Here is a 48,815-nt window from a genome sequence, read left to right on the forward strand (position 1 = left end):
TTCTGATACACCAGGTTCAGGTCTCTATGCAGCCTGGGGTACCAGTGGTTAGATTACCAGGAATATGAGCTTATAAACATGATCTGTATCTTGTTTTACGATATTTTCCTGAGCCATCTTTCATGGCTATAACAGCAGGTACATGCCGCTACAGTTAAACCCGGCCTAACAGTTTTCAAAGCAGCATCATATGCTGTTTTGGATACAAGATGGCTACATGAGATGAAGCTGATACAGGCAGCAAAATTGAAGTGCCTTATGGCACAACCGCTCTCCATACATAGTCGTCCTTTTGCCTATGCCGAAGCTGGGCTGATGACATAAGCGTCATAGCCTGATCTGCAAATCATTTATTTCAAGCAGTCAAACCGGCAATGGATTGCTCATGCAGCTGAAACTCCCGGCAATGGCTGGGTCTGGCAGATGCTCGACCTGGCTATGGCTGGTTCTGGCTGGCGCACGACCTGGCCATGACAGGGGCTGGCAGATGCTCGACCAGGCTATGGCTGGTTCTGGCTGGTGCACGACCTGGCCATGACAGGAGCTGGCAGATGCTCGACCAGGCTATGGCTGGTTCTGGCTGGTGCTCGACCTTGCCAGGTAGGGACATGGAGGATGACCTGCACTCTTGATCGCAATGAGCATATGTCAAGTCATGGCAGCATATTGACGCCATTACTCATGACAGGCTCTGTCCTGAGTGTTCCTTATTTATACGTCTGGTTCACATGTTTGTGGATACCTGCAGGAATGGAGTGCAAATGCTCAGCAGGGAGGATGTTTGGCCAGCCATGCTGTGCCTGGCTTTGGCTGTGTCTGGCTTTGGGTTTGATGAATCATGCAGCTCTGGCAGCTGTTACAGCATTGGCTGGAGTTTTTCCGGGCGTATGGGCTGTGAGTTGCAGTGCCGATGCAGTGGCTCTGCAGTTGTGCTGCACTGGTGCTGCAGTACGCAGCATGTCCGGTGGTCGACAGTGAGTAAAGTATTGCAGTAATTTCAGTGAGTATGGTCGTGCAGTAAGCATTGATGCTGTTTAATAAACGTACAAATTTTGGGATGTGAGCTGACCTTTTCAGGGCAGGCGCCATAAAAGTGGGCAATTTGTGCATTTGCGGGTCTTTTGCAGATAAAAATGCGCAGGCCCTGGTCCCTGCCCGTCTCATGCGGACGCATGCACAGCCTGGCAGCAGCAGGGATGGCAGATCAGCTGCAGGGCTGCTGCTGGGACGGCTGGGTGGCTGAGCGTTTATCTTGCCGGAGCATCGCTGCAATCACTTGCAGCTGCCGGGGCTGTGTCTTGCTCAGATACAGCATCTGAAGCAGGGCTGTTGTCAGATGAAGCCTGCAGATCACTGATGCTGTCGGCAGCAGCCGCATCGCAGCCCGGTGAGCCCTGCATTATCTGATCGAGAACTGAGCTCAGCTGCTCATCATTCATGTCGTCAGCTCGTGTGACATCTATGATAACTTCAGAGGCTATGTGCTCAGCTGCAGCAGTGCCTGAGTCGCAGCTGCGTCAGCTGAGGCAGAGGTGGCACCGACTGAGGCAGATGCTGCGGCCGAAGCGGTGGCAAGGGCTGCACCGGCCTGGGCAGCTGCGGCCGGGACGCTGACGGCAGCCTGGGCTGCGCTCTTTTGAGCTGCGGCCTCAAGGGATGCTGCGATGACACTGGCAGCCGTTACCAGGGCTTCATCAGTGTGGTGATGAGCTTTGCTTTCGTACTCGCAGGCAGTTCCTGAAAGAGCAGCGACTGCCTATTTTTCATCAGGGGCTGTGACCTTGTGGTAGCGCTTTTCTTCGCCAAAGCCATATATGGTTCCTGCCACTACTGAGCCGGTACCTGCAGCTGCATCCTTATCAGGTCCAGTGACCACAGGTACGCCCTCTTCCTTGTTCTTCTGTTTCTGGGTGCTCAGATCAGCACCGCTGGCAATTTCCTCAGCAGCCTGCTTTTTAATGCTGTCAATAAGGTCATGACTTGGTGTTTCTTTGGCGACCTTCTGAGGAGGTACCTTGAGGGACTGAGGGGCCTTGAGATAAACCAGCAGGGCAATAACCAGCAGAATCAGACCTGAAAGCAGGAAGATAACTGACAGGTTAATCCAGGTGGCAATAGCGCCTCCGAGCAGTGGTCCTATGGCACCGCCAACCTGCTGAGAGGAGAAGAGCATGCCAAAGGCTGAACCACGCTCCAGCGGGCTGGTAACATTCACAATCATGGCATTTGCCGAAGGGAAAATGCCTGAAAAGCCCAGTCCAACACAGAACTGCAGAACGGCAAAAGGTATGAGAGTGTTTGGAATAAACTGTGCGGCAATCAGGATACCGGATGCAATAAGGGCAGCGAGCATGGTGCGGTAAAAGCCCACAGCCTGGCCCTGGCGGCCCCATATAGGAGCTGCAATGGCTCCGGCAATGCCTGAAAGGGAGAATACTATGCCTGAAATGAGGATCAGGTGATCATCGCTGTGGCGGAGCTCTGCAATATACAGAGTCATGATAGGCTGCAGCAGCATGATAACCATGGTGGTAAGACCAGCTGCCAGCAGGATAATGCCTACACCGTCGCGGCGCAGGAGATCGCCGTAGGTGACCTTGACTTTGGTGCGCTCATCCTGAGATTTTGGAGGCTCCTTGATGAAGATGACAGTAATGGCCGTGATGATGCACAGGGCTGCGCCGGCAATGAAAAATGAGGCACGGATACCAAAGGATTCAGCCAGCAGGCCGCCAAACAGAGGTCCGATAATGTTGCCGGTAATAAGTGCGCTCTGCATGATACCCATGCTTACGCCCACCTTGTTTTGCGGGGTATAGGCTGAGGTAAGAGCCAGTGAGGCAGGCCACAGTCCGGCGGCAAAACCCTGCAGCACACGCACCATAAACAGCTGGCCAGGTGTCTGCACCAGGGCACCGCAGAAATAGGTAACGGCAATCAGAGCGCTTGAGCGTATCAGCATCAGCTTCTTGCCTTTGGAATCGGACATTTTGCCCCAGATAGGAGCCATGACGGCACAGACGGCAAAGGAAATGGCGAAAATGGCGCCGGACCACATGTTAAGTGATTCCTCAGGGGTGCCAAGTTCATTGCGCAGATAAAGCGGCAGGAAAGGGACGAGCATGGTATAGCTTGCAGACATCAGAACGACGTTGCACACCATGATGGCTAAAACAACCTTCCAGTTCACAGAGACCTCCAGTTTCCGAAGTGAGCACATCAGCAAACTGTTTCAGTTACTGTCATGGCTCTGCTAAAACAGCGGAAACCAGCCATGGCAGGCATTTGCATCATCACCTGGCAAAAGAGCATACCTGCACGAACCTTAGTGCAGGCGGATTCATGCCACTTTCAAAGCAGACACCAGTCTGGAGATTACGGCTTAGCTTAATAGAGAGTTCTGTATAAGATAAATGCCGGCAAATCTGACGGACGTCAGCTCTGGTGCTAACTCAGACGGGGATCTGCCATGCACTGTATACCGGGGAAGCATCCAGTTTCAAATCCTCTTGTGAGTTGAGAAAGCCATGGTAATGCCATGAACATGACTGGAGTATGTCACTGCACCTGTATCATGCCCGGGCACCGCGCGGCAGCGAAAGCCATTGCACGGGGCTGTGCTGACCCTTCACGGGCAACAGCATGACACTGCACCGCAGAGGATGTGACTGCACCGCAGAGTATGACACTGCATTGGCGGCAGCATGTAACTGCGTGGCAGAGCATGTCATTGCACGGAGCTGTGCTGACAGAGCATGACAGGAACAGGTCCTGGCATGGGCATGTCATGACATAAGCATGGAAATCTGGGAGGTATTATCCAGAGTGATGAGGGAAACAGGTACTGAACCTGAGAACAGATAAGCTTCGATTCCGACGGCACGCGCACAACTACTTTAAAAAGGGATAGGTCCAGTGCAGGGCGCGACAGGATCTGCAGCTGCCTCAATATGTATTGCCCTGATCAGATTCAGAGCCGGTAATACATAAGGCTAAGGGAGCACAGCATGATAAGGACAGGACTGTGTAAATAAGGCAGCAAGGATAGTGTGAATTTCTTCCTGATCCCGTGCGTGGTCGATGGGGAGTCAAGCCTAAGAGTCTGTTGCTAAAGTATATGCCCAATTGAACTGCATAAAAACCCATGCAGTACTAATTTTCTCGATAAGGTTAAGCAAAAGGCAAAAGAATGGCAGTATATGATTGTTTAGCAATGCACCAAAATAATGCGATAAAAGTTTGGCCCGGATCACGCTTTGTGATGGGAAGATGAGCGCTAAAGAGTGAATAAAGCCTGTTAACAGAATGTAAATATCCGGCCGTAAGTGCACCCTCAGACCGCGTCAGTCAGGCTGCCACCATACTGTTCACCGGGGGCAGCACACTGGGCGTCTGATGCATAAGCATGCAGCCATGGGGCATGGGCTGCTCTACAGCGTGCTGGACGGATGACGGTGAGGATGGCTGGCGCCGCCATGCCCGCAAGGATGGAGCCGGCACGGCATGTGGCAGGCAGCTGGGCATGTGGCAGCCGGCTGGGGTGAGGAAGCGGGACGCGGCGTCACTGGCTGTGCCCTCAGGCTGCCATAAAGCAAACAGGCGGCCTGAGGCCGCCTGCAGTCAGCGATAAATGTTTAATGGCGCGTTTTTAATCATACTGGCCAGTCTGCCCGGGGCATAAATACAGGCGGCCGTTGTCAGCACTACCAGCAGGCATACGAGTCCTGCATCCTGAACACTGATAATCTGGCCCATCAGGGCTGCATAACGCATTTTAATCATCAGGGTGGTGATGACCTCAAGAGACATGCAGATCATGGCACTCATGCCGGCAATGCGCACCATCAGACCAAGCAGGTGGAGCATATAGCTCCATGCAATAGGCCTGGTGGTTTTAAAGGCGGCAAAGGTTATGGTGAACATGCCAAAGGAGCAGGACAGGTAGACGTTCAAAAAGAGCAGAATGTAGTAGACCACCAGTACCAGAATGCATACGTAGATGATGGAGACAAAGATAAAGAAGAAGATGACATTGGTTGAGATAATGCTGCGGGCATAATCCTCAATCAGGGCAAAGATCTCTCCTATCACTGTTGAAATGTCACCTGACACTATGGCGTTATCGCCACCAAGGCGCAGGGCGGTAGCAACAAGATCCGGGGCTATAAGGTCACTTGACAGTATCAGTACCTTGATAATGCCAAAGACCAGAATAATGCGTACAAATGACAGTACGAAGGTGTTCAGGGTGCGATGGCGCAAAATCAGCTTTATGCCCTCAAGGGTAATAGCCATTGTGAATATATAGACCATGAAGTTATTGGCGTAGAAAATCAGCCTCTGGTGCAGCAAAAGCAGCTCTCCCAGCAGAAACTGCACTGTCTGAGAAATGCTTATCACATCAGAAATCACAGGTGCAGCCTGAGCACTGCTGCCCGTAACAGCCAGCAACACAGTGAGCATAAAGCCTGTCATAAGTCGGCCATTTGCACATAAGTCCCACAGCCTCATGGCACGGCCAGCGCTCCAGCCCAGAGCGCGGATCAGCACAAACACGCTGTTTGCAGCGCTGCCTGCGGTTCCAGCGCTGGCTCCGGCTCCGGCTCCAGCGCTGGCTCCATATGCGGTGCCAGACGCAGTGCAGACAACGGTGCCGGAGCAGGCGCCGATGCCGGGGCTGGAGGACGCACTGAGGCCTGTCATGGGGCTGGAAGTGGATGAATGGGTCGTGTTTGCTGTTATGGTCTTGCTTTCCTGCTCTTTGAGGAGCTGTTGGTTTAATGGTGTCATAAAGATGCTCCTTACTGTCAGTGGCGCTGCATAAAGCTTTGCAGAGGCAGGCGATCAGGGGCCCGCTCAACATGGCGGGTAATCTCTTTGAGATAGCCCTCCTGAGCAAGGCGGACATTGCTCTGACGGGCAAGGTCATGGCTTTGCAGACGGGTAAGCAGGGCTATCTGATTGTTCAGGTCAATCATGGACAGGGCTGCTGAACCGTTAATCTTGGAAAGGGCATCAAGAGTGCCGGCCTGACTTGCTGTGGACTGGCTTTCAACTACCAGAGCCTGAACCTGGTCAATTTGCTCCTGAAGCTTGATATTCATGGACTGTGACATTTCAAAGGCTTCCATGGCCTGAGAAATGGTGCTGTCCTCAAGTTCGGTCAGAACTCGGGAAAACGAGCAGTTGCCAGCCTGCATGCATTTGCTCCAGGCACTGGCTTTTTGAAAGGAGGCCAGATACTGCTGAGCCGAACCAAACTCCTCCCATGCAGAGCGCGAGGCATAGAGCATGGACAGGGACTGCTCCTTGATGCGGGCAATGTTCTGCCAGCTTTCCTTGCTGTCCATGACATAGTTTCTGTCCATAAGATTCTGGGTGTCATGAGCAATGTTATTGCCCGAAAGCAGCTCCTGTATCTGACGGGCCTGATTGATATTGTCACGGGCCCACTGCTCAATGGAAATAATGCGCTGCATTACGCTTTCGTTAAGTGCCGAAGCATCCATAACTGGAATAGCAGCATGTGCTGTGTTGAAGCTGGCAACTGCTGTCATGATTGCTGCGGCGCTCAGTCCTGTTTTCAAAGCGCCCCTCAAGGTTTTTGTAAGACTGCTGCCATGGGTTGCGGTCAGGTGCTCTGCAGTCTTTACAGCGCCCGCGCCCGCGCCAGTGTCGACGGCGACGTCCGGGCCGCCTTGCTGTGATAAGTGTTCCTGGGATGAAGCTCGTGAAAAGTGTTCCGGGAGGGAATACTGTGAAAAATGTTCCTCGGAGTAAGCCTGTGAAAAGTGTTCCGGGAGGGAATACTGTGAAAAATGTTCCTCGGAGTAAGCCTGTGATAAGTGTTCCGGGAAGGAATCCTGTGATGAGCGTTCCTGTGAGGTGGTCTGTGATGTGTGTTCCTTGAATGAAAGCTCTGATGAAAAATGCTGGTTGAAAACTGTCATTGCAGATACTCCATAAAATTATAAGTACAGTGATTACGGCAATTACCTGGTTTTTGCTTTATGGCCGGTCAGGGAAGTGACCGGCTTTGCGCCTGTATGACTTGATGGTGACCTGATATGAAGATTCATATCTAAAACATAAAATAAAGCGTTTATCAGTTAAATGCCGTGCCTGCAGATGTCTGGGCTGTGTAAGCCTGCTGATAACAGGCAGATGCTCTGTAAAATGAATTATGTATGGAGCTGCTCTGAGCGACTGGCTGCACAGGTCTGTTATGCAGCTGCAACTGCATCTTTGGCTGCAGCATCTGGGGCTGCAGCGGCTGATGCTGATGCTGGCGCTGGCTCGGGCGCTGGCTCTGGTGCTGTGAATCGGTTGCTGATTGCCTCTGAGGTCTGGCCTGATGGGCCTGTACCTGTGGTACCGGGATTTTGGCAAGGCTGACGCAGCTGCGGATCAGCTCGCCGTTGTTGCGGGCGTGCTGCTCAAGGTAGTGGCACAGGATAATCAGAGCATGGAAGCGGCCCACAGTGCTGTTGGCAGGCAGGGTCTGAAGTGCATAAAGGGCTCGCTGACTGAGGGTCATGCACTGTCTGTACTGGGCACTGTCACTGCGTGGAGTTATACCCATGCTGCTCAGGTGGCTTAAGTAGCGCTGTGAAAGTTCGCTGTGCATGAGCTTTAGCAGGCGGCTGCGGCGCTGCTCATAGCCTGTTTGCAGCCTGCGCTCCTGCTCTGAGTGCTGTAGTGAGCCCATACCGTTGTCCACTGTATGACGCAGGGCATAATCATGGCTGCAGCAGGCGGCTTCGGCGCTCAGTGCCAGAATGCGGGCACGGCGCATATTAAGCTCAACCATTTCATCAAGGTCATCACCCTGGATGCTTCTGACATTTAACAGAGCACCACTGCCTCTCCAGCGCAGCTGCTCGGCTGTGTTCTCAATAAGAGCAGCGGCACGGTCACAAAGGTCAATAATGGTATCGATAATGAGCTTGCGCAGCGTACCCACTCCCTTGCCTTTAAGACTGTCTCTGATATGTGCCTTGAGCCTGACACAGCCATGGGCAGCCGGATCAAAGAAGGCCCGGGCCAGCACGCTGTCGCGCGGAATAAGACTGAGCACCTCTTTCATCTGCATGCTGCCCGCCCAGGTGCAGTCCCATCCTGTAATCACCTCATTGACCGGCTGTGCATTCTTAGCACGCTCACGCTCGCGCTCAGTTTTACGCTCCTTATCTCCATTGCGCTCATGCTCATGCCCGCATTCGCACTTACGCTCATACTCGAGCTCATGAGCATTGAGTTCAGTCCTGCCCGCCATGGCGGAACCATATTCCATGGTGCCCACAGCTCTTACAGCTGATACGCCGGAGCTGCCCTTGTCGTGAGCTGGAGCCTCCAGAAAGGTCAGCAGTTCATCAGGCAGGTCCAGTCCCATCAAATCACCGAGCATTCCATGAGCACGTACGGCTGACATGCGGGCACGGGCATTAATCTGAGCTGTGCCCAGCTCCTGCTCAACGAGCATCAGTGCTGTCATGGCCTCACCGGTGCGGCAGGTAGTACGCCAGCTCTCAAGCTTGCGTAAAACATGAACCACCATGGCCTCTCTGATGTGAGCAAGTGCTCCCTTGTGCCCGCCGGTGATGCCGCTGCCTTCGATGCAGTACTGTCCACCATTGCCGCTGGCAGCGGCAGAACAGCTGTTTGCAGCGCCAGCACAGCTGACGTCGTGGCTGCTCTTGCCATAAGTAAGACTGCCGTCAAGGCCAGTGCAGCTGCTGCCTGCTGTGGTAACTGAGGTAACAGAAGTGACTGCAGGGGCATCTGTACCTGAGATGACTGGATAGTCTTGAGTGAGTGCAGTGTCTGCAGTATCTGAGGTGACTGGGTTTTCTTCAGTGAGTGCAGTGTCTGCAGTATCTGCAAAGCCCATAATGGCACTTACAGTGGCGCTGTCGGCATCAAGGCCGGTAAGGGAGTTGATAAAGGTCAGTACTGAGCAGAGCTGGTCCAGATCTCCACTTAAACGGCTGGCGCTTTTAACCTGCAGTCCGTAGTGGGCAAGACAGCCGCGCAGATGGCTGTAGTATTGAGCATCATGGCCAGGTTCTGGGAAGACAGTGCAGTCGCAGTCTGCGGCTGGATCAGGGGCGGCCACAATCATGCGTGCGTTGTGAGCAAAGAACTGGCGTGAACCTGTATGGCCGGCATCATGGTCGGCATCATGACCGGCATCATGGCCGACATCACGACCAGTGCCATGACCGGCATCGCCCCCTGCCTCATCGACAGCGGTATTTGCCTTACCAGCAATCTCTGCTGCACACAGGGAGCCTGAGTGGCCTGCCTCATACTGGGTTCTGCCCAGAGTTGTCACTGCAGGCAGGGCAGAGAGCATGGAGTCCATGCTCTCAGTAAACTCTCCCTGACAGCTCACTGTGTGCATTTCTCTGCATAAAGAAGATTCACAACCGGTATTGGCAGCACACGCCGGATCAATGCTACTTACATGACTGGCAGCACAGGCCCCTGGCTGGGCAGAAGATGCTGACTTGCCTGGAGCTTTGAGCAATGGCAGGTCAAGCAGCTTGCAGCTTACTTCGCCCTCTTCCATGCGGCGCAGCATGAAGGCACAGCGGGCGCGCAGCTTAAGGGCAATGGCGCTTAAAGTAATCTGGTCGCTGCCAGATGCTGCAAGGGCAAGAGAGGTAAGACAGTGACGCATTTGAGAGAGCATGCGGCCTGGCATAAGGCGCAGCACCGGCTCAAGAGCAATGCCGCTTCCAAGGATTAGGGAGCTCCACTGCGGATCCTTACTTTCTGTGCCTGTGCTTATGCCTGCGCTGCTGGTCCAAGCGCTGCCTGATACAGCAGCTGAGTTATCTGCATCAGGCAGTGCTGCATTGCCAGCCTGTACGCCTGGGTTCTGGTCGCTGCGCAGGTGAGCGCTGTGCTTTAAGTAACGGGAGGCAATAACATGGAACTGGTCAGAGACTCTTTCATTGGCAGCCTCATTGGCAAGAGTGATATGACGGCTTGGGGAGGCCGGCTGCAGTCTGAGCTCAGAGCTGCTGCCTGGGAAAGTGAGATTTGATTTGAGGGCTGTAGCAATCATGACTGTTATCCTTATGTTTATCTGACTGGTGCGCGCATCAGCGTGCTTTGTCTATGTGACTTACTGTTACTTTCAGGCCTGTCTGAAGGGCAGGCTGAACGTCTGTCCGCAGAGCCAGCATAGTCAGCTGCATTGTCGGTTCGCAGAGTAAGCAGCGTCAGCTGCAATGTCTGTCGGTAGAGCTCACTGCAATGTCTGTCTGCAGGGGCTACTGAAAAGCCTGTCAGGAAGATCGGCTTAAGTGTCGTTAAGCCCGACTGCGGTTTGGGTAAGCGTTACTGCAGTGCTGATAAGTAAGACTCTGTGCAGAGTATGGGTTCATTGCTCGGGTGTTAAAGCATGTCTGTTTGTTTTTCTGCCAGCAGGCCTCGGTGAAGCGCCTGCTGGTAACTTTGGCATATCAGGCGGTCCTGACAGCGGGGGAAGGCCTGCCTGCCTGGTGGTTAAGACTGCCTGGCCTGAGTCAGGCTTATGATGTTGCGGCCGCAGTTCCGCACTGTCGTGACCGGCTTTCCGTCAGCGCCACTGTCTGGCTGCTGCGCTGCGGGCAGTGTTGCGGTCGGCGGTGTTGTGGTAAGGGGCGTCAAAGTAGATGTCTTTGGTCAGGGTGACATTGAAGGCAAAGCCCGGCTGAACCTTTAAGGTAGGGGAGAGGTTCATATTGCGCTCAATTACCTGAGTCATTACCCGTCCAAGAGACTGGCCCATGCTCTGAGACAGGGCTCCATTGAGGGTGAGTTCGCCATTGCTGTCGCGGGTATTATCGTCGGTGCTCAGGGAAATACCGGCTGTTATGCCACCCAGCAGCACGGCATGACCGAGCATGGACCAGAAGTGGGTATCAACATCGGCACTGAGGCCTGACCATCCGTCATGACCGGCTGCCGGCATGGCGCCAAGATTCATGGCACGGCCATCAGGGAAGATAACGCGGTTAAAGGCCAGCATCAGGCGCTCCTGACCCATCATGGGAGCTGAGGCATACTGTCCTGTTACTTTGGAGCCACGGGGAATCAGAACATGATCACCGCGAGGACTGTCATATACATCCTCGGTAACCTGAGCCTGAACCATGCCTGGCAGGTCAGAGTTGATGCCTGTCATAAGTACGCATGGCAGTACTGCTCCCTGACGAACCAGATAAGGGCTGAGCACAGGCTCAACTGCGGTATTAAGTAAACTGTCACTGTTGCCAAGGGCGTTATAGGCACTCAAAGTGCGGGAATTCATGGCAGGGGCGCTGTGTGCTCCGTAGGCTCCATAAGCTCCGGAGGCCCCATAGCCAGAACCGCTACCGCCCATGCCACCCATACCTCCCATAGCGCCACCGGCTGCCAGTGAGTTATAGGAAGACTGGGCCTCTGAGGCTGTATTCATTCGTAAGGCAGCTGAGTTCAGATAGGCCTGTGATGCAGGTGGAAGAGCGCCAGCTGCTCCATAAGCACCGGCAGCATAGTCAGCTGCCAGGGAGGCACCGGCCCCCTGGGAAGCGGCGCCCGCCCCGGCTGCACCTGTGCCCCTGGCAAGCGGACTCATATCTACCGGGGCACGCAGTGAACGCATAATGCTGTCATCGCGCATCTGGCGCAGGCGGGCGGCCATTTCCTGCTCCGGGGTCAGGGCAGCAGGTGCTGGAGCAGCTGCAGGAGCGGCTGGGGCCTGCACTGGTGCCGGGGTGTCATTGCTTTCATAGCGGGATACATAGGTTTGCAGATCCTCAATATTGAAGGCATCAGAGCCCTGGCTTTCAAGGGCGGTACGGCTTAAGGCCATAACAGGACTGCTCATGCCCTCAAGATAGTCAACAAAGCCGCCGGCACTTTCAAGAGCTGAACTTTGCTGCTGATTCTGAGGTGGCTGAGCTGGAGGAGCTGAAGTGCGCTTGAGGCTGACATAAAAGCCAAGGCCCATAAGCACAAAGGCAATGCCCAGGGCTATGAGCAGCGGGGTGCGGGTAATATGCCCGGCTTTTACGGTCTGATTGCGGTTTTCCATAACCTTATTCCTTATGTTCTTTCAGGCAGTACTGCTGTTATCTTCTCTGCCTGCTGCGTTACCTGGCATGGCAAGGCCAGACTGTGAACTGTCATGCTGCTGTCATAATGAGGCTGCAGCCTGCAGCCAGGTGACAGGTGCGCTCCTGCCTGAGCTGTCAGCTTCGGCTCTTTGTGAATTGACAGCGGCATTAAGGCTGTCATCCTGGCGGCGCATAAGCAGGGATGCTCCCTGCAGCTGTGAAGACTTGTGGGACTGCACGCTATGGTTAAGAGCTGCACCTGAGAGCAGGGCAGAGGATGACAGTGATGCAGTGGTCTTTGTATCAGGCTGTGCACAGACGGCCTTGTCAGAATCTCCTGCACTGTCCATGTTCCAGGCGGCTCTGAGGTCTTCAGGAATATGAGCAAGGACTGGCGCTGCGGCTGCACCTGGCCTGGCATCTGCGGTATCACCTGACTGAGCTGCGGTTGTACCTGAGAGAGCAGCACTTGAGGCTGACCTTGCTGTCTGTGAAGCTGATGCACTCTGAGCGCTGTGGGCAGAGTCAGAGCCAGGAGCTGATGCTGACAGCAGTTCAACAGCAGCAGGGACAGATGCTGCAGAGGCGTTTACTTCACTTGCCGGGGCGCCGGTTGCTCGAGCGGCTTGAGCCCTGGCAGTTGCATGGGTATCTGGAGCATTTGCGGCAGCTGCATGGCTATCTGGTGATGCCGCAGCATGGTCAGCGCCGCCAGCAGCAGCTGCCAGGCTCAGGGCATGTGGCTTTTGGTCTGGGCGGGCGCTGCCTGCGCTGTGTGCTGAGACAGGCTGCCAGGAGGCTGTGTTTAATGGGGTAGCAAGGCCTATCTGAGGCAGGGCCTGACGGGTAAAGGCAAGGCTGTCGATCAGTCTGTTTTCATTGCTGGCACTTTGCAGCGGGGCGGTAAATTTGAAGTTGCGCAGCTTCTGCTCAGCTGTGCTCTGCTGGCTGTTAGCTGGCCGAGCGTGTTCGGCGGTGCCAGAGGCTGAGGAGGTGGCTGAGGATGTGGCTGATACCTTCAGGGTCTCACTTTCAGGGCTGACCTTTACAGCAGCCTGATCCTTGGCAAGTGCTGCGCGGGCGGCTGGTGCGTGGCGGGCATGGCTCTGTCTGTTCGAGCCGTTACGGGCGCTCAGCAGCGGAATACGTGGCTCGTCAGGCTGGGCATCATGCCAGTAAGATACGTCTTCATCGCTGAGCACTACTATGCCCTTATTGCTCTGTGCCAGATTCTGGTTAAGGGCAGTGAGGTAGTTGTAAAAATCACCCTGCAGCCGGGCCATGCGGCCGGTGATGGAGTCAGCTGGCAAGCTGGAGTCCTGTGCGGCACCGGCATTGCCCTGTGCAGCAGCGCCGTGCCCCTGCCGGGCTGATGCGCGGGCGCTCATGGCAGCCCCGGATGCGCTGCCTGATGGATGGCCGGCGGCATCGGCTGCGGCAATGGCGGCTGTGGCCTCAGCGCGTGCACCGGGATAAAGCTCAGGCAGTGAGGTGCGCAGGGCGGCAGGACCCATCAGCTCGCCTGAAGGTCCAATCAGAGCTGAAATGGAGAAATCGTCGTTATAGAGCTCTACCAGGGTGCCGGAGGCAGATCCTGTGCTGCTGACAAAGCTGTGCAGAGGTACGGCAGCGGCCGGGCAGCTGCCCGGATCGGTGCATACCATGGCGCCCTTATGCTGCAGGGCACGTCTCAGGCATTGCCAGTTTACGCGGGTCAGGGCGTCATCTGAACTGTCCTCAACAGCCGCAAAAGCAGTGCTGTTAAGGGCATATACAGAGCTCAGGGACTCAAGCAGGCTGCCATAGGCGCGGTCAAGCTGACTTTCACGGGCGGCCATGATCTCTGCAGGAGGAATTTCCTCAAAAGCAAAAGGCATCTGGCAGCCGCTCAGGCCAATAATACCGGCACTGAACAGGGCGCAGGTCAGGGACTTTTTTACCAGAGAGGCTACGCCTGTGCCTGTGGCTGATCCGGAACATGAGGCCATGGCGCCGGCAGCAGCGGCAGTGCCTGCAGCTGGGCGGCCGGCACCCTGCATGCTGGCTTTGACAGTGCTTTGGCTGTGTACGTTGCTACTGTCCTTGCAGCCGGAGCTGACCTTGCGTCCGTCAGCTCCAGGGGCACCTGAGACACTGGTGCTGTTAGTGTGGGGTGAGTGGGAAACTGTTATCTGTATGCTTTTCATATGCTGTCCTTTGAGTGCCTGGTCAAACGAACTCAGGGCTTATCTGACTGTTATCCTTATGACTGCTTGTGGCTCTGGCCATATCAAATGATGCCAGGTTGTGCAGCACATACTGTTATCTCATTTCGCCGGGCCCCGGTAATCTGTGCCATGCTGGCTGAAGGCCCGTCAGCACAGTTCAGCGCGGGCGCTGGAGCTGACGTTCGGCGCAGGCACGGGGGCTGACGTCAGGCGCGGGCACGGGCGCCCGAGCTTAAGCAGGGGCCTGCGGCCGGGGCGGAGCTCAGGAGCGGGTGATGTCCACGCTCATGTGGGAGCCGTTTTTCTCATTGCCCAGTATCAGACGCATGTGATCCGGTATGCCGTCCACCACGAAGCTGTCGTTGCGGATACGGTAGTTGGTAACAGCAATCTCGTCATCGCTCATCATGCCGCTTGAGTGCACTACCACCAGAGCTGGCAGTCTGCCCTTCATGACCTGCTCAGGCATTTTGATATAGGTCTTAAGTCCGTCATTGAAGACGCGCAGCGGCTGAATCTTGCTGTCGCCCTCAATCTCGTAGGCAAAATCAAGAGCGGCCGGATCCACTCCCTCTGGATGAGCTGAGGTGGCAATGGCACTGTGATTCATCTTCTGGCTGAGCAGATCACGCTGGGCCTGCACATTTTCAAACACGCTCTGAGGATAGATAAAGGACACCAGCGGCATATAGTCCTTCTCGGTGGACTTGAGGGTCAGATGATACATGCGTCTGTCAGTGGAGATAAGCATATTGGTATGCATGCCCGAGCTGAATGGCTTGATGATGACCTGCTCAACAATGCCCGCATCCGATCCGCTGACAGTGCGGTTGATTGACCATGACTCACGTGCACCTACATCCATGGAAATAATCTGCTCGCCCGGCTCAAGCACAATGGCAGTCAGATGCAGAGGAGTGGTCAGCACAGTATGCATGCCGCTGCCATACACAAGGCGTACCTGAGAGTCGTTGCTGACCTGAAGCGGAGTGCGGCGGGCCAGATCGGCACTGCGCTGACGTGCCTTATTGAGAGCTGCAGCCGTGCGCCTGTCCTCGGCAGAGCTGTGATATTCATAGCCGCTCTGAGCTACCAGCTCATCCTGAGTAAGGGCCTGAGCCTGCAGGGTGCTTACCAGCAGACCGGCAGCACACAGGGCCTGCATGATCCGGCCTGATGCCAGAGGATTTATGCGCCTTGCGTCTGCTGATAAGGTGCCGGCACCTCCCATGCTGCCAAAGAAAGCCATGCCCCTTGACCTGCCCCGGGAGCCTGGGCGGCACTGAGCCATGCCCTTGGAGCTGTGGACCTGGGAGCTGTGGCAGCTCGAGTTTAAATCACTGAAGTTAAGGTGGTGTTCCATATTGTTCATTTGAATTACTCCTGATGTTGTCTTTGCTGTTGCCTGCCCTCAGGGCCATGGCCATGGCCAGTTCTGGCTGCCGGGGCTGTCAGCGCCCCTACGGGGCAGGCTGCGCGGCGGGTCATGACAGTACCGGTGATACTGTATATTCCGTTATGTAAAGATTTAAGGGATTGAGCATGACCATGGCCGGATCGGATGACTGTGCGGTGCTCAGCTCATATGAGATGATGGCGCGCATCTTTTTGTCAGGAGAGGCAAGGCCGTCACTGTCGGTGCTCTTTTCTGTCCAGTCAATCTGATAGCTGGAAGGACCACGCGGGATGATATTGGCAATTTCAACTCTTACCTGACGATTGCGGGTGTTAACCATGGGGTTGTTGGCCGAATAGTACTCATGCAGCTGACGGTAAACTGTGCTGCCCTTGCGCAGCAGGGCAAATACATGGCTTACGGCCTGGCGCTGTACTTCCTTGTCAGTGGAGATAAGGCGTACATCGCTGATAAAGCTGCACAGCTGGGAGCTGATAACCTCAGGGGGCAAAGTGGCTGCACTTACCGGCTCAACTGTTCCCTGAGAGCGCACTACACCATGGGTATCAACAGTTACTACGTAAGGGACCAGACTGCTTTGCATGCTGCGATAGACATAAGCTCCGGTAGTGGTCAGGGTAATGCCGGCCAGAGCAAAGAACATGGCGGCGGTTACTATGCTGCTGTTAAAGGTCTTAAGCTGCAGATCCTGACGAGCCATACCTACAGCAGCCTCATCGCCCTTGACCTTGCTGCTGCGCCAGGCGCTCAGCATACGGATGTGGCCGCCGCTGCTGGCGCCGCCGCCGCCGCTTTTGCCCTTGCTGGCCGAGGCTGTGCCTCTGCCGGAGGCCGTGCCTCTGGCGGTGCTGCCTGCGGCGGCACTTTTACTGGCACTGCGGGCTGTGCTGCTGCGCGAGCCGGTACCTGCAGTGCTGCGCGAGGAGGTGCTCGAGCGTGTGCCTGAGCTGCTGGTGCGGGCGCCTGTGCGCGAGCGGCTGCCGGCTGTGGTGCTGCGGCCGGCGCGGCTGCGGGCAGTGACAGCCGCTGTTGTTGAGGTGGAAGCGGCAGCCTCAAGCTTTGCCGCCTCGGGAGCAGCCTCAGGGGCCGGGGCCGGGGCCGGGGCAGCTGCGGCTGCAGAGCCGGCAGCTGTTGTGGCGGTGGATGAGGCGGCAGTATCTGCTGTCTCACGGTCAGGGGCTGACGTGTCATCCATGGCCCTGAGGCCACTGGCAGCGTGTCGGGCCGGGGTTTGGTACTTGCGGGTACTTTCGGTCTTTTTACCGTTACTCATTGCTGAAATAAGGAAATTCATAAGTGCTCCTTGAGCCTGCCCTGGGCTTGTGTTCAGGGCAGGGCTGTGGTTAATCAGGCAGGACTGCGCCTGAGCTGAGGATCAGATCCGGACCTGTCCAGCTCAGCAGCTGCTGGCCGGGCGTTGGCTTCGCTTACAGCGCTCTGGGAGGCCCCGTCCAGATAGTGGGCCGGAGCCAGTTTGAGCATCTGAGTCTGCCCAGGCTCCTGAGACCTGGCATCAGCCTCTGCAGCGCCGGCAGGGACGGCTGCAAATGCAGCTGCTGCATTTGCAGCTGCAACAGGCGCTGCCTGGGAGGCGCTGGCTGCTGTTGCTGTTGCGGCAGGCAGGTGTTCGTAGAAGGAGGAGCCAAAGCGGCTGTACAGTTCGTCTACTTCAGGGACGCGGTGGTCACCGGCAACGCTCAGCAGCGCCAGCTCAGGGGCTGACATGGGCAGGGATACCATGATGCGCTGATCGTTTTTGACGAAGTAGTAGTCCTGCTTGGGACGGGCCTGAGCAATGGAGCATATTTCAGCATCGCTAAGACCCATGGTCTGGTAGGTGCCACGTACCGCATCAGTGCCGGCATCGTAATTAGGCAGATAAAAACGGGTGCGGGCGCATTCAAGCAGATTGTTAAAGTGAGGGGAGCTCTGCAGATCGGTAATGGACTGAGTGGCCAGAATGACAAAGGCGTTGAATTTGCGCAGGGTCTTAAACCACTTGATAAGCTCGCTGGCAAAGACCTCGTCTCTGAGCATAAGCCAGGCTTCATCAACCACAATGGCAGCCGGACGGCCGTCAAACTGCTTTTCAATCATGCGGAAGACATGGCGCAGTACCGGCAGGGCAAAGGATGGAGAGGCGCTGAAAATGTCGGCACATTCAAAGACAGTAAGACCGCTGTTCATGGCAAAGGAGCTGTCACCATCGAGTATGCAGTGCTCGGAGCTGACACGGCTGTAAGGAGCCAGAGCTTCCTTGAGATGACGGGAGAACAGAGCCAGATGCAGATCGCTCAAAGTGCGCTGGGACGGTTCACGGCCACCCAGGATATGCAGACAGTCGGTCAGCTCACTGCGCTCGGCCGGGCCAATGGTCAGACCATTGAGACGGAAGAGCAGCTCCAGGAAAGACAGGGCATAGTCGTAATCAAGCTCACTGTCCAGATCATGCAGGGGACAGAGCATGGCACGGCTGTTGTCAAAGGTAATGTGAGTACCGTCAAGAGCGCGGCTTAAGGCATAAAAGGAGCAGCCCTTGTCAAAGGCAAAGATCCTCATGTCCTTATAGCGTGACAGATTGAGCATTAATGAGCCCAGCAGTACTGACTTGCCCGCACCGGTAGGACCAAGGACCAGAGTGTTGGCCAGATCAGAGTCGTGCAGATTGAGCAGATAGCGGCCCTGACCTGCAGTGCGTACCTGCATGAGCGGACTGCGTGTGCTGCCCAGCAGCGGGCTTGGGCAGAAGCTCTCACCTGCCACAGGCTCGGACAGAGGAATGAGGTCAAGCAATACATCCTGAGAGACTGTAGGACGGCGCAGGTTTTCAAAGAAATGACCTGGCAGACTGCCAAGGAAAGCGTCAGTGGCATTGATGGTTTCAACACGTACCGACAGACCTGCCTTTTCCACAGCTCTGATGACCATGCGGGTTTTGGCACTCAGGCGCTCGTAGCGCTCGTCAGCAAGGATAATGGTGGCGGTATAGGCACCATAGACCACCTCATCGTTATCAAGAGCACGGGCGGCCTCGTCAATTTCCTTCATCTGATCAAGGGCATTCTGATTGACGCGGGCATTTTCAAGATTGAACAGCTGAGCGGCAAGGCTCTTGGAGCGCTGTGACCAGTGAGCGCGGTAGCGGCTTAGCAGGGTCTTGCTGCGCAGCTTGTCAAAGAAAACAAAGCGGGTGGAAATACGGCAGGAAAAAGGCACCCCGGCCAGAGCATTGACCATGCCCTCATGGGAAAAAGAAGGCAGGCCCTCAACAGCCAGCACGCTGATAAGCTTGCGATCGGCCTTGAGCGTATGGCCGGTAATGAGGTCACAGGTGCCAAGGCTCTGGTCAAGCCAGCTGCCCGGACGGGGCACGGCAATACGGCGCTCACAGGCAGTAAAACACTGATGAATGAAGGACAGTCCCTCATGCCATGCTCCACCTGCGCAGCTGGCGCCGCTTGCGCAGCCGGCGCAGGCATGAGCGGTGCCAGCCTCTGCAGCCATGCCTGCAGAGGCGTCTGCAGCCGGTGCCAGACCGAGGCACTGCTCATCGGCGCGCATGCGCTCCAGCTCGGCGGCACTGAGGGCAGGCCCGCTGTGCTCCTGGCTGATGCCCAGAGGGCGTACGGTAAAGTGAGCCTCAAGGGTATCGACAGCTGCGGCACACAGGGATCTGAAAGTTGCCAGCTCCTGCAGGGCATCGCAGTCAAAGGCGTCAGCGGTGAAATCATGGCTGACATAGCGGTCAAGACGGGCGGTAGCGGCGGCAGCACCAATCCAGGTGATGGTAAGCACGCGGCGGGTACGATAAGAGCCGTCGCGGGCGAAGATCTCACGGCGCAGCTGCTCAAGATGCTTTACTGTACCAAGGTCGCTCTCCACCTCAGGCAGGTAGGAATAGTCCTTATTGCGGACGACATCGACATGAATGGCGCAGTTTTCACTGAGCTTGAGCAGGGCTTTCTGAGCGTTGGCATAAATGGCAGCCACCTGGTTTTCACTCATGGCTGACATGTCAGGAGCACCGATTTCGTACATGGCCATCAGGGCTCCTGATTTGAGCACAATGATGTGCTCGTCAGCCATGACGGCATAATCGAGCAGATCGGTTACAGCCGGCATGGTCGAAGCCCGGCGGCTTACCAGACGTGAGCGCAGCAGCACCGCGCAGCTTAGCAGCATGCACAGTACTGAAAATGCCATAACGCTGTAAAAGGTCAGGGTTACGTAACTCATATTAAAAGTACCGGAAACAGTGGGTTTATCAGCAGGTTCAGGCCCGGCAGCTCATATGCAGCCTGCAGCCATGCTGCAGCCTGGCAGCCGCCTGCCGTACAGAGTCCTTACTTTCTGCTGATGCGACGGCTTGAGCAGTGCAGATGAGGCTGCGCAAGGTAGTAGCTGTAGTAATGAAGCTGTCTTACGTAGATATGCCTCATCCAGATATCCTTTTTGCCCATGGTGTACAGCAGGCCGAAGTTCAGGCCAAATACCAGTGATGAGGCAATAAAGACGGTAAGATCAAAGGACATCATGCAGACGGCTGTGCAGAAAATCAGGTTGAAAAGGAAAAGCTCGCGATCGCAGCCAAAGAGCTGATCGGCGTTTCCCAGAGAGTGGTAAATACGGTGTGCTGACATGCTTTACTCCAGATATCTGTCACCTTGCCGTGCCCAGGGGCAGCAGCACGGTGCCGGTGCTGTCCTGACTGCAGCCAGAGGGGCTTGCGTCCCCTCAGGGTGCAGCCAGTTGCGCACCATCAGGCAAAAACACTTAAAGTGCTGTCAGAGCAGGAGATAAAGCTGTGAGCTGGCACTGGCTTTGGCAGGGTGACGAAAATCATGGAGCGAATCATTTCATCGGCTTCATCACTGCGTGAGCTGCCCTGTGCTCTGTCAGCGTTATCCTCAGAGGCCACAGCTGCCACAGCCACAGCTTTCGCTGCAGCCGGCTCAGCAGCTCCCTCAGCAGCTGCCACGGAGGCAGCCACGGAGGCAGCTGCTGCGGCAGCCGGTGCAGCGCCCTTAAGCGGCAGGGCTGAGGCCCTGTCGCTCTGAGCTTTGAAGGTGGTGGTAAGAGCGGTCTGCTCTGGCATTGGGATGGAGGCGCCGTTGAAGAAATTGGTCATCAGGGAGTTGGCACCAATGAGCATGGACATGACCATGATGATGTAGATAATGGTGCGCACGAAGTGGGATACCTCACCGCTGCCAAGAATCAGGCTGATACCGCCTACTACAATGCCAATGAGGGCAACGGAGAAGGCTACCGGACCGGTAAGGGATTTCTGGAAAGTGGCAAGCCAGGCCTCGTAAGGCAGCACTGAAGCAACTGCATTGCTTGAGGCCATGGCCGGGGAGGAGAGCAGTGCCATAATGCCGGCCATGCCAAGCATTACCATAGTAATTTGTAAAGTATTTCGTATCAGTGAGTGAAGGGTCAATCTCAAAGACTGATTGCAAAGATATAAGTCATTCATGACATGTTCCTCGATTAAGCGCGGTATCGGCAAGGCCGGTACAGCACAATGTTCTGTGCTGAGCTCTGTATCAGATGCGGGATGGTTATGGGTTCCGTCTGCTGCCCGGGCTTAATGCCAGGGCAGCACTTCCGGACTTACAATCCATCCCGTAAACAATGACAGTGCTGTAAAGTGGTGTCGCCAGACGCCGCAAAAAGCGGCTGCCGTCGACACCTGATGATCCTGAAAAACTACCGCACTTTACTGTTATCACAGGCCGCACCGGGGCCTGACCATAACGTCAGCTCCTCAGTGCTGCTCCTGCTGCATATATGCTTTACAGAAGATAAAACATGGTATGCAGCATCTCCTTATGTCTGCAGACCTTGCCGCAAGTCCTTACGCTGTTTGTCAGAGAGCTGCTGTTGCATCCCGAAGAAAGACAGCGCACTGTTTGCGGCAGTGACTCACCCTGATGCAGCCGGGCTCTGGCATTTGCGCCTGCGTCTGCAATGCATGTGCACTGCACCTGCATTGCAGCTGCATGGGGCTGCAGAGCAGCCCGGCGCAGCTGCCGGCCCTTTCCTTTTGTCTGTTTGAAACTCACTGCACCAGTCAGGAGACCTCAGCAGTGAGTGCTACTGTTATCTTTTGCTGAAAGAGGCTGCTGCCTTGAGGCCTGTAAACTCATGCAGATTGCACGGTTGCACAGGCCTCTTAAAGCGGTACAGTCTCTGTCAGTACTGTTACTGTTATCCTCAGTGCCGGGCAGTACATTACTGCGGCACTCCATATAATTATGTAAAGCATCTTATCTGTTAAGGTGGTCAGATGATGCCTGACTCTGGATGTCAGGATTTATGGTCCTTACTGTCGGCAAAAGTGGAGCAATGCTCCACTTTCCATACTGTTATCTAAACTGATTTGTAAAGCTTTTGCATACAGCAGCTGTCATGAACGGCAGCTGCCATGAAAATCAGCTGTCATGAACGGCAGCTGCCATGAAAAACAGCTGTCATGAAAAACAACTGGCATAAGCAGCAGAAATCATTAACAGCAGCTGTTATTAACAAGGGCTGTATGCAGCCGGCTTTAAAAGCAGCTGTTTCAAAGAGCAGCTTCAAATCTGTGTTTCAAGCTGCTCTTTCAAACCGCTGTAAATGGCCTCAGTTCAATGGGTAACAGTTATGGACCTGAGGCAATGGGAAGAACCTGAGTTTTATCTGCAGCACCCTGCCGCTAAGCTGCAGCACCCTGCATCTGCAGTTCCCTGCAGCATCATGGGATCAATAATCTGTGCTTTTGTTTACGCTCTCACTGCGCTTTTGCAAAGCGTATGTCAGTGAATCTGTTACTTCGGTAAGCTCGTACTGGCCGTTATGGCAGCCTGTTACCATGGTCAGTGATTTTACGTAGCGGTGCGGAGAGCGGGTCACCTGAACAATGAGTTCAATGGCAGCTGCGGCTGTAGGCTCAATCAGGGCCGGACAGGACGGATGGCGCGAAATCAGAAGGTTAAGGCGCTCCATGGCCTGCAGCGGGGAACCTGCGTGAATTGTGCACATGCCGCCACGGTGACCAGTGGAAAAGGCATCGATGAGATCAAGGGCCTCAGCGCCGCGAATTTCACCTACTACAATGCGATCAGGACGTAAACGCAGGGAGGATCGCACCAGACGAGACATGTCTGTGCCTTCGCTGGTAAAGAGACTTACGCTGTTGGCTGATCTGATTTTGAGCTCAGGTGTGTCCTCAATGGTAATCATGCGCTCGTCAGGGTACATAGTGCTCATTTCATTGAGCAGGGCATTTACCAGCGTGGTTTTGCCTGATCCTGTAGCACCGGCGACCATAATGGAAACATGAGCTGCTATGGCCTCACGCAGCAGTTCACTCTGTTCCGGGCTTACTACCTGCATGGCTGTCAGATCATCAAGGGTGAGGTCAAGGCTGTTATGGCAGCGAATGGAAAATACCGGGCTGCGCACCAGAGGTGGCAGCAGGCCCTCAAAGCGTGAACCGTCATAAGGAATCTCAACTGAAACTACAGGACAGGCCGGATCAATCTGACGGTCGGCAATCGAGGCCACGGTACGGATAATGAAATTGCCTCTGGCTGAGTTGATATGGTCAATAAGCTTCATGCCCTCAAGGCGGTGCTCAACAAATAAGGAGCCGTCGCTGTTGAGCATGATTTCATTGACCATGGGATCTCTCATGGCAGCGCAGATATTCTCGCCCAGATCCCTTTTGAGATTGTTAAAGCCCAGTTCATCATAGGAGGAGCGAAAGGCCATCACTTTGGCGCCCTTCATCAGCAGATCGGCACCACCCTCAGCTCCGGCACCAGCGCGAGGTCCTGCGGCACCGCAAGCCTCAGCTGCATCACCAGGGGCGCTGCCATAGCCTGCAGCCATAGCAGCTGCTGCAGCCGCCGCTGCGGCGCCCAGAGACTCGCAGGCAGTCTGTGAGACCATGGTGCTGTTACGGGATACTGCTCTTTCACAGCCACCGGACAGAGCTGGAGTCTCTGGATCCTCATTGAGGCTGTCTGTGAGGTGGGCGGCATAACTGTCAGCTGGCATGGCGTCCAGCTGAGCACAGCTGCTGCGGGCCAGGGCGGCACTGGACAGGGCATAGGCCACACCGGCAGCCCCGCAGGTCCTGAGGTGGCTGTTAACCTCTGATGGTGAAAGTGAGCTCAGGCTGGTCATAAATGATTTGTTCTCCTGAAGTGTCTGATTGTTAGTGTCTGACTGTCTGTTTGCCCGCTGCGCGCCAGCTGCCTGCTGACCCGCCGGCAGTGCGCATGCATTCATGTTGTCTTTATGTTTGTTTGTTTGTTTGACTGAGTGCTTTCAGTGCTTACTGTTATCTTTATCAGATACAGGGACTGGCCCTGTCTGGTATGCGCCCATTATTCCAGAGAGCTTTTTTCCTGAAGGTCCCGTAGAAAGCTCAGCTCATTTCAAACTTGATCCAGATCACAAAATGAGCGACAGCTACCTGGCAGACCAGGCTTGAAAGGCTCAGATCAGTACCAGAAAAGTGTGACAGCCATGTTGAAAATGGCCTGAATATGGGCTCAGGGCTACATCTTCGACACTTTGTGAGCTTGATCACATATGGATTTCAGGTTCGGAAATTTTGTGATGGGGTTCACATAATCGTCCGCACAGGCCTCATGGAACGCGTTCAGCAAAACAGTTACAGAAAAGGGAACGCACCTGGTGGGCTGACTCCTTTCCGTGTATACAGCCCGTCTTCAGGCCCGTATGAGGCTCTGTGCTGCCGGGGATAAGTGAAGTGATGGTACTGAGAGGATAAGACGGGCAGAACAGTTAAAGCGCAGTTTCGAGGCCTGGTTTTGAGCTCAGGTCAAAGACGTGGATAAGAAGAGCCATGATGTGACTGTGCAGCCTTGCTGTGTTGTTCAAGACGGGGGCGGACATTCGTGGCCGTAGTGCGCAATGATTGGGAGCTGTCCTTTGGGAATGCAGTGCGCTATAGCGCCGTGGGCGGCTGTTATGTCTGTGCGTATGACCCATCGGGCTGGTGTGATGTCTGGACGCAGGGGCTGGGATATGGACAGGCTTTGATGCTTGCAGATGCGGGGGGAACTGACAGTTTTGGCGCATTAGTTTTACGGCAGTATGCTAGAATGAAAGGTCAGGGCTGCGTGCCGGATTTACGGCAGGGCGCAGCCAGGGATGATGCATCATCATGGATAAGAGTCTGAGACGTCATTAGAGCTTTGCGGGTCATGGGCCCGGTGTATGCCGTCCTGAACAACTGGTCATCATCAGCTTAACAGTGCAAATCTGCTGCAGGAGCCGTCAGGTACGGTTCTTACCGGCTGGCCTGGGCTGCGGCCTGTGAGGCTGCCGGATTTTGCAGGTAATGAGTGTTTCTCAGGCGCTCTTAAACAGTGGGTGGCCTTTTCCGGAAACTAGGAGAGTAATAAGTGCAGGTCAAGACTTGGTTGCCATTGAGCTCTTTAGCAATTGCCGTACTGACTTTGTCAGCACCGGCCATGGCCGATACTGCCGCTTTACAAAAACAGATTCAGTCTCAGCAGAATCAGATTTACATGCTGCAGCAGGACATTGCCACCTTAAGAGGTGAAATGGAGCAGCTGCGCTATCTGGTAGCCCGTGGCACCGGCAGTTCAGTGTCATCATCCTCAGGCGGTACTGTGGTTAACATCCCAATGGGTAATACCTCAGGATCAGGCGCCTCATCATCCTCAACTGCCGCCTCAGGTGGCGGTGTCGGCGGCGTCAAAGGCACCGGCGGTGCAGGTCCTGTGACCCCAATGGGCAATGATAATCTGGCAGCTCACAACAAGGGCCCTGTTGCTCCTGCCAAGCCTGCAGGTTCAGGTAACAGCGTACCTCTCAAGGGCGTGGATGCTGATGCCAAGATTGCCTATGAAGGTGCTTATGCCAAGGTGCAGCAAAACGATCTCAAGGGCGCTCAGAGTGCCTTTAAGAGTTATGTTGAGAAATATCCTGACAATGCCCTTACACCAAATGCCTGGTACTGGCTCGGTCAGGTTCAGTACTCTCAGGCCCAGTATGATCAGGCCCGCCTGAGCTTCCTCAATGTAGCTCGCTACAATGACTCTCAGAAGCGTCCTGACGCCCTGTACAAGCTCGGTATGATCAGCAAGTTCCTGGGTGACACTGACAAAGCCCTGCGCTACTTCCAGCTGGTTATTCAGAATTATCCAAATGACGCAGCTGCCACCCTGGCAAGCCGCGAGATGCAGCGTCTGCAGTAGCAGAGCCTGCAGCAGCCACTGCCTGCAGTTGCATCTGCAGCGGCCGCCGCAGCGCCGCCACTGCGGCAGGGCCCAAAAGGTCCTTGCAGGGCCGACAAAGCCGGAGCATTGGCCTGGTACGGGCTGAGGGTGCTGCGTAAATTACCTTTTAAGCGGTCTGTTACATGCCGGACTGCAATGCCGGTAACAGCGGCACATGAAATGGCTTTACTGTTTACTGTGACAGGCTGACAGCAGTGATATGCCTGTGATTATGCTTTGTTTTACATCTGACAATGAGCTGCACGGCAATTCAGCTGTGGTTTTACGCTGACAATGAGCTGCAGCCCAGTTCGGCCGTCGTATTTATGAGCAGGCATAATCTTACGAAAAACGATGCTTTTGTGCGCAACAGTACATCTGTATGTGCGGCCTGAGTATCAGGATCTGTGCAGGATCATGCTCGGGTGGTTAATCTCAAAGTCTGGTGCAAGAGGCAATTTTTGATGCTCAAAAACTTTATGATGGGGTCAGTCAGTCAGAAGGACGGGCTGCAGAAAGAGAATCTGCAGGTCTGCACTAATCGTGACTGCGCCATTATGAGCGCCTCTGACAGCGACTGCCTGAGGCAGCACCATCATGACTGCACCAGAGCTGTTGAGTGCACTGACATGGCGGCCCCGGCACCGGCCCCGGCCGTGGCAGGGGCGGGAGCCGGGGCAAAGCCGGCGCTCCGGCCGGGCCGCCTTGCCGCTGCTGTTGCCCTGGCTGTAAGACTGTGCTTTGCCGGTACTCTTGCCGGTGGGGCCGCCGTCATCATGTCCGCCTGCTCGAGCAGTGATCTGCCTGAGCATGAGTCTCTGGTGACCGATCCTGTGTCTTTCAAGGTCGAGGGCATTTCAGGTGAGCTGCTGCAGAATGTTGAGGCTCACTTAAGCGGTATGGCTGTTATTTCCAAGAAGCGCGCCTTTTTCTATGTGCGTGAACTTGAGGAAGTGACTACCAGAGCCCTGCGTGCCTATGGCTACTACCATCCAAAGATCAAGGTAACTCTGCCTGATCGTGCCAAAGAGGAAGATCGTACCGTGGTCATTTCCGTTGACCAGGGCAAGCCTCTTTATATCCGCAATTTCACTGTTGAGGTCCTTGGTGAGGGTCTTGATTACCTGGTATTCCAGGACATCATGGCCAAAAGCGATCTCAAGTCCTATCAGATTCTCAATCACGGCAAATATGAAAAGCTCAAGAGCGATATCCATCAGACCGCTCTGTCCCTGGGCTTTTTTGACGGCAAATTCTCCTCTGCCCGCATTCTGGTCTATCAGGATCAGAATATGGCCGACATCGAGCTGCTTTACGACAGCGGCAAACGCTACAAATTCGGTGACATCACCATGGATGAAAACACCGCCAGTCTCTTCCTGCCAGGCCGTAATCTGCAGAAGTTTAAAAAGGGCGATGACTTTTCCACCCGTGATATCAACTCCTTTGTTTCGGCTCTCAACCAGACAGGCTACTACAATTCAGTAGACGTGCGTCCTGATGTCAAAAATGCCAGCAATTATGAAGTTCCGCTGGAAATGCATCTGGAGCGCCGTCCTGATAACAATGTCCGTCTGGGTGCCGGTTACAGCACGGACGAAGGCCCGCGTGTGCTCGTAGAGTGGAACAAGCCACTGCTCAATGACAGAGGCGATTCTTTCTCCTCACTGACTACTCTGACGCGTTATACCCATAACGCTACCATGATCTACAAGATCCCGCGCAAAGACCCTAATCTTGACTACTACACGGTAAATGCCTCGCAGACTCATACCGATCTCAATGACACACTGTCTGATCGCTCCGAGTTCTCCATTCACTATGTGGCCAATGAAACAGGCAGCTGGCGTCGAGATTATGCCCTGCGTCTTGAGTATGAAGACTATTCTCAGGGAAGTGAGGAGGACTATGCACTTAACCTCATTCCTGCCCTGACCTTAAGCCGCCGTGAAAGCTCAGGCGGTTTTGACCCGTCACGCGGTTACTCCATCAAGCTTGAGGCATCAGGTGCTTCACGTGGCATTTCTGATGACAGCTTTGTTCAGTTAAAAGGCACCTATCGCGGCATTATTTCCCTTACGGAAAATTCACGTTTCCTCTTTCGTGCCGAGCAGGGCGTGAACATGGGAAAAGATGCTGACAGCCTGCCACCAAGCCTGCGCTTTTTTGCCGGCGGTGATAATTCCATCCGTGGTTTTGGCTACCGTGACCGTGCTCCTTTACAGCCTGACGGTTCAGGTCTTAAGGGTGCAAAGTACCTCACAGCAGGTACAGCAGAAATCCAGTTTCCTTTTGGTGTCCCAAGCTCCCGTCTGGCCCTCTTTCTTGATGCCGGCATGGCAACAGATGACTATGAAGACGATATTCTCTGGGGCCCGGGCATAGGCTACCGTTTCCTGTCACCATACGGCATTGTCCGTGTTGACGTGGCAGCCGGTATTCAGAGCAATCAGGAAACCAATTACCACTTACACTTTGCTTTCGGACCAGAGTTCTAGGCATGGCAAAAGCTACATCTACTGAGAACAAAGCCCCAGGCGGCCGTGACAGCGGTGCTCATGAAAATGAGCGCCACGCACACTCACGCCTGTTAAAAGGGCTCTCGGCAGAAAGTGAGCCTGCAGCAGGAAAAGGCAAATCAGGTGAACGCAGCACCAGGATCAGTGACGATATCATCATCAGCAATGGCACCGGCAGGCGCCGTGGCTGCTGCCGCCGCCTGTGCAAATGGGTATTGATGCCTTTTATGATCCTGCTGATGGTACTTATGGCCGTGCTGTACTATTTCCTCGGTACGCTCAATGGTGCCCGTCAGGCTCTTGATATTGCCAATGCCTTTATTCCTGAGTCCATCATTATTGATACCACTATCCAGTCAGGATCGGTGCTTGAGGGCCTGCAGCTTGGTGAGACTCTGGTAGATATCAAGGATATCGTGGCCATCAATGCCGACTCTCTGGTCCTTGATTACGATCTGACCGAACTGACCTCGGGCATGTTCAAGGTTCATACCCTTGAAGCCTCAAATCTGGGCGTCGCTCTGTACGATCAGCTCTTTAACGGACCAAAGGTCCCTGAAGAGCCTGTTGATCCCAACGAGCCTCCTTTCCGTCTGAGCTTCCCTGTAGATATCGAAATCGATAACTTCCATATCAGTGACTTTGCTTTCCGCTCCATGATTGTGGACGTGGAAATCAATGATCTTCAATCAGCTCTGTGGGCCCATAAAGACAATCTGGGTACCCGCAATACTGATGTGGACGTGATCGACGTACACCTCAAGAATTTCAATGATGTAGCCTACGATCAGCAGCAGGCTCAGGCAGCTGCACTTGCCGATCAGCAGCTGGCCATCAGCATTGATGGCAACGTGCTCAGCGGTCAGAAGCTCGAAGACTCGGTAGCCGCCCTGGTTCAGGCCGCTCAGCAGGGTAAGAGCGTAGAAATGCTGCTGGTGCACAACGAGCAGCAGCGCCGTGCTCAGCGCACTGAAGATAAGCTGCTGGGCAGCCTTGACTCCCAGTTTGCTGGCAGCGCAGAGGCCACGGGCGCAGCTGGTGCCACCGGTTCTGCCAGCGTTGCCGGCAGCGGCTTCTATCAGCGTCACGACAACAGCGACGCCTCCATGAGCAATGCCCGTCGCGTCAACGATTCCCTGTCTTTATTACGCCCAGGTCTGGTGTACTCAGACCCTGAGCTCTTTGCTGACGCCATGGAGTCAGCTCTGCTTAACCGTGCTCCTGTGCCGGCCTTTGTCAATCTGCGTCCTGCCATTGTCGACCCGCGCACCAGCCCGGTAGCCCTCAAAGAATCAGTTACCCGTCGCAACAGTGATGATTTTGAGTCCTCACTGCTTGATAAGGTCAACGCTCATGCCGCAGCTCTGGCGGCCAGCCATATCTGCACAGCTGACAGCTGCGATCACGCCTCATTTAATACAGCTTTAAGTGCCGCACCTCTTAATATCAGACCACGTCTGAGCACTGATCTGCCTCGTATTCCTGCTACCTTCGCTCCTACCGATATTACCGGTGTGCCTGATCATCCCGGCTCCAGCGCTCCGGCTACCTGGTCTGAAAAAAGGGTAGCAAGGGCTGCGGCTGCTGCTGCAGCTCTGGCCGCCGCCGCTGACGCCGGGACTGGCTCCGTGGGGGACTTTGGGGCTGGCGCTGCTGGCTACAGTGCCCCTCCGGCTGCTGATGGGGAGCAGGCTGCAGCTCAGGATAATGCACAGGGGTCTGCTGATCCTGAGGGTGCGGTCAGTGTTGAAAGTGGCATCACCAGCACCAGCGGTGCCGTAGCCAGGGCGGCCGGCAAGTCTGCGCTGGCAGCTGTGGCTGAGGCCAATCGTCAGGTCAGCGATGGCAAGAGCTCAGGTAATGTCGACGTGGATGCCGTATCCGGCTCAACGGCCAGCAGTGTGGCTCAGGCGGCCCGTCTGATGACTGATGAGCGCAGCCAGAAAGTGGTTGCCAAAGCCATTGAGGGTGACAATCCCAAGGCTCTTATCAAGGAATTTGGTTCTGGCGATGGCCGTATTGAAACCCTGGCAAAGGTAGTTCTGCCTTTTAATATTGAGGTGGACAATTTCAATGCGCGCAAGGTGCGCTACTACCAGGAGGGTTTTGATACCCGTCAGGCTGACATTTCCTTTAATGCCTCCTGGTTTGATACCAATCTCAAGATTTACAACATCGATCTGAGCCATGAGTTCGGTACTGTCCATGCCTCAGGTGATCTCGATCTTAACAACTACTATGACCTCAATTTCGTACTTGAGGGCGAGGGTTTTAAGAACGACATTACCCATGATTTTATGCAGGGACTGCTCTATGGCCTCAATGGTGATTTCAGAGTATCAGGCAATCTTACTGACCTGAAAGTAAGAAGTACCCTCAATCTGGGCGGCACTTCCGAGCTCAATGTTCACGCCAATGTGCTCTCAGCGGCTCTGCCTATTACTGTCAGCCTCAGGACCCGCGACTTTACCTGGCCTGTTTTTGGTGACCCTCTGGTCAATGCCCGCTCTATCGATCTGCACACTGCAGGCAATCTGCTTGACGGTGTGGATGTGGATCTCAAGGCACTTATTTCCGGCTTTGACTTCAAGAATGTCAAATCTGATGTCAAGGCGCAGATCTCCTATGAAAAGAGCCATATCGAGAAGTTTGAGGTTAACGGCACCTATCTTGGTGAGCCGGTAAAGGCCAGTGTCCGTGGCGACTTTTTCTATGGCAAGGTCCTTGGTGCTGATGCCCGTGTCTTTGCTCAGGTCAAGGATGCAGGTTTCCTCTCACCAATGCTCAAGGGCGCGCTCAAGATCGATGGTGATTTTGTAGCCATTCTCAATCAGAAAGAGACTGGTCGCAGCGCTGTGTCCATTGCCAGTGAACCTGCCTATCTGGACAACCGTATCCCTAAGAGTGCTGCCAGAATTGAGGATTTTGATGCCGACACCATTGAGCAGCGTCTCTTTGCTCAGATTCGATCAGGATCGGTCAGCACCAGTGGCAATACCACTGTCTTAAACTCTTCTGCCCGTGGCAAGTCATCACGCAGGGACAGCGGCGCGGCAGCTGCCGGCAGCAGCACCGGTGGTGCCGGAGCCGGGGCTGCTGGCAGAGGCGGCCGTGGAGCAACAGTAGTGGCTGCCACAGCTGACAGTGCCGAAGAGCAGCTTCTGGCCGGTATCAGCGCCAATATTGAAACTGCCCGTCATGTAGCCACATCAAAGGCTGTTGATGCTGTTCGTTCAGGTCAGTCTCTGGCTGCCGTACGTCCTATTTCCAAACCTTACCTGCTTGCCGATGGCGTACCTGATGGTCCATATGACATGCTCATTACCCGTCAGGAGTACATTGATGCAGTACGCTTTGTAAATGAAGCAGCTCCAGAGGATGCTGCTGACGATCAGGATAATTTCCTGAGAACAGTAATCAGCAGGGATCTGCCTGAGATCATGACCAATATCCGTCATATCAGAGGCGATCTCTTCATAAACGGACATCAGGCCAGTCTCAACATCACCGATGTGGTAGGAGATATTCATCAGGGTTTCCGTGTTGAGCTTATCAAGTTCACTCAGGCTGACAATGTCATTCTGGCCGAGGGCCAGGTAACCGGCCGTGGTGCTGACCTTAATCTCATTGTTGACCTCAAGGATCTGCACAAGCTCTCACCTGCTGTACATGGATCCATGTCGGCCTACGTTACCAGCTCGGGTAATCTTTCTGATCTGAACTTTGATATCTCAGGATCGGTGCCTGTTTTAAGTACGGGTGAGTCCAGAATACGCAGTCTGGTCTTTAACTCGAGCTTTAATATGCAGACCCGTGCGCTCAACTTTACCGCTCTTGCCGATCGTGTACGCTGGTCAAAGAGTGTGGCTCCGTCACGTCAGTGTTTCATTGACGTTTCCGGCACTCCGCTGCGTCACTCCATTTCAGCCAACTGCAGCGGTGTGGCTGCAGCCTATGTCAATGTGGACGGCAGTCTGGACTTCCCGGCCTCACGCTACAATGCCAATCTGCTTGAACTGTATTTCTTCAGTGAGTCTTCTGGCTCTCTTTCGCTGGTAAATCCTGTCTATGCTGAAATTGACTATGGCAATATCGAAGGTCACATCACCCCTGTAGAGCTCAAGGGTGAAATTGGTGAGCTTAAGATTGCCGAGACCACTTTTACCAGTACAGATGCCCGCAGTCATCTGACTGTACAGAACTTCAATCTCAATTCGCTCAAGGACCTCTTCCCTGACAGTATCAAGATGCAGGTACCACTGAATGTGGATGCCTCGCTGTTAATGAAAAATGGCAAACCTGATATCAAGGTAGCGGTCAACAGTGACAAGGGTGTAGTGTTCTCCACAGCCGGAGCCGGTTTCGTTTACGACCACATGGCCTTAAACGCCCATATTACCCGTGAACTGATGCATACTGAGCTTGATATCGATTTGCGAAACAACCGTGGTCAGATTGATGCCGTGCTTGATATCAGTGATCCGGCCGGAGCAGGCAGGCTGGGCGGCTTCTTCAGGATTAAGGATTTTGATCTGGAGAGCATTTCCAACATTGGCCAGAGCTTTACCGAGCTCAAGGGCTTTACCAATGTTGATACTGTCTTTGCCGGAACCATTGCCCGTCCTATGGTACATGGCACCATCACATCAAAGGGATCGGCCGTACCCCGTTATGACGTAGGTCAGGTAAACGATTTTGATCTGACCATGAAACTCAATGGTCAGTCAGGCGTGCTTGATGGCAAGGTAGTACTCAATGGTGGCGAGCTCAAACTCGGAGGCGATCTGGACTGGTCTTCCGGTGCCAACGGATCTCTTTTTGCCCGTGCCAAAGAGCTGCCTGTATTCCTCGTAGGCTACGGTATTGCCTATGCTGATATCGATACGTCAGTAAAGCTGGGCGATATTATGGATATCTCAGGAACGGTCAATATTCCACGTGCAGCTATCTCAGTAGCCTCAGCAGGCTCAAGCGGCACCTCGGTAAGCTCAGATGAGATTCTGGTGCCGGTTAACGGTACTCAGGCACTGATGAAGGCACCTTCTGCTCCATTTAAGAGCTCCATCAATATTGGTGTGGGCTTTGGCGATGACGTCAGGTTTACTGCCATGGGCATGGTCAAGGGCAATCTTGGTGGCGGCATCAGGATTACCAAGAAGGTCAGCGATGCCGCCGTCAAGGCCAATGGTGAAATCAACGTGATTGACGGCACAGCCGATATTTACGGACGCAAGTTTGAGTTTGCCCATGCACGTATCATGTTCTTTGATGATATTGCCGATCCAAATCTCAATATCGAGGTAGTAGCCGATCCTGACTATCTTGAAAGCGATGTAACTGTCGGTGCCCGCGTACTTGGAACTGCAAACTCCCCTGAAATCAAGCTGTTCTCAAGGCCAGTGATGTCAGAAAACGAGATTCTCTCCTACATTCTGTACGGTCACGGACTTGATAAGACCTCGATTAATCAGGACTCTAACAACTCCAATATGCTCCTTGGTCTGGGCGTATCCGGACTTTCAGGTGTAGCTCAGGCTGTAGCCGGCTCCTTTGGCGTTCAGGACGTACAGCTTGCCACTCAGGGCACAGGCGATGAGATGCAGGTAGCCGTTCAGGGCTATATCAACCGCCGTCTGCGTCTGTCATATGGCTATGGCGTATTCTCAGCTGTAGGTGAGTTCAAGGTACGCTACGAGCTCGTTCGGAATCTCTACGCCGAATTCGTCTCCAGCATCGACCAGGCCGTCGATCTGGTCTACTCCTTCGAGTTTGACTGATATCAGTAAACCAAGCCCGTCATAAGGACCGCAAGCGCAGCCCTCCTGACGGCTGGGACCTGCCCGGTCGCCAGCTCAGCCGTTCCGGCAGCGCTGACGGCCTGCCGGCCGGGCAGGCCAGTAAGACTGGCCAGTCGAGCCAGGGAGGCCGTCCCATCAAGCCAGGGAGGCCGTCCCATCAAGCCAGAGAGGCTGTCCCATCCCTCCTGCAAATTCCCCTCTCAAGCCTGCAAATCAGGCACATACCTTGCTCTTAACACTGCTATGGCATCATTGTGTCTGGAATCTGGCACTGTCCGAGCTGTGCCCTCAGCACGCAAGTCTGAAGTCCTGCTCCTCAGGATTTCGATGCTCCGTATCAGGTACGCTGGGCCCATGGTATACAGTGCAATGGCCCGCGCCTTAAGTTGCTGTCATCACTGCTTATCAGTTTAAGGACGTTCGCACAGGATGGCCTGACTGATTTTTTACGCGTTCAGGATGCAACGCAGGTCAGCTTTTTTTTCTGCATAACTGTGATTTTTGCCCCGAAAGGCGGCATGCATCAGAAAAATATCGTTTCCACGTTAATGCGCAGGCCCGTCAGGGCGTTAAAATACCAACACTGACAGAGCTGGCTCACACAGCCCATGCCTGATTACAGTACAGCATAAGAGTGCTGTACCTCAAAGCAGAATACACTCACACCTGACGCCCCGGGCTGTGCCAGTCAGGGCCGCTCATCGGGGCCTCCCCTGGCGGCCAGTCTGCAGTCTGCAGTCTGCAGCTGGCTGCTGGACATGGTCACAAGGCCGGCCTGATTGAGTGCAGCCTGTGCTGACCGCAATTTTGATAATTTAGCTGTTGTAACAAAATAGGAGAACACCATGCAGGGCTTAGATAAAGGCAGTCATTCAAAGACCAGTCATATCCATGCAAAGCACATTGCTGAGCGTCCAGTGCTCAGCAGACTGTCCCGTGCCTGCATGCTGGCTCTTGCCATGCCTGCTGTCTGTGTGAGCGCAGCTGCTCAGGCAGCCCCGGGCGATGCTGACAACAGCCAGGGCCAGGCCCCGATTAATTATGTCCAGCAGGCTCCAGCCGCCGCCCTGCAGGCCGCTCAGGCAGCCCGTGCCGGTCAGCCTGTGGTTCAGGCAGGTCAGCAAGGTCAGCAGCGCAGCTATGCTCAGCCGGCTGCACAGTACGGTCAGTACATGAACTCAGCCCAGCAGCAGGCTCTGGCCCGCCAGCAGGCAATTGCCCAGCAGGGTCAGCCTCAGCAGATGACAGCCGAGCAGGCCCAGCAGCTGCGCATGGCTCAGCAGCAGGCTCTTGCACAGCAGCAGGCTCAGCAGCAGGCTCTTGCACAGCAGCAGGCTCAGCAGCAGGCCCTTGCACAGCAGCAGGCTCAGCAACAGGCCATGGCTGCCCAGCAGGCCCGTGCCCAGCAGGGGCAGCCTCAGCAGCTGACTGCTGAGCAGGTCCAGCAGCTGCGCATGGCTCAACAGCAGGCCATTGCCCAGCAGCAGGCTCAGGCTCAGCAACGCGCCGCAGCTGCCCAGGCACAGCAGCGTGCCGCCCTGCAGGCTCAGGCCCAGCAGCGTGCCGCCGCCGCTCAGGCCCAGCAGCGTGCTGCCCAGGCCCGCCAGAATCAGGACGCAGGTCCAGGCTATGGTGCCCAGTATGTGAATCAGGGTACCTCTGCTGTAGCTGCAGCTGTAGCTGCCGCCTCAGCCGTTCCTGGTCTTGGTCAGGGCACAGAAGAATTTATCCAGCGTATCAAGCACAAGCACAACTGGTTCTACTCAGAGCAAAGTGAGGCTGAAAACCGTATCAATCTGGTTATTCAGACCGGTGCTATCAATGTTCCTGCCCCAAATCTGGCTGTTAATTACGCTGCCAACAAGAAATACATTGGCCATGGCAACGGTCACTACCAGAATCCGGTAATCAATACCGAGCCAGAAAGCTCTATGGTGGAAAAAGAGGATCCGCTTGCTTCCCCATACTACGATCCGCTTACCGGCAAGGTTAATATTCCTGAAAAGGTAAAGGCCGAGCAGCGTCAGGCCCGTGCCGAAGCCGAGCACCGTCGTCGTCTTAACGATGAGGAAAACCGTCTGGCCCGCTACGATCTCGAGCGCTCACGCAAGCTCGATGAGGATCCTTCATATCTTCCTTTTGGCGATTTTGCCCCTCATGAGGCTGACTACCGCCGCATGCCTAAGGAAAAGGACGTATTCTTCGTCTCCTCAGTAAGAGATATTGAGTGGATTCACGACAAGATTGCCCGTATTGAAAAGGAACTGGGCGGTGAGCTGGGCTTTGCCATGTTTGACCAGCATGGCCTCGTGGCCCTCAAGGACAACAGTCCATATCCTCTTCTTGGTTTCAGTAACTTCCAGCTGGCCTATGCCACTGCAGCTCTGATGAGTGTGCGCGGTGAGGATACTTCACAGCCAATTACCTTTAACTTCAACCGTCTCAACCGTGACGTGCCTTCTCCTTTCGTTGAGTCTCTGTATAACAGCCGTCTCAATGGCCTTGACGGTGGTTTTGCAGGTGACCCTAACAGCCTTGCAGCACGCCGTGACAAGGCCAAGCGTAAGGCCGCCCTTGCCAGTGCCGCCAAGCAGCTCAAAAGTGGTAATACCGAGCAGGCCCGTGCCGAAGCCCGTGCCAACGCCAAGTCCCTGAAGGTAAACACCAGCCCTCTGTCTGTAGGCGCCGGTGTTAACGATGGCAATGCCGTACAGTCCAGTATTGGTGAGCTGCTGCATTATGCTCTGTCCTTAAACGATCCTAATGCTTTCAGCGTACTCGTTGATTATCTGGGCTCGCTCAAGACCCTCGAGGTTTTTGCCCAGACTCAGGGTGTCAAGGACATAAAATACAAGGTAACTGAGGTTGACCAGGTTTTAAGTCCAATTCTTACTGACAGCAATACCGCTCCTTTATATCAGAGCGCCCGTATGATGGCTGCATTTACCCAGGACAAGAGTGTCAACCCTCAGGCCCGTCAGACTGTATACGACATGCTGCAGTCCAATCAGTACACCCGAAACCTCATTCAAAAGGGCGTCCGTGAGTCTCTGGATTCAGAAAAGCAGGAAATTATCAACAGCACCCTGATCTACTCTCAGGCCGGTTCATCAGGTTATCTTGACACCCGCCAGCAGCGTCCTGTTGTTCAGGATCTGGCCCTGATTGAGTACCGTGGTCAGCGTGTGGTTATGGCTATTTCAGCCCGCAACATCAAGGGCCCGCTCAACCGTACCCAGATTTACGGCGAAACTGCCATTGCAGAGGCCGCCAAGGTTCTCTTTGATTACGAGAGATACCGCATCAACAACCGCCTCTTCAAGTAATTACCAGGCCCTGCCCAGTGCAGGGCCTTTTCGTATGCTCTGCCATGGCCAGACTGGCTGGCACTGGGCCTGGCGGCAGCCGCGCGCCGCAGGCGCGGCGCAAACAAAAGAGGTCTGTCCCTGCATGAGGGACAGACCTCTTTGTGCTTTTCAGGAGGGCCAGATCATGATGAGCAGGCCGTCCCTGTCATGGCTGTGCCCGTGGCAGGCCAGACATGATTAGTAGTTGAGGTGACGTTTAAAGTAACTGAAGATGGAGTCATAGTACTCGCTGGTACGCTCAGCATCGGCGCTGGCACGGTCGAACCAGTGGAACAGACCCTCAGATACGTTGAGATCAACAGGAACATTGGCGTTGAGCAGATCGTTGGCGTAGCTTACTGATTCCTGAGCAAAGAGGTCAATGTCACCGACAAAGATGTAGGTTGCAGGCAGACGGCTCTTGTCCTGAGCCATTACAGGGGAGAAATAGCCCATGTAATCGGTCTTTGAGATCATCTTCTTACGTGGATCCGGACCCATCCTGGAAACTTCCTCAGGATTGCCATACTGGCTCCAGGCAAAGGCATTGCTCTTTGCAGTCCAGGTAACCTCACCGGCTACAGTTGACTTGTAAGGGCTCTTGTCGGTGCCGGTACGGTAGTCAAGCATAGGGGCAAAGAGAATCTGAGCGGCAATTGGGAAGTCGTAATGATCGCGGTTGTACAGAGCAAGACCGGCAGCCAGGTTACCACCGGCGCTTTCACCCCATAAGAAGATGTGGTCCTGATCAATCCTGTATTCGGCTGCGTTGTTATACAGGTAATCAAGAGCGCTGTAGCTGTCAACCAGAGCTGCAGGGAATGGCTTTTCAGAGCTCAGACGGTAGCGTGGTACGGCAACCAGAGACTGAGTGGTGTTGGCAATCATCTGCATGTGGGCAGCCTCATAGTAGGCAGTGCGGAACAGATAGCCGCCACCGTGGCTGAAGAGAATGAGAGGACGGTCGGCACGGCGGATGCCCTTGCGCTCACCTTCCTTGTAAACAGGGCAGGTGGCAGTGGACTTCTCACAGAACTGAGGCTCATACAGGGCGACCTCAATTTCAGTGCCGTCAAGCTCGCTCTTGACCTTGATGAGCTTTGGCTTGATGTCGGTAAACTTCATGGTGTCAGCAGCCGACTTGTTGAAGGCATTGACCTTGTCCATTGAGTCATATTCAGCCATAAATTTTGGAGCCTCCTCGCGGTACTCAAAAGCAATACGCTCGATCTCTTTGATCTCAGGTGCCTTGTCAGCAGCGCCGGCAGGGAAGGCCAGCATGCCGGCACTTAAAACTGCACCGGCCAGAGCGGTGGTAACAGCTTTGCTAAGAGAAGACAGACGGGAACTCTTGTTTGACTTGATCATGATCTCTCCCAAAAATGATACTAACAGCTGCAAGATAGTTAACTTTACCCCCGATATCAAGGGGACGGAAATCTATGTGTGCCCTTGCTGTGTCCGGGCACATGTAAGCGGCAGTTACTGATACTGCCGGCAGCATGAGCATGTGAAGGCAGACACCGGGCATGCAGCACCATGGCGCGGCCATGGGCGCTGCATGCTCAGGCTGCGCCGCAGGCAGCAGCCGCACCAGGGCGCGCTGCTGGTGGCGTTATCGCTTTTCCTGAACTTAAGGAATTTAAGGCCTGCTAACTGCCCTCTTTAAAGCCAGCTCTTAAGGCTGGGGTGAGCCCTGAGCTGATGTCAGGGGCGTTAAGGATGACTACATAATGAGTCATGATGATTAGCACAGACCTGGACACAGCAAAAACATTTCATCTGGGCACGGTGCGCAGGTGCGGTCCCGGCGCCAGGACAGCCCCGGTGCGTGCCCTTAAGCCACCGGTCTTGCGCCGGGCCGCCACCGGTCCGGCCCTGGCCTCCAGGCTCAGGCATCAGGGATTATGCCTGAGCCTGGAGGCCAGTGCCGGGGCGACGGTCTTGCGCCGGGCCGTGCATAAATGAACAGGGCTCCCTGAGGTCATATGAAATTTCATATGTTCCCGGGGAGCCCTGGGGCAGCTCCCTGTCCTGCCGGGCAGGTCAGGGGCTGGTCATATCAACAGCTGAGTGTATTACACGCGGTTGATATTGTTGTGGTAGCGGCGGAATGTGGACAGGCCCATGTCGTAAGCCTGATTGTCCTTATCGCCGTTGTAGAAGCTGCTGAAGAAGCTGTCGTTCTTGTAACGGATAGTGTTGGCGTTGCTGGCCTGGTTGGCAAGGAAGCTCTCCTTGACGATCTCAAAGCCGTTAACCACGGCATCGGAGGCATTGCCGGTAGCATCGTAAACACCACGGGTGGCGTTAAAGGCGTCCATTACGTTCTTTGTGCTGAACTCCTTGTAGGCTTCTGCGGAGGAGCCGGAGAGCTCTTCGGCCTCTTCCTGCTTGGCCTTTAAGACCTCATTGAAGGACTTGACCTTGGAGTCAACGAAGTTCTCGAAGTTCTTGTCAAAGAGCTCGGTCATGTAACTGGAAGCGCCGTTGTTCTTGAGAACTTCCTGAGCCTTAACGTAGGTCAGACCCATCTGGTAGCCCAGCTGCTCTTCGGTGATGGAAGTGTCATCGTTAACAAAAGAGGACAGGGCGGACTGGAGCTTGCCCATGGACTTGAGATCAGCCAGGGAGAAGGTGGTGCTGCCCTTCTTGTCGGCCTCTTCAATGTCTTTCTTCTCAGGGAGCTTGCCGGTTTTCTCAGCTTCTTTGGCAGCAGCCAGAGCGTTCTCTTCCTCGGTCTTCTTCTTGTCAAGACGTACCTGAGCCTCGTGACGGAGCAGTACCTTGGCAAGGGCGTTGTCATCGGAGTTGAGCTTGACATCAGGGCTTTCAGCCTGAGCCTGCTTTAAGTACTCCTTGCCCTCAGAGGTGCTCAGGAAGTTGAGGAAATCGTCCTTCTTCTGCTTTACGAATTCTACCAGGGCATTGCCGGCATCCTTGCCGCCGTTACTCATACCCAGAGAATCAAACAGACCCTGAGCTGCAGTACCGAAGTCAGCGCCGAGATCCTTTAAGCCGGCCTCTAACTGACGGTCGAGCTCTTCCTGCATCTTGGCCTTGGTCTCATCGGAGAACTTGCCGGAGGAAATCTGCTCACTTAAGGCAGTGTAGCGGGCAGCTACAGTGTTAACGATACCTTCAACGTCGTAGTCATTCAGGGAGCGGAAGCCTTCGCCATCGAGGGAGAATGCGCGGATGTAGTTGGCAAAGTCCTGGCTTTCAGAGCCGGTCTCTACTGTGTAGGAGAGCTTGCTTAAGAGATTGGCATTGGACATGGCATTCTCTTCGTGGATAAGCTCAAACTCAGCATCAAGGCTGGTGCGGGCTGCAGCCTGAGCAGCGCGCATCTGCAGCGGGCTCTGAGGGTCCTGCATGCCAGCTGCGCCTGGCTGGTTAAGCTTGAAGTTGAGCTGCATGCCTTTGACGCCGCCCTGGTTGGAAACTAACTGACCGCCAATATTCATGTTGATCATAGTACTTCTCCGTTATGTAGGTGCTGCACAGGAGCCCATGGCTCTCTGGCAGATGGGGAAGATTAAGTGCATCACATAGCCGCTGCGATACTCAGGAATTACACCTGGCCTGTTATCAGCCTCATTTTTCATAACCTCAGGGTTCGGTCTTACTCTGGCACATTCACATTATGATTACATAATCATTTTGTGAACATACTGTGCCTGCCATGGTACAGGTAACATAACCACGGCCAGACGGCCCCTGTCTTCAGGCAGTTCAGGTCAGTCATTACAGGGCACGAATCAAGGACGAAAGCCGGAGCCTGCGACTTAATATGGCACTGCAGTGCAGCCTGAGATTTTGCTCAAAAGCAGTCTGCTGAAGAAAAATGAATGGGTAGTGACAGTTCAAGCTCAGGTGGATGCGACCGTATCAACCTGCGTATCCACGACTGAATACACTGCGGCTGGCTTGGACTACGGACACAGAAAATCAGTTATCACGAAGCCTGTTTCTTATGACAGAGTGGGATGACAAGAGCCATCCTGGGGTTTAAGGTAATCTGCCGCGCATCAGACTGCGCAATTAAGCTTGTTAGCTTGAAGTATGTAAGCAAAAGCTAAATACTGCCTGTTGACTACTTAGCACACACAGTGCCAGATCTGTATTGATGCAACTATGCATGTAACTGGTAAAGTGGCAAAAACCTTTAGCTGTATGGACAAAAGCAAAGTCATTCTGTATCCAGATGTAAATAAAGTTGTAAATGAGTGTAAACAGATTGATGCCTCTGTACGGTAAAACTTGCCTTTTTGCCGCAGTGGCAAAGCAGTTTTTGCCGCCATTTATTTACATCAATTTCTGGACAAAATGTCTGCCACCCACTTCCCGGCAGCTCTGGGGAACTCTCCCGCCACGGCTCATAAATTCAATGTCATGCATGGCAGGGACAGCCCCGATCTGACCATGGCAGCCCCAGGCAAACCATGCAGCGCACAGCCGGGCAGGCCCTGTTAAGAGCCTGTAAATGCCCGTGCTTTGCCTGGCGGACGGATTGCCTGTTATTGCCAGGTGTGCGCGGGCATGGCATGGCAATGCCAGGGAAGCGCTGCATGGCCGGCTGTGTCCGGCAGGGCGACGCCGGGACAGGCTGGAATGTCACAGACAGCTCCGAGCGCAGCTTGTTCTGTCTGGTAAGGTGGTGGTGCAGAGACGAGCGCGATGGCCCAGGCCGGCTGTGCCCGGCTGGGCGACGCCGGTACAGGCTGGAATGTCACAGACAGCTCCGAGCGCAGCTTGATCTGTCTGGTAAGGTGGTGGTGCAGTGATGAGCGCGATGGCCCTGGCCGGCTGTAGTGCTTGATATTTACGTGCTTTTAAGTGAGCGTGGTTCAGGGGCTTTGCAGGGGATGGGAAGCCGGGTGTTGCCGGCCGGGAAAATTGGCGTGGCATGGGCGTAGTTACGCCGATTTTAAGTGACTTGCAGAGGGCTTTAGGGCTATAATATCGCAATTTATTTATGCCCTGACTGAGCGGGCAGAGCAGGCGAAAACAGTATTCTCATCGGATCTTTTGCCCAGGTGAAGTCAAGGGGATGGTTAGAGAGTTCCGTTCCCAGCTGAGGAAATTTTGTATGAGCGAACCACAAGTCAAAGAACTTATTCCTTTATTCACCAGGGATATGCTTCAGGAACGTATCGCCGCCATGGGCAGACAGATCACCGAGGATTACAAAGACAGGAATCTGTGCGCCGTGTGCATTCTCAAGGGAGCTATTCCTTTCTTTGCTGATCTTATCCGCGCTATCGACAATGAGAACATGTGCATTGACACTCTTCGTGCCAGTTCCTATGGCGACGGCACTTCCACCAGCGGTACCGTAAAGTTCACCAAGGATGTGGAGCTTGACATGAAAGGACGTGACGTTCTGATTGTTGAGGACGTGGTCGATACCGGTCTGACCATGAAGGAAATCGTAGCCCACATGTATGATCTGGGCGCACGCAGCGTAAAAATCGCCGTATGTATTAACAAGAACGAGCGCCGTGCTGTAGACATCGACATTGCCTACCATGCCTTTGAGCTCGAAGAGGGCTTTATCGTCGGATATGGTCTTGATCTGGCCGAGCGCTACCGCCAGTTAGACGGAATTTACGAGGTTGTTCTTGCAAACAGTTAAGTTCAAACACAAGGACGGCTCAACTTCAGAGATCATCAAGGGTGTCATGATGCTTGAGCACAGTGATCTTTATCCTGTTTTTCCTGAGTATCTGGTCTGTCCCGAGGGTGTACAGTGCACTGGTAAGGCAGACAGCAGCTCTGCACAGAGCTCAAAGGTATCAGGCACAGTAGAGCTCAGCGGCTCTGTGTGCGACCAGCCTGGCCGTACCGCTGCCGGAGCTGCGCCAGCTGCCGCTCCGGCCGCCGCTGCGGCCGCCGCTGCAGCAGTCAGCGCTGATGCTGATGCAGACAGCGCTGATGCCGACGATGAGCAGGATGATGATGTCCTTGATGATGCTGAGCTTGAAGAGGCTCAAGATGAGGATAGCGGGGAGGCAGCAGCCAGCCCGGCAGGCGGATCTGTGCCTGAAGCCGGCACAGGTGACGGAGCTGGAGCTGAGCAAAAGCGTCAGCTGCAGCTGTCCACTCTGATTCGTCCGCGCTCTTTTGCCTCACTGCAGCTGCGTGCGCGTAATGCCATGAAGGGCCTTTTTGCCCTGAACCGTGAGCGCATGCTGGTGCTGTGTGCCAGCAGCAGCGTCGATCCTTTTGCTGTGGCCTCTGATATGGTGCGTGAGCTTACCGGCATTGAGCCAACAGTTGCTTATGCACCTTCCAAATTTGAGCTTTTTGGCGATGACAGCGTCGACGGTATCTTAACTGCCGGCGGTTCGGCTGACAGCGCCGCTGCAGCTGGCCGAACCGAGCGCAGCGAGCCGAGCTCCGGACGTGGCGACCGTAGCTCCGACAGTCGCAGCGATCATCGCTCCTTACGTGAGCTGCTGGGCAAGCTGGCTGCTCCTCAGGCAGGTCAAATCAGCTCTGAGGGGGAGACAGGTGGCAAGGATGCCCCGGGCACCAGACTCAATGTCGTCATCATGCCTTGCATCCACCTTATTGACCATCCAAAGTGGCTGGGCATGGTTGAGGCCTGTCTTGCTCAGAACAGCGCGCTCAAGCTGATTCTGGTAGGCAATGCCACCGATGTGGCTCAGCTGAGCATGTTATGGCCTGTGCTTGATAATGCCATTCATGCTGACATTGTGCTGGAGTTCTCAGTAATCGGGGCTCTGCAGACTCTGGCCGGCCTTATCAGCTGGTATCAGACTAATGACAGTGACGGCCGTCTGCTGCTGCCTTTTGACCGCGATGCTCTTGCGGTACTGGCTGCCTACAGCTGCAGATTAAGCGGTGATCGTCGCTACATAGGCCTGCCTGAAGTGCCTTTAAAGGGCCTTATTTATGAGGCCAGCCGCTATGCATGGCAGGACTGGCAGCAGCGCTTTAACCGTGCTGTAGTTAATGCTGATCTCGACATGCAGGCTCAGATGGCTGTGCAGGCTCATGCCTCAGCCCTTGGCCTTGCTGATGAGGATACAGCCACCAGTGATGACGCCTCAGTGCTCCCTGAAAGCCTGAGAAATCCTCATGTTGGCCGCCGCCACATGCTCAAGGCTCTGGGCGCCAATGATTTTCGAAATAACTACCTTGCCGAATCCAGTCTGCGCGAGCACCGTGACCGCCAGCTGCTGGTAGCTACTAAGGGTGCTGTAGTAGGTCAGATTAACGGTCTGTCCGTTATCGAGACTCTGGGTACCAATTATGAATATGGTGAGCCTGTTCGTATCACGGCCACCCTGCGTGCCGGTGGCGAGGGCGATGTTATCGACATCGAGCGCAAGGCTGAACTGGCAGGTCAGATTCATGCCAAGGCCATGATGATTATCAATGGCTTCCTGACCAAGGAATTTGGCGCTGAGCAGCCACTTCCGGTTTCAGCAAGTCTGGTATTTGAGCAGAGCTACAGTGAAGTAGACGGCGACAGTGCCAGCCTGACCGGCCTTTGTGCCGTGATCTCGGTACTGGCAGGCGTTCCTGTACGTCAGGACCTGGCAGTAACCGGCGCTGTGGATCAGTTTGGCGATGTGCAGGCTGTAGGTGGCGTAAACGAGAAAATCGAAGGCTTCTACCGTGTGTGCCGTCTGCATGGCTTTACCGGAACTCAGGGTGTGATCATCCCAAGCTCCTGCGTCAACCAGCTGGTACTGCGTCCATCGGTAATCAAGGCCGTACGCGATGGCAAGTTCCATATCTTTACCGTCTCTCACGTAACCGAGGCCGTAAAGATGCTCACCACTGTAGACTGGGGTGACAGCGAGACTGAAAACACTGTCTGCTACCGTATCTGTGAGCGCCTGAACAATATCATTGCCGGAGCTCAGGAAGAGAGCTGGACCGAGCGCCTGAAAAACCGCTTTGAAGAGCTGCTCGAAAAGGTTCCCCTGCCTTTCCTCAAGTCAGATAACGATGACAGTGAGGATGAGCAAAAGGAGTCATCAGCTTCATCTGCAAAGAACAAGGCAGGTGCCAGATCCTCCCAACAGTCCTGACAGCTGACCTGCCAGGCACTAAGCATGGGCTCAGCGACCGGCCATGCCGTTCAGACACAACAAAGCCCCGCTCCGTATACACGGATGCGGGGCTTTGCCTTATCTGGAGAGCCGTTAAACCACCGCTTAAGTCACAGCCTCGGCCGACTGGACGGCAGCGGCCCAGGGCAAGGCCATGGGCCAGCTGCAGGCCACGGTGGCCAAGGAGGCCTGTGGCCCATGAGGACCGGATGGCCGGGCTAGAGCTTGGTATGGCGGTATTTGTAGAAGAAAAGTGGTGGAACAGCCAGACCCACGGCAATGGCAAAGACAATGCCCAGAGCCTTCATGCCGCTGCGGAACAGTATGGCTATGTTGTTATTGAGCAGCTCACTGTTAGTGCTTTCTATGATGTGAATCAGAGCGAGCAGCGAATTGTAGGCATCAAGTCCCGGAATCATGGAGATGATGCAAGGTACGGTAAATACCGGACGCGGCACTCTGAGCAGTGGACCAAAGTAGATAAAGATAAGTGAGCATATGGCACAGGCAATGAAGGTGGCTATAATTATTTCCATGCCTGAAAGGACCAGAAAGGCACGGATGCCTCTGGTAAGAGCAGAAACGGCCGCAATCAGAGCAAGAAAGCGTGCCGGTACGGCAAAGAGCATGGCAAAAGCAGGTCCAATCACACCGGCACCAATACTCTGATAAATAACATTAATCCATTGATCTACACTCAGCAGATGCATTTAAGACCTCATAATTGTTGCATTGCAGTCTGCAATGGCTGCATGACAGGGGCAGCAGACAGCGGCAGCTGCGCCATGCGCGCAAGCCATGGCGGCATGCCCGGAGCGCGGGCGTGCAAGGGCAGCTGCCCGGGACGACTGTCAGCTGCGGGGCAGCGGGGGAATAAGGCTGGTGATAAAGTCCATGGTGTACAGGGTTGCTACCAGACCAATGGAAGCTGAGATTACCAGCACCATGGCAATGGACAGGCGGGTCATGCCAATGGGCACATAGCCCTTGAAGATGTCCAGAAAGCCGTTTATCAGAGGGAAGCCTGGTACGAGCAGCAAGGTGGTAGCAGAGGCTGCCAGAATGACCTGAGAGTGCTCCAGATTGAAAATATACTGAGCACTCAGTGCTGCGGTAAGGGAGCCGATAAAGGCTGCCAGCATAAAGGTAAAGGACTCGAAAAAGCCTTTTTTGATGAAGCTGAAGCGGGCGTACATCAGGAACAGCCCTCCTATGAGAGCTGACAGACAGATAGCGGTATTACCACCATTAAGTCCGGCAAAGCAGGCACCGGCTATAGCCTCAAGGACAATAAGCAGATTGTGGTCGTAATGTCTTGGGCGCACGGCTCTGATAGCAAGGAGTATGCGCTCATGGTCAGTAAGACGGCCACTTGAAACATCATGGCAGACAGTGTTCAGGCGCGACACGGAGTCCATGTTGATGGCAAAGTGCTTGATTTCCATGAACTCAACACTGACCAGACGGCCTCTGCGCAGTTTGACAATAATGCCGTTACGCGTGAGGCTCATGTCTATGCTGGTACAGCCCAGATCATGGGCCATTTTCTTTACGCTGTGAGAAATAAGGCGGGTTTCAGCTCCGGATGAGGCCATGCGCCAGCCCAGAGTGGCAAGCAGGCGTGCCTTGAGCGCAAGACTGCGCTCTTCAGGGCTGTCATGGCCAGCGCGGCGGGCATAAAAGGCATCATCACTTTCGTTGAAGTGATGCGCCTCCGGATACCATGATCCGGCAACGGGACTCAGCCAGCCGCTGCCTGCAGGAATGTGGTCGCTGCCATAGCCATCAGCATCAGTCTGACCGCTGCCCATGCTGTTGCAGCTGGCCGGGCTGTCGGAGGATGCAGCTAAGCTGCCTGCGCTGTTGGCAGTGTCTGTGTCTGACGGGAGTGACTGGCAGGTGTTTTCAGTGGCAATGTCGGATGGGAGTGGCGGGCCGGAGTATTCACGGGCCATGCACTCCTGGGCGCTGTAGCCCTGTGAGTGAATGCCATCATTTTCGCCTGCCAGCTCTGGCAGATGATCCAGGCTGTCAGAGTGGTTAATAACTGTTCCAGTATTGTTATCTTGTAGTGCTGAACCGTGATGTTCGTGCATATTGTTGAGCTCAGGTCCTTAAAGGGTGTGAACAGGAGCAGGGCTGCCTGTTGCGATAAAGCTGCTCTGGTCAGTGCTGTCAGTTAAGGCATGACCCGAGTGTAAGCAGGTCAGTTGCAAATGCATTTTGTTCCTTTACTGAGTATCAGTCAATTCAATTTGTCCATGCAATTGATACATCAGGGCCTGGCATCATGCCAGGGGCCGTAAACAGGCTGGTCATGCATGAATGTTTTTTTCACAGTCACAATATGGAGCATGTGGCCTTTAACTGAGCAACTTGCTTTTTCTTGCCCATTAAGTGCGCCCAGGTCATACGGACCGCTGCACAGGGATACGGAACTCCACCATCAGGGCAGAGCAGTATGCATTGCAGGCTTACCTGCAGGTAAGCACTGTGTGACGTACTGTATGACGTACTGGCTTATCAATACTGAAGCTCCATGTCCATGCTGGCTTACCTGCATGGCCGCGCTGCAGGACATAGTCATGAGGGGGCATATGAGCTAACTTATGGCAGCTGTAAATACGGCAGAGTGAAAGTAAGGTGGCAAAGCTGATAAACATCCGCATGGAGCAGTGGATTACAGCTGGAGTGACTGGGGACGAGGCATCAATTTATCTGTCAGAGTATGGCAGGGGCTGCAACATGTGCCAGAATATGGTGCAATTCAGTCAGACAAATTAAGATACACTTATGTCTTTTGCCCTGTGACTGTAACTGGCACTGTGAGTATGGTTCTCAGCTCTTGCCTGGTGCATCCATTATGACATGGCGAGGCTCGATGGCATGTCCTGATGACATGGCGAGGCTCGATGGCATGTCCTGATGACATGGCGAGGCTCGACGGCATGTCCTGATGACATGGCGAGGCTCGATGGCATGTCCTGATGACATGGCGAGGCTCGATGGCATGTCCTGATGACATGGCGAGGCTCGACGGCATGTCCTGATGACATGGCGAGGCTCGATGGCATGTCCTGATG

Annotated in this window: 24 protein-coding genes; 7 read left to right on the forward strand and 17 right to left on the reverse strand. The window is 54.5% G+C overall.

What is annotated here, in order from left to right:
* Nucleotides 1-1,247: 1,247 nt before the first annotated feature.
* The 12 genes from MXE39_RS09795 to MXE39_RS09850 form a co-directional block, all read right to left on the reverse strand.
* A complete protein-coding gene (locus MXE39_RS09795) occupies nucleotides 1,248-1,439 on the reverse strand; it encodes a hypothetical protein (protein ID WP_246978503.1) in 192 nt (63 codons plus the stop codon).
* Between the two features lie 317 nt (nucleotides 1,440-1,756).
* On the reverse strand, nucleotides 1,757-3,190 hold the full coding sequence (locus MXE39_RS09800; RefSeq protein ID WP_246978505.1) for an MFS transporter: 1,434 nt from the start codon (nucleotides 3,188-3,190) through the stop codon (nucleotides 1,757-1,759).
* 1,430 nt (nucleotides 3,191-4,620) lie between these two features.
* Entirely contained in the window at nucleotides 4,621-5,790 is a 1,170-nt protein-coding gene (locus tag MXE39_RS09805) for a hypothetical protein (RefSeq protein ID WP_246978507.1), read from the reverse strand.
* 17 nt (nucleotides 5,791-5,807) lie between these two features.
* Nucleotides 5,808-6,587 (reverse strand): hypothetical protein, encoded by a 780-nt coding sequence (locus tag MXE39_RS09810; RefSeq protein WP_247074027.1) that lies wholly within the window; start codon nucleotides 6,585-6,587, stop codon nucleotides 5,808-5,810.
* A gap of 518 nt (nucleotides 6,588-7,105) precedes the next feature.
* Nucleotides 7,106-10,072: a hypothetical protein gene (locus tag MXE39_RS09815; RefSeq protein WP_246978510.1), complete on the reverse strand. Its 2,967-nt coding sequence runs from the start codon at nucleotides 10,070-10,072 to the stop codon at nucleotides 7,106-7,108.
* A gap of 516 nt (nucleotides 10,073-10,588) precedes the next feature.
* Nucleotides 10,589-12,067 carry a TrbI/VirB10 family protein gene (locus MXE39_RS09820; RefSeq protein ID WP_246978512.1) on the reverse strand — a complete coding sequence of 493 codons (1,479 nt, stop codon included), beginning with the start codon at nucleotides 12,065-12,067 and terminating at the stop codon, nucleotides 10,589-10,591.
* A 102-nt stretch (nucleotides 12,068-12,169) separates the two neighbouring features.
* Nucleotides 12,170-14,275 (reverse strand): hypothetical protein, encoded by a 2,106-nt coding sequence (locus tag MXE39_RS09825; protein WP_246978514.1) that lies wholly within the window; start codon nucleotides 14,273-14,275, stop codon nucleotides 12,170-12,172.
* Between the two features lie 283 nt (nucleotides 14,276-14,558).
* Nucleotides 14,559-15,668, reverse strand: a complete 1,110-nt coding sequence (gene trbG, locus MXE39_RS09830) for a P-type conjugative transfer protein TrbG (protein ID WP_246978516.1) — start codon at nucleotides 15,666-15,668, stop codon at nucleotides 14,559-14,561.
* Nucleotides 15,669-15,780: 112 nt separating this feature from the next.
* On the reverse strand, nucleotides 15,781-17,007 hold the full coding sequence (locus MXE39_RS09835) for a type IV secretion system protein (RefSeq protein ID WP_246978518.1): 1,227 nt from the start codon (nucleotides 17,005-17,007) through the stop codon (nucleotides 15,781-15,783).
* Between the two features lie 53 nt (nucleotides 17,008-17,060).
* A complete protein-coding gene (locus tag MXE39_RS09840) occupies nucleotides 17,061-19,916 on the reverse strand; it encodes a hypothetical protein (protein ID WP_247074029.1) in 2,856 nt (951 codons plus the stop codon).
* 140 nt (nucleotides 19,917-20,056) lie between these two features.
* Nucleotides 20,057-20,353, reverse strand: a complete 297-nt coding sequence (locus MXE39_RS09845) for a VirB3 family type IV secretion system protein (RefSeq protein ID WP_246978521.1) — start codon at nucleotides 20,351-20,353, stop codon at nucleotides 20,057-20,059.
* A 119-nt stretch (nucleotides 20,354-20,472) separates the two neighbouring features.
* The gene (locus MXE39_RS09850; protein WP_246978523.1) at nucleotides 20,473-21,192 is read right to left on the reverse strand and encodes a TrbC/VirB2 family protein; all 720 of its coding nucleotides are present in this window, start codon (nucleotides 21,190-21,192) and stop codon (nucleotides 20,473-20,475) included.
* A 999-nt stretch (nucleotides 21,193-22,191) separates the two neighbouring features.
* On the opposite strand from MXE39_RS09850, the gene MXE39_RS09855 reads away from it, so the two are divergent.
* Nucleotides 22,192-22,356 (forward strand): hypothetical protein, encoded by a 165-nt coding sequence (locus tag MXE39_RS09855; RefSeq protein WP_247074031.1) that lies wholly within the window; start codon nucleotides 22,192-22,194, stop codon nucleotides 22,354-22,356.
* Nucleotides 22,357-22,460: 104 nt separating this feature from the next.
* On the opposite strand, the gene trbB is transcribed toward MXE39_RS09855, so the two are convergent.
* Nucleotides 22,461-23,888 carry a P-type conjugative transfer ATPase TrbB gene (gene trbB, locus MXE39_RS09860; protein WP_246978525.1) on the reverse strand — a complete coding sequence of 476 codons (1,428 nt, stop codon included), beginning with the start codon at nucleotides 23,886-23,888 and terminating at the stop codon, nucleotides 22,461-22,463.
* Nucleotides 23,889-25,162: 1,274 nt separating this feature from the next.
* Here trbB and ybgF point away from each other — a divergent pair.
* From ybgF to MXE39_RS09880, 4 genes are all read left to right on the forward strand, one after another.
* Nucleotides 25,163-25,957 (forward strand): tol-pal system protein YbgF, encoded by a 795-nt coding sequence (gene ybgF / locus MXE39_RS09865; RefSeq protein WP_246978527.1) that lies wholly within the window; start codon nucleotides 25,163-25,165, stop codon nucleotides 25,955-25,957.
* Nucleotides 25,958-26,442: 485 nt separating this feature from the next.
* Complete coding sequence (locus tag MXE39_RS09870) at nucleotides 26,443-28,476, forward strand: autotransporter assembly complex family protein (RefSeq protein WP_246978529.1); 2,034 nt, start codon at nucleotides 26,443-26,445, stop codon at nucleotides 28,474-28,476.
* Nucleotides 28,477-28,478: 2 nt separating this feature from the next.
* On the forward strand, nucleotides 28,479-34,274 hold the full coding sequence (locus tag MXE39_RS09875; RefSeq protein WP_246978531.1) for a translocation/assembly module TamB domain-containing protein: 5,796 nt from the start codon (nucleotides 28,479-28,481) through the stop codon (nucleotides 34,272-34,274).
* An 866-nt stretch (nucleotides 34,275-35,140) separates the two neighbouring features.
* Nucleotides 35,141-37,621: a class A beta-lactamase-related serine hydrolase gene (locus MXE39_RS09880; protein WP_246978534.1), complete on the forward strand. Its 2,481-nt coding sequence runs from the start codon at nucleotides 35,141-35,143 to the stop codon at nucleotides 37,619-37,621.
* Nucleotides 37,622-37,840: 219 nt separating this feature from the next.
* On the opposite strand, the gene MXE39_RS09885 is transcribed toward MXE39_RS09880, so the two are convergent.
* Complete coding sequence (locus MXE39_RS09885) at nucleotides 37,841-39,010, reverse strand: alpha/beta hydrolase (protein ID WP_246978535.1); 1,170 nt, start codon at nucleotides 39,008-39,010, stop codon at nucleotides 37,841-37,843.
* A gap of 710 nt (nucleotides 39,011-39,720) precedes the next feature.
* Nucleotides 39,721-41,118: a hypothetical protein gene (locus tag MXE39_RS09890; protein WP_246978537.1), complete on the reverse strand. Its 1,398-nt coding sequence runs from the start codon at nucleotides 41,116-41,118 to the stop codon at nucleotides 39,721-39,723.
* Nucleotides 41,119-42,734: 1,616 nt separating this feature from the next.
* Between MXE39_RS09890 and hpt the strand changes: the two genes are divergently transcribed.
* Together hpt and MXE39_RS09900 are read left to right on the forward strand one after the other, a co-directional pair.
* On the forward strand, nucleotides 42,735-43,280 hold the full coding sequence (gene hpt, locus MXE39_RS09895; RefSeq protein WP_246978539.1) for a hypoxanthine phosphoribosyltransferase: 546 nt from the start codon (nucleotides 42,735-42,737) through the stop codon (nucleotides 43,278-43,280).
* Nucleotides 43,267-45,711 carry a S16 family serine protease gene (locus tag MXE39_RS09900; protein ID WP_246978541.1) on the forward strand — a complete coding sequence of 815 codons (2,445 nt, stop codon included), beginning with the start codon at nucleotides 43,267-43,269 and terminating at the stop codon, nucleotides 45,709-45,711. The genes hpt and MXE39_RS09900 overlap by 14 nt, the downstream gene beginning before the upstream one ends.
* 239 nt (nucleotides 45,712-45,950) lie before the next feature.
* Here the strand turns inward: MXE39_RS09900 and MXE39_RS09905 are convergent, their stop codons facing one another.
* Both MXE39_RS09905 and MXE39_RS09910 read right to left on the reverse strand, forming a co-directional pair.
* Nucleotides 45,951-46,442: a threonine/serine exporter family protein gene (locus MXE39_RS09905; protein WP_246978543.1), complete on the reverse strand. Its 492-nt coding sequence runs from the start codon at nucleotides 46,440-46,442 to the stop codon at nucleotides 45,951-45,953.
* Between the two features lie 141 nt (nucleotides 46,443-46,583).
* On the reverse strand, nucleotides 46,584-47,828 hold the full coding sequence (locus MXE39_RS09910; protein WP_246978545.1) for a threonine/serine exporter family protein: 1,245 nt from the start codon (nucleotides 47,826-47,828) through the stop codon (nucleotides 46,584-46,586).
* Nucleotides 47,829-48,815: the final 987 nt, after the last annotated feature.

It is taken from the genome of Anaerobiospirillum sp. NML120511, from assembly GCF_023050955.1.
In the GTDB taxonomy this organism is placed as follows: Bacteria; Pseudomonadota; Gammaproteobacteria; order Enterobacterales; family Succinivibrionaceae; genus Anaerobiospirillum.

Coding starts and splice junctions, on each gene's coding strand:
- MXE39_RS09875 (WP_246978531.1), top strand. CDS start 28,479: ATGGCAAAAGCTACATCTACTGAGAACAAAGCCCCAGGCGGCCGTGAC.
- MXE39_RS09805 (WP_246978507.1), bottom strand. CDS start 5,790: ATGACACCATTAAACCAACAGCTCCTCAAAGAGCAGGAAAGCAAGACC.
- MXE39_RS09815 (WP_246978510.1), bottom strand. CDS start 10,072: ATGATTGCTACAGCCCTCAAATCAAATCTCACTTTCCCAGGCAGCAGC.
- MXE39_RS09870 (WP_246978529.1), top strand. CDS start 26,443: ATGCTCAAAAACTTTATGATGGGGTCAGTCAGTCAGAAGGACGGGCTG.
- MXE39_RS09910 (WP_246978545.1), bottom strand. CDS start 47,828: ATGCACGAACATCACGGTTCAGCACTACAAGATAACAATACTGGAACA.
- MXE39_RS09845 (WP_246978521.1), bottom strand. CDS start 20,353: ATGTCAGCACACCGTATTTACCACTCTCTGGGAAACGCCGATCAGCTC.
- MXE39_RS09820 (WP_246978512.1), bottom strand. CDS start 12,067: ATGGAAAACCGCAATCAGACCGTAAAAGCCGGGCATATTACCCGCACC.
- MXE39_RS09840 (WP_247074029.1), bottom strand. CDS start 19,916: ATGGCATTTTCAGTACTGTGCATGCTGCTAAGCTGCGCGGTGCTGCTG.
- MXE39_RS09905 (WP_246978543.1), bottom strand. CDS start 46,442: ATGCATCTGCTGAGTGTAGATCAATGGATTAATGTTATTTATCAGAGT.
- MXE39_RS09835 (WP_246978518.1), bottom strand. CDS start 17,007: ATGAATTTCCTTATTTCAGCAATGAGTAACGGTAAAAAGACCGAAAGT.
- MXE39_RS09795 (WP_246978503.1), bottom strand. CDS start 1,439: ATGAATGATGAGCAGCTGAGCTCAGTTCTCGATCAGATAATGCAGGGC.
- MXE39_RS09855 (WP_247074031.1), top strand. CDS start 22,192: ATGAAAAACAACTGGCATAAGCAGCAGAAATCATTAACAGCAGCTGTT.
- MXE39_RS09890 (WP_246978537.1), bottom strand. CDS start 41,118: ATGATCAACATGAATATTGGCGGTCAGTTAGTTTCCAACCAGGGCGGC.
- trbG (WP_246978516.1), bottom strand. CDS start 15,668: ATGAACAATATGGAACACCACCTTAACTTCAGTGATTTAAACTCGAGC.
- trbB (WP_246978525.1), bottom strand. CDS start 23,888: ATGACCAGCCTGAGCTCACTTTCACCATCAGAGGTTAACAGCCACCTC.
- MXE39_RS09850 (WP_246978523.1), bottom strand. CDS start 21,192: ATGAATGACTTATATCTTTGCAATCAGTCTTTGAGATTGACCCTTCAC.
- MXE39_RS09825 (WP_246978514.1), bottom strand. CDS start 14,275: ATGAAAAGCATACAGATAACAGTTTCCCACTCACCCCACACTAACAGC.
- MXE39_RS09885 (WP_246978535.1), bottom strand. CDS start 39,010: ATGATCAAGTCAAACAAGAGTTCCCGTCTGTCTTCTCTTAGCAAAGCT.
- hpt (WP_246978539.1), top strand. CDS start 42,735: ATGAGCGAACCACAAGTCAAAGAACTTATTCCTTTATTCACCAGGGAT.
- MXE39_RS09880 (WP_246978534.1), top strand. CDS start 35,141: ATGCAGGGCTTAGATAAAGGCAGTCATTCAAAGACCAGTCATATCCAT.